Genomic DNA, 57,671 nt, shown 5'->3' with positions numbered 1-57,671 from the left:
CCGACCCCGGCCGCGAAGTGATCGACCAGTGGGAGGTCACCGAGGAGATCCGCCCTGGCACCTACGTGGTCGACGACTTCGACTTCAAGAAGCCCAGGGCCGACCTGCTCAACACGCGCAGCCAGCCGCGCGGCAACGACCACGGCCGCTACGAGATGTACGAGTGGATGGGCGGCTACAGCGACGCGGGGCAGGGCGAGCACTACGCGCGCATCCGTCTCGAGGAGGCGCAGGCCCAGGCCGAGGTCGACACCGGCCACACCAACGTGCGCGGCATGGCGCCCGGCTACCGCTTCACCATGCAGAACGCACCGCGCAACGAGGACAACCGCGAGTACCTCGTCGTCTCGGTGATGTACAGCCTGCGCGAAGGCGGCTACGCCAGCGGCGGCATGCCGGGCGAGTACAGCTTTCACTTCGGCGTGCAGCCCACCTCGTTCCCCTTTCGCGCCCGCCGCATCACGCGCGTGCCGAGCACCCAGGGCCCGCAGACCGCCACCGTGGTCGGCCCGCCCGGCGAGGACATCTGGATCGACAAGTACGGCCGCGTGAAGGTGCAATTCCGCTGGGACCGCTACGGCCAGCGCAACGAAGACAGCTCGTGCTGGGTGCGCGTGTCCAGCGCGTGGGCCGGCTCCAACTTCGGCGCTGTGAACCATCCGCGCGTGGGGCAGGAGGTGATCGTCGATTTCATTGCCGGCTGCCCCGACCGGCCGATCATCATCGGGCGCGTCTACAACGCCGACCAGATGCCGCCGCTGGAACTGCCGGCCAAGGCGACGGTCAGCGGCTTCATCAGCCGCACGATCAAGGGTGATGGCGAGCTGGCCAACCACTTCGTGATCGACGACGACCCGGGGTGCGAGTCGATCAAGATCCATGCGCAGAAGGACTTCACGCTCGAGGTGGAGAACAACGAGATGCACACGGTGGAGGGCGAGCGCACCACCTTCATCGACGGGGCCGACAAGTACACGGGCGACACTTCGCTGGACGAGACCATCAACGGCCCGCACACCCTGACGGTGAACAAGGGCGGGCCGCAGAAGATCACCGTCAACGGGGGTGACCAGTTCATCAAGGTGGACGGCGGCAACCAGCAGGTCGATGTCATCGGCAACCAGACCATCCACGTGACCGGCAAGCGGCACGACACGGTGGACACGGGCGAAGACCGGTTCATCAAACCCCACCTGAATGAAACGGTCACCGGGACGAAGGACCTCACGGTCACCGAAACGCACACCGAGACGGTGGGCCGCAAGATTCTCAAGACCACCAAAGGCCGGTGGGAGGTGGACGTCGCCATGTTCGCGACCCTGAAGACGGGCGGCTTCTACAAGGCGAACATCAAGGGCAACTACACCGTGGAAACCGAAGGCGGGGACATCACCTTCAGGGCGCCGGGGAAGAACTGGCTGGTCGAAGCTGAAAAGATCACCCACAGCTCCAACCAGAACGAGGTGAAGTACAAGAAGGGTGTGACCACGGACGCGGGCGAGTACGTCAGGACGCACGCGAAGAACGAGATCGTTTCCACCTCCGACGGAAAGGTCGAGTCGCAGGCGCCGGTCATCCATACCTATGCCGATGGCCATTTCATCATGCGTACGCCGTTCAGCATGACGTTCGCGGCCGCCGCCACCAACGTCGGTGTCCTGGCGCTGGACTTCAAGGTGCTTCGCGGTTCGAACGTGGCATTGAACCAGTCGAATGATGCCGTCGCCGCCAAGTCCAACGCGCTTTACACCAAGCTGGCCGGTCTGATTTCCTTTTTCTGAGGCCCCTCGAGATCGCCATGAAACTGACCAGCCTCGGCCTGCTCCTCGTTGCGCTGGCCTTGTTCTTCACGTTCCGTGCGCCCTCTTCGGCGTTCGAGGGCACGTGGCTGACCGTGCTGTTCGGCATGTCGGGCGCCTTCCTGCTGTGTGGCGGCGGCGAGTTGCTGCGAAACCTCGCGATGCGCCTCAGGAAGAGGCGCCTGCGCGCCCGCGCCACGGGCCAGGTGGACAGCATCGAACTGGGGCGAGGGTTGTTCAATGGCCGGGTCCTTGTTTCGCTGGTGGTGTCCTTCGCCGGTGAGGACGGTCTCGTGCGCCGGGTGAAGACCTCGGTGCCGGTGCCGCTCACCAACCTCTCACGCTATGAGAAGGGTCGATCGCTGACCGTGCTTTACGACGCCGGCCACCTGGACCGCGGCGTTCTTGTCGAGCCGATCTGAACGAGTCACCCGTGAAAACAGTCAAACCTTTTCGACTCGCTGTACTGACGCGGCCCTACCGCTGGCAGCGGCGCGACCACCTGGGCGTCACGGTGATGGCCATGAGCACCCTTGGCGATGACGCGCGCGTGGTGCTGGAGCAGGAGCTGTGGAAAAGCACGGCGCAGGAAGTGGGGGCCGGCGCCGTGCTCGACCTCGCCGTGCCCAAGCTGACGCCGGAGGTGCTGGTCAGCGGCTACGCCTACACGAACCACCAGGAAGACAAGTCCAGTTGCGCCGTGAAGCTGCAGGTCGCCGAGCTGCAGAAGTCCCTGACGGTCTTTGGCGACCGGTATTGGCTCGGCGGACGGCCGACGCCGCCGCAGGCCTTCGAGAAGATTCGCATGGATTGGCAACACGCCTACGGCGGGCCTTCCGTGGCGGACAACCCGGTGGGCATGGGCTCGGTCGAAGAGATGGTCAATGGCGTGCACACGAAGCGGCTTGCGCACATCGAAGCGCCGGGTACGCGACCGGTCTCGCCGAAGCAGGCCGTCGCGCCGGTGGGCTTCGGCGCGATCCCGCCAGACTGGCCGCAGCGCATGTCACTGATGGGCACCCAGTATGGCAAGGAGTGGCTGGAGAACGACTTCCCTGGCTTTGCGAAGGACATTGACTGGCGCTGTTTCAATGCGGCACCCGCCGACCAGCGCTGGGAAGGCCGGCAGGAGGTGCCTCCCGGCGCGAGCTACGAACTCTGGAACATGCACCCGGAGCACCCGGTCCTTCGGGGGAACCTTCCGTGCTGGCGGGCGCGCAGCTTCGTTCGGCATACCCCCAGCGGCGGCGACCTGCGCGAAGTGCCGATGCGGCTGACCACGGCCTGGTTCTTCCCGCATCTGGAGCGGGTCGCGCTTCTCTGGCACGGCGTGTTTCCGATCATCGAGGACGATGCCGCCGACATCGAGTTGATCATGGCCGCACTGGAGCGTTCGGAAGACGCGCCGCGGCCGATGGCGCACTACGAATCCGTGCTGAGGCTCCGGCTCGATCCGGAGCGCGGGGCGATCCACGCGCTGCGCGACAGCGACCTGATGCCCAAGGAACTCCTGAGCGACTGGGGCACCGTCCTTCCGGACGTGATGGGCGAGCCGCTGCCCCGCAACATGCGCGCAGGCCAGCTTCGTGACCACGAGCAGCGCCGCGAGCAACTGCGTGCCCAGGGGCTGGACCCCGATCACTACCTGCCGCCGTTGGCCCCGCTGGCCACACTGCCCGACATCGACGACCTGCCCGAATTTCTCGGCAGGCTGGACACGCAGGCGCGCGAAGCGAAGGCACAGATGGAGGCGATCGCCAAGGACCACCTGCCCGAGCAGGCCCGCCCTTTCCCCGAAGCGCAAGCCGACGACGATGGAGAAGGCGAACCGCTGCGGCCCGGGCCCGCACCCGCCGACGGGGTGTCCGCGCTCACGCAGCAGGCGCACCTGCACGGGGCGCATCTGTCGCGGCCGGCGTCGCCTGCGCCATCGTTCCGCTCCGCGAAGTGGCGTCGCCGGCTCGCAGCCGCGGACCCGGCGCAGCGCGACTTCTCACGCCTGAACCTGGCCGGGGTCGACCTGTCCGGGATGGACCTGCGAGGTGCCCGTTTCGTGGGCGCTTCGCTCGAAGACGCGAACCTCCAGGGCGCGCAACTGGACGGCTGCGATTTCTCGCAGGCCGTGCTGGCACGGGCCCAGCTGAGCCACGCATCGATGGCACGCGCCCATCTGTTCCAGGCCAACCTGGGGGGCGCGCGGTGCGAGCACACGGTCTTCGACGGTGCCGCGCTGCACGAAACCAATTGCAGCAAGACGCACTTCGATCACTGCCAGATGGTGGGGGCTTCCTTCGAGCTGACACAGTTCCACGAGGCGGCGTTGCGCCACTGCAATTTCGCAAAGTCGCACTGGCGGCAGGTGGCCTTGATACGACTGGCGCTCGAGGAACTTCGCTTCGACGAGGCATCCTTCAATCAGATGACATGGATCGAATGCCGGCTGCAAGGCGTCTCCTTCGTCGGTGCGCATCTGCTGCGCTGCGGCTTCGTCACGACCGATTGCTCGGCCGCCGTCGATTTTTCGCAGACGAAGATGGAAGGCAGCAGTTTTGCGCATGGCAGCACGCTGGCACATGCCAGGTTCCGGTCCGCCCATTTCAAGGAGTGCGGGCTCAGAACCACGCCGATGGCGCATGCGGACCTGAGCGACGCATGGATCGAGAACAGCGATCTCTCCGAATGTGACCTGAGCCACGCCACGCTGGACCGCATGGTCGGGGGCGACAGCCTGTTCATTCGCGCCATCTTCGCCGGCGCGTCCTTGCGCGAGGCCAATCTGATTGATGCGAATCTGGCCAAGGCCGACCTGCGCGGGGCCGACCTGGCGCGCGCCAACCTGTTTCGGGCCGATGTCTCGCAGACGCGGGTCGACGCGCTCACGCGCACGGAAGGCGCCTATACGCAACATGCCAAGGTCTGGCCGGCGCGGCGGCCGGAGGCACCTGCCGAATGACCCGGGATGAACTGCTCGACAACATCCGGCATGGCGTTCCTGTCAGCAAGGCGGATTGCCGGGGTTGGGACATGAGCGGGCTCGATCTTTCCGGTGCGCTGATCGACCAGGTCGATTTCACCGGTGCGCGCTTGACGGGCGCGAACCTGGCAGGTGGCTCGCTGAGCCATTGCACGCTGAGCGACGTCGACTTGTCGCGCAGCACGCTCAGCGACACCAGGTTCTTGCGGTGCCAGCTGGCCCGGGCGCAGCTGGACGAGGCCCGGTGCGAAGGCACCACCTTCGCGGAGTCGCAACTGCCGCAGGCCAGCTTCGAACAGGCCGTCCTTGAGCGAACCACGTTCTTCCGGTGCGAGCTGGATCAAAGCCGGCTGCGGTCCGAGCAGTTCAGGTATGCGACGTTTGCGGAATGCCGTCTGGCGGGCACCGATTTCTCGGGTGCCGCATTGAATTCGATCACTTTCCATCGTCTCGATCTGGCGAGCGCCTCTTTCGCCGGCGCGCGCTTCGACACCGTGCTCTTCATCGAATGCGACATGACGAACCAGCGCTTCCCTGCACAGCGGTTCGAGCGCTGCGTGTTCACCGACAGCCAGCTGGACAACGTGGATTTCAGCCATGCGATCCTGACGCAGTGCATCTTCAAGGGCGCCTCTCTGCGCAATGCCAGCTTCGTGGCCGCGGACGCGCCCAATGTGCTGTTTCCTGCGGCCGACCTGCGCCATGCGAAGCTGCAGGGCGGACGCTTCGATCGTTCCATCTGGGTCGAGGCCAGGCTCGAAGGCGCGGACCTCAGTGACGCGCATATCCACGAAAGCGTTTTCCATCGGGCTCGATGCACGGGAGCCAGCTTCCGCAATGCCAGCTTGCAGGATGCGGACTTCTCCTACGCCGAACTCACCGATGCCGACCTCCGGGGTGCGCACTTCCTTCGCACGCGGGTGCATCGCACGGCGCAGGACGGGGCCCGTTTTTCGAGGCGAGGTGGCATCATCGAAAGCGATCCGGAATTGCACAAGGCACAGACGTGGTCCAAGGTTCCTTGAGTGACAACGACGAGCCCGCGTTGCATCGCAGGTCTCTCAGCAGATAAAGGAGATACATCATGAATGTCGTTCCATTGCGTACGGTCGTTGAAGACTCGGGGCCGGTCCAGCGCCTGGGCCGGCTGATGTCGGCCGATGCCGACGGGCTGCTCCACGTGGAAGCCGAAGATGGCGCCCTCTGGTCGTGCCGCCGTGCGGCGAGTTGTCTGCTCAAGCCACAACCGGGCGACACGGTCCTGCTGTCGGGACCGGACAGCCGCCGGGTCTATCTGATCGCCGTGATCGAACAGGCCGACGCTTCACAAAGCCGCATCGAGGTGCCCGGTGATTTGCATCTGTCGGCGCCCGCGGGCGAGGTGTCCATCGACAGCGCGACGGACATTCGTCTGCGAAGCGCTGCCGGGCTCGAGATGAAGGCGACCCAATGGTCTCTCGACGCAGGTCAGGCGCAATGCCACGTGGCCGACATGCGCTACACCGGCCAGACGCTCGACGCCACGGTCGGCCGGCTGCGCCTGGTCGGCAAGCTGTTCGAGTCGGTGGCCGATCGCATGGTCCAGATGGCACGCAGCGCCTTGCGTCTGGTCGACGAGGTCGACCAGGTGCGCGCCGGACACCTCGACGTGCGCGCGCAGGAGACGGCAGTCATCCATGGCAAGCACGTGCTGCTGACCGGCAAGGAGTTGATGAAGGTCGACGCCGGACAGATTCACATGGGCTGAACCGAAGCCCGAAATCACGCAACCTCAAGGAGAAAAACTCATGTGTCTGGCCACGCATCAATGGATGGGCGGTTCGCTGGCGTTCCCGGATGTCTGCCGAACGCCGGTGCCGTTCCCGTTTCTCAACGTCGGGCTCCGGCCCATGTCCCTGCCCGTGTGCTGGAACATCCTCCTGATGGGCGGGCCGATGCACAACATGGCCACCACGACGCCGTTCACGCTGGGTGATCAACCGGGGACCCTGGGCGGCATGATCTCGCAGGTGTTCATGCAGGTGCAGCGGCACATCACGGGCTCCTTCACCTTCCTGCTCAGGGGGACGCCGGCGACGCGCATGACCAGCCTCACGACCCAGAATCGCATGAACATCCTGGGCTTCGAGTGCATCCCCGGCCTGCACTTCAAGTTCTTCAACTTCAAGTTCTGAAGCGCTTCGGTCGCGGCCTGGCGAGGGATCAGGCCGCCGTCCCCGCCAGCGTCACCTGCTGCGGCGACCCCACCCACACCGCCAGCGCCGAGTAGTTGTCGCGCGACTTGTCGGCCTTGGCCTCGGCCGCGCGGCGCAGCAGCGCGAGCCACTCTTCCGCGCTGTCGGCCAGCTGCAGCGATCGCTCCATCACCTGCTGCGAGATCAGCTGCCAGAGCCCGTCGGTGCACAGAAGAAACGCATCGCCATCGGCGAGCCGCTGCGGCGTCGACACCGACGTTTCCGCCGTCGCACGCGCACCGAGCGCGCGGTACAGCAGGTTGCTCTTCACCAGGCGCTCGCCACCATTCGCGCCCTGGCCCGCGGCGGCTTCGCCCGAGCGTTCCGACAGGCTGTGGTCTTCGGTGCGCTGCATCAGCGCGCCGCGGCGGAACCAGTAGAGGCGGCTGTCGCCGACGTGGGCCCAGCAGGCCTCGCCGGTGGCGCGGTCGACGAACAGCGAGACGATGGTCGCGCTCATGCGGCTCTGGTCGGCCAGCTCGCGCTGCTTGGCGAGCACGGCGTCGTTGGCTTCCTTCACCGCGTGGCGAATGTCGTCGGCCGCGACGGACGGGTGGTCGACAAAAGTGTTGAGCGCGGTGTCGACCACGATGCGCGAGGCCAGCTCGCCGCCCGCGTGGCCGCCGACGCCATCGCTCACGACGAAGCAGGCGTTGCGTTCGTCCAGGTGGTAACCGATGGCGTCCTGGTTGCCGCTGCGTTCGCCCACGCACGAGAACTGCGAGGTCGAGATGGGCACCGCGAAGGCGTGGGTGGCTTCAAGCACGGCGCGCCTCCTTCAAGCGTTCCATCTCGCGGTCGTAGGCCTGCTGGAAGGCGCGGCCGAAGACGGCCTGGAAGTCGTCCTCGACGGCGGCGGTGGTGCTGGCGTGCAACTGCTTCAGCTGGCGCCACAGCCGCGCCTCGCGACCGCCGGGCAGCAGCTTCTCGCCGAGCCCGCCGTCGTGCGGCGTGGCCTTGTCGAGGCCGCCCGGGTCGAAGCGATGCAAGAGCGTGAGCAGCGCGGCGCGCATGCCGGCGACCATGCCGAGCTGGTGCGACTGCAGGTCGCCCAGCGCATCGTGCACGGCGGCCTCGGGCGTGAGAAAGCCGGGCATGCGCGCGCCGAACATCTGCATCAGCACGGCGCGGCCGTTGGGCAGGATCTTGAAGGGGTTGTTCTCTTCGTCCACGATCATGGTGATCTCGGCGCGCACCTCGCGCTTGAGCATCGCACGCGACGACAGCAGCTCGATGGTGCCGTCGGTGAAGGCGCGCATCAAACGGCCGAGGTGGCGCATCGCCTCGGCATCGAGCGGCTGCTGGCCCGCGATCTCGGGCACGCCGGCGCCTTCGAGGAACGCCTTGAACAGGTCGTCGCCGGAGTAGGGGGGGCGTGGTGAGGTCGGCGCTGGTGCAGGGACTGCAGCGACCGGCAAGGCAGGCGGCGCTTCTTCTTCAAGCACGGCGGGCTGCGCCACGGCGGCCGGAATCTCCGGCGCTGCGACAACAACGGGCTCCTCTTCAACAGGCGCAGCCTCTTCCACAGGCTCCGGCACTGCGACCGATGGCGCAACCGCCACCGGCTGCGGCGGATTGAACTGCGAGGTCATCTCGCGCGCATGGTTCGCGAGGCTGTGGCCCGACGACGCGGCCGGCGGCCGTGCGATCAGGTCCATGGCCGGGTGCACGTCGTCGAGCGGGTTGTCCTGCGTCAGCGCCGTGGGGCGCGGGTCGGACAGCGGCGAGGGCGCATCGCGGTCTTCGGCGAAGAAGGAGAGCGGGTCCATGCTGCGCTTGAGCGCGAGGTCCGACAGGCCCTGCGTCGCCTGCGGGTCCAGACCGGCGAGCGGATCGACGGGGTTGCGCTGTGCCTGCGAGGGCAGGGCGAAGGGCTCGTGCGCCAGCGGGTCGGGCATGGGCGCCGCCGCATTGTCGGCACGGCGCGGCGCGTTCGCGAGGATGGCGTCCCAGTCGGCGGCCGAGGGCATTTGCGCGGAGACCTGCGTGGTCGTGGAAGGCGCTGCAGCAGTGGAAGAGAGCGGTGGCGGCGGCGGTGCAGGCAAGGGCGCAGGGGCCGGCGCATTCACCGGCGCGGGCGCGAAGGTCGGCATCGCGACCGTCGTCTCGGGCGGCGCATCGCCGAGCGGCAGCGCGCCTTCGCCGAACAGGTCCGCAAAGACATCGGAGGCCGGTGCTGCAGTGGGCAGCAGCGCGCTGATCGACGGGGCCGATGCGAGGTTCGATGCCACAGGCGGAGCAGACACCAACTGCGACAGCGACGGCTCGGTGATCGGTGCGGCCGGTGGCTCTGCGAGCGGCTCGGTGATGGGCGCCTCGGCGATCGCAGGCGGAGGTGCCTGGCTTGCACTCGCGGCTTCGAGCACGTAGCTGCCGATGGTCACGCGGTCGCCCAGCGCGACGCGCGATTCTTCTTCGTGGCGCAGCGTGCGTCCGTTCACGCTGATGGGCAGCACCGCGCTCATGTTGCGCACCACGGCGGCGCCGTCGTCGTCGAAGCGCACGGTGGCCTGCAGGCGCGAGATCTGCCGGTGTTCATCGGGCAGCACGAGGTGGTTGTCGGGGCTGCGGCCGATGGTGCCGCCCGGGGCGGCGAGCAGCGCCGAGGGCCCCGAGGCCACGGGCATGCCGCCGTGTTCAATCACTGTCCAGCGCATGGCATCTCCATGTTCGTCGCGGTGGGCGCGAGCGTGCCCGGGCGCGGCCGTGGCCGGCCGCGTGTCATCCGCGCTTCATCTTCTTCGCGGCCTCGAACGCGGGGCCCCACACGGGGTGGGTGCGTTCCGCGACATTCAGGTCGAAGCTTGGGAACACATCGAGGAGCTTGCGGAATTGCGTGCGGCATTCCGCGATCTGGTTGTTCACGCAGTAGCTGAAGGCTTCGAGCTTGAGTGCGGCCAGCCGCGTCGCGGGCTCGGCCCCGTCGAACACCGACACGCCGCCGCTCTTCAACGTGGAGATGGCCTTGGCGTAGTCGCCCGCATCGTAGGCCTGCTGCGCGCGTTCGAGCGTGGCGCGTGCCACTTGCTGGCTCAGGCGTTCGGGTTGCTGTGAGGCATCCGGGGTGCTCTGGCAGCCGCTCAACAGCGCAAGCATGAAGGCAAAAGACAGAACAGGCAGGCAAGACTTCAATCTTTTCTCCTACTTCGCGAGAGGCAGTGCGTGAGAGAGGGCGTGCTGTTGCATCACGATGCAACAGCACGCAATGCACACCGTGCGCGTGCATGGTTTCGATAATATAGATCGCGAAGCTTTCAGGGAGATCTCATGCATCGACGGACCTTGATTCAAGGCGCATTGGCCACATCGCCGTTGCTCGCAGGCCTCGCTGGTTGCGCATCGACAGCGAAGTCGATGCCCACGCCGTATGCCATCACCGTGCGCATCGACGACGGCGTGAATCCCGATGGTCGCGGCCAGGCCGCACCGATTCTCGTGAAGGTCTTCGAACTGAAATCTTCCGGCAACTTTGAAACGGCAGACTACTTCGCGCTGCAGGACCGCGACCGCGAGACGCTCATGACCGAGCTCGTGAACGCGGACCAGGCCATCTTGCGCAGCGGCGAGGAACGCGTGTTCAAGCGCGAGGCCGGACTCGACTCGCGCGCCATCGGCGTGATCGCCGGCTATCGCAAGCTGGAAGCGGCGCGGTGGCGCATCGTGTTGCCGTTGAAGGAGCCGAAACAAACGAATCTTTACAAGGTGTGGCAGTTTTCTCCGAGCGAGCAGAGCGTGCGCATCGCGGTGCGCAAGAGCGGCCTCGAACTGCTACCAAGTCGTTAAGTTTCAGCACGCGCTAATACGAAAGTGCGGCGCATTCGCCTCTGAAAAGGCATGCAAAACGCAAGAGGCGCCGTGTAGCATCAGACGCGAAAGAAGATCGAGCGGGGAGCCGCTGTACAGCGCATTTCCCGCCTCCGTGTGAGCACTCCAGGAGGTTCTTTGGTGACAGTTCGCAACGCGGGCGCAGCCGGTCAGGGCGCCCAATCTCAGGCATTGGCGAATCGCGTGGTGTGGTCCGAAGGCATGTACCTGCGGCCCCAGCACTTCCAGCAGATGGAGCGCTATGTCGAGCAGTACGTCACTCGCCGCACCGCGGGCATGCAGGGTGCCTACTGGGGATGGCTGCACCTGGACATCGACCGCGATGCCTTCGCGCTCGGGCGCGTGTCGCTGCTCGGCGGCGCGGGCGTGCTGCCCGACGGCACGCCGTTCTCGTTCGGCCTCGAAGACGCACCCGTGCCCTTCGACGTGCCCACCGACCTCACCGACGAACTCATCGTGCTCGCACTGCCGCTGCGCAGGCCCGGCAGCGAAGAGGTGATCTTCTCGGAAGACGAAGGCTCGGCCGCGCGCTTCGGCGTGGTCGAGCGCGAAGTGGCCGACGGCAACGCGGTGGCGCTCGGCCCCGCGGTGCTGCAGCTGGCGAAGCCGCGCCTGCGGCTGGCGCGCGCGTCGTCGCTCACGGCCGAGTGGCAGGCCATCGGCGCGGTGCGCGTGATCGAGCGGCGCACCGACCACAAGCTGGTGGTCGATGCCAACTACATTCCGCCGGTGCTCGATGCCTCGGCGCACCCGATGCTGCGCAGCATGACGGCCGAGCTGCACGGCCTGCTCATGCAGCGCTCCGAGGCGCTGGCCTCGCGGCTGTCGCAACCGGGGCGCGGCGGCGTGAGCGAGGTCTCCGACTTCCTGCTGCTGGAGCTGGTCAACCGCTACCTCGCGCTCACCTGGCATGCGCAGCAGGCGGTGCAGGTGCATCCCGAGACGCTGTTCGTCGACTGGCTCAAGCTGGCCTGCGACCTGGCCACGCACACCTCGCCCACGCGCCGTCCGGTGGTGTGGCCGGTGTACGACCACGACAACCTCAACGAGAGCATCCGCCCGTTGATGGAGGAGCTGCGGCGCTCGCTGTCGGCGGTGCTCGAGCAGAGCGCCATCGCCATCGAACTGGAGGAGCGCAGCCACGGCGTGCGCGTGGGCCGCATGCCCGACCCGGTGCTGGTGCGCAACGCGGCCTTCGTGCTCGCGGTGCATGCCGACCTGCCGGCCGATGCCGTGCAGCAGCGCTTTCCGACGCAGGTCAAGATCGGCTCGGTCGAGCGCATCCGCGACCTCGTGCAGCTGCAGCTGCCCGGCGTGGTCGTGCGCTCGCTGCCGGTGGCGCCGCGCCAGATCCCGTACCACGCGGGCTACCACTACTTCGAACTCGACAAGGGCGGCGACATGTGGCGCCAGCTCGAGAAATCGGGCGGCGTCGCCATGCACCTGGCCGGCGACTTTCCGGGGCTCGCCATGGAGTTCTGGGCCATCCGTCCGTGAGGGACCCTATGAACGGTGCCAATGACATGGCCGTCGGCCCGGGTGGCTTCGTGCCGCCCAATCCGGGCGGCGGCGCGACCACGCACAGCGGCCCGGGGCCGCAACCCCAGCAGCAACCCCAGCCCGATGCCTTCACCGCGTGGCACGACGCGCGGCGCCCGCATGCGGGCGACACGGCGCTGGCGGGCAACAACCCGCTGGTGGCGGCGGCCAACCCGCTGCTCGACCTGATCCCGCAGATCCGCGCCACCGGCCACCACCCGTCGCCCGCGCAACTGCGCGAACACCTGGTCGACGAAGTGCGGCGCTTCGAGACGCGCGCGCAGCAGGCCGGCATCGCGCCCGAAGTGATCATCGGCGCACGCTACTGCCTGTGCACCGCGGTCGACGAGGCCGCGGCGCTCACGCCGTGGGGCGGCAGCATCTGGTCGTCGCAGAGCCTGCTCGTGATGTTCCACAACGAGACCTGGGGCGGCGAGAAGTTCTTCCAGCTGCTGTCGCGCCTGGTGCAGAACCCGCAGCAGCACCTGCACCTCATCGAGCTCATCTACTTCTGCCTGGCGATGGGCTTCGAGGGGCGCTTTCGCGTCATCGACAACGGCCGCTCGCAGCTGGAGACGCTCAAGCAGCGGCTGCTGCAGATCATCCGTCAGGCGCGCGGCGAAATCGCGGCGCCGCTGTCGCCGCACTGGCAGGACGCGAGCGCGCCCGTGCGCCGCACGCGCCACTGGCTGCCGGTGTGGGCCGTGGGCGCGGTGGCGGCAGTGCTGCTGGTGCTGGTGTTCGCGGTGCTCACCTTCAACCTCGCGGGCCATTCCGACGGTGCCTTCTCGGCCGTGAACGCGGTGCGCCTGCCGCAGACGCAGCGCGCGGTGGCGGTGCCCGCGGCGCAGCCGCGCCTGCAGCGCTTTCTCGAGCCCGAGATCCGCGACGGGCTGCTCACGGTGCGCGACGAAGCCGACCGCAGCGTGGTGGTGCTGCGCGGCGACGGCCTGTTCGCCTCGGGCTCCGACCGCGTGCTCGACCGCTACGCGCCGGTGCTCGCGCGCGTGGCCGACGCGCTCAACGCGGTGGAAGGCAACGTGCTGGTCAGCGGCTTCAGCGACGACCAGCCGATCCGCAGCGTGCGCTTCCCGTCCAACTGGCAGCTCTCGCAGGCGCGCGCCGATGCGGTGAAGGCCATGATCGCCACGCGCCTGAGCCGGCCCGAGCGGCTGCGCGCCGAAGGCCGCGGCGACGCCGATCCGCTGGTGCCCAACGACTCGGCGGCCAACCGCGCGCGCAACCGGCGCGTCGAGGTGACGCTGCTGGTGGCGCCGGTGGCGGGCGTGCCCGTGCCGGGGTCTGCGCCGCAACCCCGGCAGCAACAACCACAAGGAGGAACCCGCTGATGCTGCGCGCGCTCTTCCGTTTTCTCGTCAGCCGCGACCTCTGGGTCTTCTTCGGGCTGGTCGCGCTCGCGTTCCTGATCTGGGTCATCGGCCCGGTGATCGCCGTGGGCCGCTACCGGCCGCTCGAAGGCGAGTTCGTGCGCATCGTGGTCATCGCGCTGATGTTCGGCGTGTGGCTGGTGCGCGTGGCCTACCGCAAGTGGCGCGAGCGTCGCCTGAACGCGCAGCTGCTGCACCAGCTGCGCACGCCGTCGCCCAAGGCGAAGGAGGCCAAGCCCGAAGAGGCGCCCGAGATCAAGGAGCTGCACAGCGGCTTTGCCGACGCCACCGCGGTGCTGAAGAACATGCGCTTCGGCCCGGGCCCCGGCGGCAAGGCGGCCGGGCGCTTCGCGCTGTTCGACCGGCAGTACCTCTACCAACTGCCCTGGTACATCTTCATCGGCGCGCCGGGCTCGGGCAAGACCACGGCGCTGGTCAACTCCGACCTCGACTTTCCGCTCGCCGACCAGCTCGGCAAGGCCGCGGTGCGCGGCATCGGCGGCACGCGCAACTGCGACTGGTGGTTCACCAACGAGGCCGTGCTCATCGACACGGCCGGGCGCTACACCACGCACGAGAGCCACCGCGAGACCGACGAGGGCGAGTGGAAGGGCTTCATCGAGCTGCTCAAGAAGTTCCGGCCGCGCCAGCCGATCAACGGCGCGATCCTCACCATCAGCATCGCCGACCTGCCGCTGGCCGACGACGCGCAGCGTGCGCGCCATGCGATGGCGCTGCGCAAGCGGCTGCTCGAGCTGCGCAACGACCTGGGCATCAACTTCCCGGTGTACGTGCTGGTCACCAAGACCGACCTGCTGGCCGGCTTCAACGAGTACTTCGGCTCGCTGGGCCGCGCCGAGCGCCAGCAGGTGTGGGGCTTCACCTTCCCCATCGAGGGCAACCCCGCCGACCCGGCCAAGGCCGACCTGCGCGAGCGCTTCCACCAGGAATACAAGCTGCTGCACCAGCGCCTGGACGAGCGCCTGCCCGAGCTGATGGCGACCGAGCCCGACCCGATGCGGCGCGCGCAGGCCTACCTGCTGCCGCAGCAGTTCGCGAGCTTCGAGGACATCCTGGGCACCTTCCTGGCCGACGTGTTCAACCCGTCGAAGTTCGAAGTGGCGCCGCTGCTGCGCGGCGTGTACTTCACCAGCGGCACGCAGGAGGGCACGGCCTTCGACCGCGTGATGGGCGCCATCAAGCGCTACCTGCAGGTGAACGCGCCGCCCGCGCCGCCGCCGGGCCCGGGCAAGAGCTACTTCCTGAAAGAGCTGCTGCAGCAGGTGATCTTCCGCGATGCGGGCGTGGCCGGCACCAACCTGCGCTGGTACCGCCGGCGCCGTGCCATCGACCTCGCGGGCTACGCGCTGGTCGGCGTGCTCGCTGTGGTGCTGCTGGGCGCGTGGGCCAACAGCTGGCGCCACAACAAGGCCTACGTGGCCGAGGTCGACGGCAACGCCAAGGCCTTCAACAAGGCCGCCGCGCGCGGCGAGCTGCCGACGGTGGTCGATTCGAGCGGCGACATCGCGAGCTCGCTGCTCATCCTCGACCGGCTGCGCGACCTGCCCAAATCGGCCGAGTTCGACATCGGCGATCCGCCCGTGGGCTACCGCTTCGGGCTCTACCAGGGCGAGAAGCTGCAGGCCGCGACCGACGGCGTGTACCAGCGCGCGCTCGAAACCGTGCTGCTGCCGCAGGCCGCGCAACGCGTCGAGCAGTCGCTGCGCGAGGCCGCGAAGCTCGACGCCGAATACAGCTACGAGGCGCTCAAGGCCTACCTCATGCTGTACGACCCCGAGCGCTACGACGCCGACTTTTTGCAGGCCTGGCTGCTGACCGACGTCGACCGCAAGATCGGCGCCTCGCTCACGCGCGAGCAGCGCACGAACCTCGAAGCGCACTTGAAGACGCTGTTCGCCGACCGCGTCGTGAGCTCGCCCTTCACCAAGGACGACAAGCTCATCGCGCAGACGCGGGAGCGCCTGGCCGGCGTGCCGCTGGCGCAGCGCTCGTACGCGCGGCTGCGCCGCATCCTGCTGCAGACCAGCGCGCCCAACGCCTTCACCATCGCCGAGGCGGGCGGCGCGGAGTCGGCGCTGGTGGTCCGGCGCGCCAGCGGCAAGCCGCTGACCGACGGCATTCCCACGCTCTTCACCTACCGCGGCTACTGGGACATCTTCGACAAGCGCATGGCCGAGACCACGCTGGCGCTGGAGCAGGAAGACCGCTGGGTGCTGCAGATCCGCGCGCCGGGCATCGCCGACATCACCTCGCGCGAGCTGCTGCTGCGCGAGGTGCGGCGCCTGTACCTCAGCGACTACATCCGCACCTGGGACGAGTACCTGGCCGACATCCGGCTGGCCGAGAGCAAGTCGCTGCTGCAGAGCATCCAGATGACGCGCGTGCTGTCGACCGGCGAGTCGCCGATGTCGCGCCTCATCCGCGGCGCGGCGCGCGAGACCGACCTGCTGCGCAACCACGACGAGGCCACGCGCAGCCTGCTCGACCAGGCGCAGAACCGCGTGACCAGCACGCGCGAGCGCATCGAGCAGCTCATCGGCCAGCCCGACGGCAGCCAGCGCCGCAACACCGCGCCCGACCGGCCCGAGTCGCTGGTCGACAACCACTTCGCGCCGCTGCGGCGCATGGTGACCGCGCCCAAGGCCGGCGGCCAGACGCCGCTGGACCAGACGGCCGCGCTCATCAACGAGCTGTACACCTTCCTCACCGCCACCGACACCGCGCTGCGCAGCGGCAACATCCCGCCGCCCGGCGACGCCGTGACCAAGCTGCAGGCCGAGGCCGGGCGCCTGCCGGTGCCGTTCCAGGGCATGCTGAACGACCTGTCGGCCACCGCGTCGTCCAAGGCTGCGGCGGTGACGCGGCAGAACATCGGCCAGAACGCGGCGGCGACCATCGGGCAGTTCTGCAGCCAGGCGATCGCGGGGCGCTACCCGTTCGCGCGTGGCTCCAACCGCGACGTGGCGGCGGGCGACTTCGCGCAGCTGTTCGCGCCCGGCGGGATGATGGATGACTTCTTCCAGAAGAACCTCGCCTCGCAGGTCGACACCTCGGTCAACCCGTGGACCTTCAAGCGCGGCGTGGACGGCAGCGCGTCGGGGCGCTCGGCGTACCTCGATGCGTTCCAGAAGGCGCAGGCGATCCGCGACGTGTTCTTCACGGGCATGGCGGGCGGGCGCACGCCCTCGTTCACGCTCGACATCCGGCCCGAGGACATGGACGCCACGCTCACGCAGTTCACGCTGGACATCGACGGCCAGACGGTGCGCTACGCCCACGGCCCGCAGGCGCCCAGCAGCATCAAGTGGCCCGGTCCGCGCAACAGCAACCAGGTGCGGCTGCAGGTCACGGTGGCCAACGGCACGCCGGCCGGCGGCATCGTGACCGAGGGGCCGTGGGCGCTGCACCGGCTGTTCGACAAGGCCTCGATCTCGTCGGGGCGCACGCCCGAGTCGTTCAACGCGACCTTCGACCTGCAAGGCAAGAAGGTGGTGCTCGCGGTGACGGCCAACAGCGTCTACAACCCGCTGCGGCTGTCGCAGATGAACAGCTTCTCCTGCCCCGGGAAATCCTAGGATGACGCCTCCCCCGCACGCCTGGTCGCCGCTCGACGAGCAGATCGGCTGGTACGGCAAGTTGCCGTCGGCCGGCGACTTTCTCTACCGCCGCATGCCGCGCGAACTGCAGGCCTGGTGGGACCGCTGGATGCAGAACGGCCTGGGCAGCTTCAAGCGCTGGCCCGACGCCATGACGCGCCACTACGCGGTGGCCCCGGTCTGGAACTTCGCCATCCCCGCCACGCACGGCGTGAACGCGGTGCAACTGGGCTGCATCGCGCCCAGCTGCGACCGCGTGGGCCGCTACTACCCGGCCTGCGTGGCGCTGCAGGTGGACGCGGCGCGCTACCACCCCGCGCTGCTCGAGGGCTCGGCCGCCTGGTACTGGCAGTGCGGCAGCGCGCTGCTGCAGGCCATTCGCCACGGCGTGGCGCCCGACCTCTTCGACACCCAGGTGCTGGCCGCGGGCCGCACGGGCTTTCGCACGGCCAGCGGCGGCTCGGACGACATCCTCTCGATCCTCGGCGCGGCCGCCGGCCCTGCTGCCAACGGGGCGCGCGGCGCGAGCGCGCAGCAGCGCCTGGGCTGGCCCGAGCTGCCGCTGTGCTTCGACCCCTTCGGCGGCACCAGCTACTGGTGGACCAACCAGGCCGACGGCTCGCCGCTGCGCACCGCGGCGCACGGCGGCGGGCTCAACACGCCGCTGTTTTCGCAGTTGTTTTCGCAAGGCCACGTGCCGTGGGCCTGACGCGCCCGACCCACCCGCAGGAAGAAGAGACACCCCATGACGACGCCCGCCAGCCCTAGCGCGACGCCCGACCCGCAGGAGGAGCGCCCCCATCCCCTCGGCACGGGCCACCGGCTCGACGAGTTCGAGCTGCTCGAAGTCATCGGCGAGGGCGGCTTCGGCATCGTCTACCGCGCCTACGACCACTCGCTGCAGCGCGAGGTGGCGGTCAAGGAATACATGCCCTCGATGCTCGCGCGCCGCGTGGGCGACAACAGCGTGCACGTGCGCTCCGAGCGGCTCACCGCCACCTTCGCGGCGGGCCTGCGCAGCTTCATCAACGAGGCGCGCACGCTGGCGCAGTTCAGCCATCCGGCGCTGGTGCGGGTGCATCGCTTCTGGGAGGCCAACTCCACCGCCTACATGGCGATCCAGCTGTACAAGGGCCGCACGCTGCGCCAGCTGGCCGAGAGCGAGCCGGGCACGCTGACCGAGCCCTGGCTGCTGGGCATGCTGGGGCCGCTGCTGGGCGCGCTCGACACGCTGCACCACAGCCAGTGCTTCCACCGCGACATCGCGCCCGACAACATCTTCATCCAGCAGCAGGACGACCGCCCGGTGCTGCTGGACTTCGGCGCCGCGCGCAAGTCGATCGCCGACCTGGTTGACGAGGTCGCGGTGATGGTGAAGTCGGGCTACTCGCCGATCGAGCAGTACGCCGACGACAACACGCTGCTGCAGGGCGCGTGGACCGACCTCTATGCGCTGGGCGCCGTGCTGTACCGCGCGGTGACCGGCCACCCGCCGCCTTCGGCCGTGGTGCGCAGCGTGCAGGACGCCTACGTGCCGCTGTCGTCGATGGACCGCGACGACCTGAGCCCGGCCTTCTGCGCCGCGGTCGACCACACGCTGGCCGTGCACAGCAAGGACCGCACGCAGACGGTGGCGGCCTTTGCGGCGGAGCTGGGGCTGGTGAAGCTGGGCGATCTCTATGTGGTGGACCGGTCGGCGCCGGCGGTGGCGGCTGCTGTCGTGCCCGTTGCTGCGCCGGTGCCGCAGGAGCCGCCGGCGCCGGAGCCGGTCGAGGAAGCACCACCGCCCGCGCCCGAGGTGCAGCCCGTGCCCGTGGAAGCGGCGACCGCGCGCGTGCAGGCACCGCCGCCGCCTGCGCCGCCATCGCCTGTCGCACGCCCGAAGAAGCCGTCGAAGCGCCCGCCGTGGTTCCTTGTCGGCGCGCTGGTGCTCGCGCTGTTCGCGGTCGGCGGCTGGATCGGCTGGCGGCTGACGGCCAAGGCGCCTTCCGATCCGATGATTGCGGCCGCGCCGCCGCCGGGCACGCCGATGTCCGATCCGGGCGCGCCCCCGGCCGCGATGCCGCCGGCCGGCGCGACCTCAGAGGCCCCGCCGGCGTCCGCGCCCGCCGCATCGGCCAGTGCCCCGCTGAGCCCGCTCGACAACGTGCCCATCGCCGCCGCGCCCACGCCACCTGCTGCTGCGCCCCCGGCCGAGCCCGAGGCGCAGCCCGCACCGCCTGCACAGCCGGCGCCACCCGAAGCGCCGCCGCCCCCCGACCCCGCCGTGGTCGCCGAGGTGGAAGACTGGAACCTGGCCCAGGCCGAGAACACCCGCGAAGGCTACGAGGCCTACCTGCGGCGCCACCGCCGCGGCCTGCATGCGCGCGAGGCGCGCAACGCCATCGCCCAGCTCAACCGGCAGTCACCGCCGCCCCCCGCCGCGGGCAGCACGAACCCCGTGCCGACCGTGATCGCGGGCGCACCGCTGGCCCCGCCACCGCCGCCGGCCGCGGCACCCGGCATGGGCCGCGTGCAGTTCAACATCCGGCCCTGGGGGCAGGTCTTCGTCGACGGCGCCGACCGCGGCGTGAGCCCGCCGCTCAAGTCGCTGCCGCTGCGCCCCGGCATCTACACGATCGAAGTGCGCAATGGCGACCTCACGGCCTACCGCCAGCGCGTGACGGTGCAGGACAGCAAGTCCGCACCGGTGGTGAGTTATGAGTTCAAGTAGGGGCCAAGCGGGGCGCAGGCCAGCCGGCGTAACCCTGTCGCGACGCCGCGCGAACGAGCGGAGTGGATGGGTTTGCCGGCGTGTTCCGTGCAATGAACGCGCAAATCCGATGGCCGGGCCGGCATCGGATTTGTCTCGCTCAGTTCTTCACGGTCATGCCGCGCAAGTATTCTTTCGCCTTGGCGATCGATACCCCGCTTGGCAATGAAGATTCGCATGTACCGGCGATGTATTTGTAGGTCGCCTCGATCGCCTTGAGGGCTTCCGTGTCGGTGTTGGGCTTGTACTTCGCCTTGGCTTCGACGCAGCTCTTCCCATCCTTGATCTGCTGAATTCCAAAGGCGGTCGGCAAGGTGCTTCTGATCTCGTCTTCGTCCAGCTCCGAGATGACGCCCAGTCTTTCGACCTTCTTCTGGGTGTTTCCATTGGTGGCCAGGGCGACCAGCTCGGCGTGCAGTTTCATGAACTCGTCGTATTTTTCCACGGAGAACTGAATCTGCGAGAGCGTCGCCGCCTTGGCTGCCATGTTCGAATCGTTGAATCCGATATTTTTCACCCCGATGGTCGAGGTCTTTCCGGCGATCGTGGCTGAAGCGGCAACCAGAGGAAATGTCACGTCCGCCTTGGCGTCCGCGCTCGCAAAAGTCATGACGGTTCTGATCGACTGCCCATAGACCACCCGGCTCTTGCCGTCGGTTGCGATGCATTCCTTTGATCTGGAGAAGTCAAAAACGGCAATCAATTGATCGGCGTTGATTTCGCCGCCGCCTCCGATTGCACCGCCGATGATGTTGAGCTTCGCTCCTGTGCTCTTGGTCATCACATAGCGGTTCATTTCAAAATCGCCGCCAATGTCTTCGACTGTCGGTGGATTCGCGCAAACCGGCAATCCAGCAGGCTTGTCGTCTTGTTTCAGCCCCTTGGTTTCCACCATCAAGGAGGAAAACATTCCCTTTTTCAGACCGACCAGATTCGAAGTGGAAATTTTTTCCTGCTTTTGAGGAAGGCCGGGTGCGTCCGTATTTCCGACGGGCGTATAGCTCGCCGCGATGGCGTTGCTCGAAAGGGATGAAAACAAAACGCCAAAGATTCCGAGTGCAAAATTCAATTTCACGTATTTCTCCTCGATTGCTGTTTTTATGGATGGGAAGCAGGGAGTTGGTTGGGTTCGTGGAGATTCCTTTCGCTTGAATAAGGGGTCTCATGCAAGGGCGAGCTGCCAAAAGAATGCAGTGTGACAGGTGGCAAGGCAATGAGAGGGGAATTCATGCGCAACTGATCCTGAGAGCAGTTGGCAGATCGGCCGATGAATTGATTCGCGATCGACGAAGCGTTTCGACGACGGGATTTCGATGTCGCGCGAGGAGGCCGAGGCATCGGCACCCTCGAGGCCTATCGCCAGCGCGTGACGGTGCAGGACAACAAGTCCGCACCCGTGGTGAGCCACGAGTGCCAGTCGCGGGGCCGCAGGTCAGGGCGTGCCGGTGCGCAATGCACGGCGGTACTGCACCGCCTCCGCCACGTGCGCGGCCTGCACGGCGTCCTGTCCCGCGAGGTCGGCGATGGTGCGCGCCACCTTCAGCGCGCGGTGCGTGCTGCGCGCCGACCAGCCCAGCCGCGCGGCCGCCTGCTGCAGCAGCTGGCGGGCGGGGCCGTCGAGCACGGCGTGCGTGTCGATCGCGCGGCCCTGCAGCGCCTGGTTCGCATGGCCCTGGCGTTGCAGCGCGCGGTCGCGCGCGCCCACCACGCGCGCGCGGATGCTGTCGGTCGATTCGCCCGCCGGCGCGTCGAGCAGCTGCGGCGCCGACACGGCCGCCACTTCGATGTGCAGGTCGATGCGGTCCAGCAGCGGGCCGCTGAGCTTGCCCTGGTAGCGCGCGACGCGCTCGGGTGTGCAGCGGCAGGGCTTGAGCGTGGAGCCCAGGTAGCCGCAGGGGCAGGGGTTCATCGCGGCGATGAGTTGGAAGCGCGCCGGGAACTCCGCGCGCCGGGCGGCCCGGGTGATCGTGATGGTGCCGGTCTCCAGCGGCTCGCGCAGCGCTTCGAGGGCGGCGCGCGTGAACTCGGGGAACTCGTCGTGGTTTATGTTCGGCACGACACTAGCCAACTATCCCAATACCACCTTGGCCGGCACATTGGCTAGGGCGCCGAGACTAGCCGCAACATACCGCGTCGACGGAGGCATTCGTTGTAGCTAGTCTGCTTCGGGTAATGCCTCATGCTCGATTTACCTTTGTCAGGGCAGGCCTTCGGATCGGTACGTGACCCTTGACATGTCGGCAGGCGACACGCCGCTGAGTTCTTTCAAAGTCAGGCCGGATTCCCATCAAGACGCATTGAAGCGCGTGCGCACTGACCTCGTGGCGGTCGACAATTCACAGCCAGCCGCTTCCGGCCAACTCCGGACATTCCTACCGCCGCCGTCGACTTCCGCTCTGCCCCTGGAGCGGACATAGCCGTAGAAATCGCAACTTCCTCGGTATAGCCCAACCAAGGCGCAATGCTTTCCGATCGCTGCGCACCTACAGGAATTTGTGCCAGGCGCTGCTACGGCTGCTCCTGCAGCGCTGAAATCAGCGGACAAGAGACTGTCCCGTGACTCGCACAGCAGTCGTCAACCAACGTGGCCAGAACTGACTCGATGCGGTGGAGATCGGCTAGCTTGGAGCGCACATCGGCGAGTTTTTCCTCCGCGGCCTGGCGCGCTTCATCGCAATGGGTGCCGTCATCCAACGCGAGCAGGCTGGCCACCTCGTCGAGGCTGAAACCCAGGCTCTGCGCAGACTTCACGAACCTGACCCGCGCCACGTCGGGCTCGCCGTAGCGCCGGATACTTCCGTAGGGCCTGTCCGGCTGCGACAGCAGTCCCTTGCGCTGGTAGAACCTGATGGTCTCCACGTTCACCCCAGCCAACTCGGCGAATGCGCCGATGCTCAGGTTGTCCGCTTGCTTATCCATACCGCTTGACTCCGTACTTGACTACGGAAGTAAGCTTACCCCTGTTCGAAAACACGTGGAAAGGATGAGTGCAATGTCGGAAGCCAAAAGTGGACGCGGTGCCCTGGTTGCAGGAGGCCTCGCCGCGCTGCTCGCGTCGACCTGCTGCCTCGGTCCCCTGGTCCTGGTGACGCTCGGTGCTGGCGGCGCGTGGATCGGGAACCTGTCTGCGCTGGAGCCATACCGGCCGCTTTTTCTGGGGGCGGCGCTGGTGGCGCTGTTCTTCGCCTACCGCCGCATTTTTCGGCCCGTGCAGGACTGCAAGCCCGGAGAGGTCTGCGCCGTGCCGCAGGTTCGGCGCGGCTACCAGGTCGTGTTCTGGATCGTCGCAGCGCTGGTCATCGTCGCGCTCGGATTTCCCTACGTATTGCCCTTGTTCTATTGAAAGGACTTCATCATGAAGAAGCTGTTACCCGTCGTCGCGCTGCTCGCGGCATTCGCCGCCCCCGTGTGGGCCAGTCCGCAGACCGTCACCCTGTCGGTGCCGGGCATGACCTGCGCGGCGTGCCCGATAACAGTCAAGCAGGCGCTGAGCAAAGTCACTGGCGTGAACAAGGCCGATGTCAGCTTCGAGAAAAAGCAGGCCGTCGTGTCGTTCGATGATGCCAAGACCAACATCCAGGCGTTGACCAAGGCCACGGCGGACGCCGGGTACCCGTCGACCGCCAAGCAATAGGCCTCACACCATGGGACTGGTTGCACGGATTGGGGACAAGGCCGGGGCGCTGGGCAGCGTCGTTTCCGCCATGGGCTGTGCGGGGTGCTTTCCGGCCATCGGCAGCTTCGGCGGTGCCATCGGCCTGGGCTTCCTGAGCCAGTACGAGGGCCTGTTCATCACCGTGCTGCTGCCGCTGTTTGCCGCGCTGGCCTTGCTGGCCAATGCGCTGGGCTGGCTGAGCCATCGCCAGTGGCACCGCAGCGTGCTGGGCATGGTCGGGCCGGTCATCGTGCTCGTCGCCGCGTACACCATGGCGGAGAAACTGCTCTACGCGGGCTTGGCCATCATGATCGGCGTGTCGGTCTGGGATCTGCTCGCGCCGGCGCATCGCAAGTGCGCTCCTGACTCGACCGCGCTACCGCAGAGACAGTGATCAATTTTTTCAACCCGAACGAACAGGCCGTTGAATGACCACCTTGCAAATCGAAGGCATGACCTGCGCCTCGTGCGCCCAGCATGTACACAATGCGCTGAAGATGGTGCCAGGTGTGCGCTCGGTATCGGTGTCCTATCCGGACCGCCTGGCCAAGCTCACGCTCGACGAAGGAACATCGCCGGCCTCGCTGACGACCGCGGTGGCAGCGGCTGGGTACCGGGCCCTGCGCGTCGACACTTCGGCGCCGGCTCCCACCGGGCTGCTCGGCAAGGCGCGTCAATGGCTTGGCGGCGCCGCTCGGCCGGGCGCCGCCGACCAGCCGCTGCACGTCGCTGTCATCGGCAGTGGCGGCGCCGCAATGGCAGCGGCGCTCAAGGCGGTAGAAAACGGCGCCCGCGTCACGCTGATCGAACGCGGCACGATCGGCGGCACCTGCGTCAATGTCGGCTGCGTGCCGTCCAAGATCATGATCCGCGCTGCACACGTCGCACATATGCGCCGCGAAAGTCCGTTCGACGCCGGGCTGTCCGCGGCGGCGCCGACCGTGCTGCGCGACCGGCTCCTCGCGCAGCAGCAAGCTCGCGTGGACGAGCTGCGTCAGGGCAAGTACGAGAACATCCTGAGCGGCACGCTGGCCATTACGGTCGTGCACGGCACGGCGCGCTTCAAGGACAGCCATACGCTCACGGTGACGCTGCGCGAGGGTGGCGAGCAGGAGGTGTCTTTCGATCGCTGCCTGGTGGCCACCGGTGCAAGCGCTGCGGTGCCGCCAGTCCCGGGTCTGACGGAAACACCGTACTGGACGTCAACCGAAGCCTTGGCCTCCGATGTGATTCCCCAACGCCTGGCGGTGATCGGTGCCTCCGTGGTGGCGGTGGAACTTGCGCAGGCGTTCGCACGGCTGGGCAGCCAGGTCACGATCCTGGCGCGCAGCAAGCTACTTTCCCAGGAAGATCCGGCCGTCGGCGAGGCGGTCGCTGCCGCGTTTCGCGATGAAGGCATCGCGGTGCTGGAGCAGACCGAGGCGAGCCAAGCAGAGTACGCCGATGGCGAGTTCGTCTTGACGACGAATCACGGTGTGCTGCGAGCGGAGCGGCTGCTGGTGGCCACCGGACGCTCGCCGAACACTGGCGGCCTGGACCTCGAAGCCGCAGGCGTGAAGCTCGGCGAGCGCGGTGCCATCGTCATCGACCGCGGCATGCGAACCAACGTCGCGGGCATCTATGCGGCAGGCGACTGCACGGACCAACCGCAGTTCGTCTATGTGGCCGCGGCGGCCGGCACGCGAGCGGCCGTCAACATGACGGGCGGCGAGGCTGAGCTCGATCTGACGGCGATGCCGGCTGTCGTGTTCACCGATCCGCAGGTAGCGACCGTCGGCTACACCGAGGCCCAAGCGCATTCGGCGGGGATCAAGGCTGACAGCCGCACGTTGACGCTGGACAACGTGCCGCGTGCTCTGGTCAATTTCGACACGCGCGGCTTCATCAAGCTCGTTGCCGAGGTTGGTACCGGCCGAATCCTGGGCGTGCAGGCGGTCGCGGCGGAAGCGGGCGAACTCATCCAGGCGGCGGCGCTGGCGATCCGAGGCCGCATGACCGTCCAAGACCTGGTCGACCAGCTGTTCCCCTATTTGACGATGGTCGAAGGTTTGAAGCTCGCAGCCCAGACTTTTACCAAGGACGTGACGCAGCTTTCGTGCTGCGCAGGCTGAGGAGGTGCCATGCCGAGCGTTGCGGCCGCGATGATCGACAAGAGCGACTTCGCGACGCTCATCATCGACGGGTTGTCAGGGGGGAGCAGGCTGGAAGGGTTTGCTTCCGTCTTTGTCGCACTCCTGCGTGAGCTGGTAAAAGGCTCCCCGGTGTCTGTGCGGGTGTTGGCTGAAGCCTCAGGGCAGTCATTGGACCAAGTCGACGCGGTACTGCGGCAAGCACCTGACATCGAGTACGACCCGGCAGGCAACATCGTCGGCTATGGCATCACGCAGCGGCAAACGCCCCATGTCTTTGAAGTGGAGGGGCGCCGGCTGTACACCTGGTGCGCCCTCGACACCCTGATGTTTCCGGCCTTGATAGGCAAGTCCGCGCGCGTGCGCTCCCTCTGCCCGGAGACGGGCATGCCGGTGTCGCTGACGGCGGCTCCGCACGAGCTATGCGCGGTCGAACCACTCGACGCCGCTGTTTCCTTGGCAGTTCCGCAAACCGGCATCCGGCAATCTTTCTGCTGCCAAGTGCATTTCTTCGCCTCTCGCGCTGACGGCGATCGATGGGCGCTTCGGCACCCAGAGGTTGAGGTCGTAAGCGTCGAGGCGGCTTTCCTTCTGGGGCAGGAGATTGCTCGCCGGCTGGCCCAAAGTGCCAAAGTGCTGTTGCCGACACTGGATGAGAACCATCCATGACGGACATGAAGCAATTGACGCCCTGCGTTGGAGAGCCTGAGCTGATGGAGACAAACCGTGCATGAGCGCAACGAACACGCTGGTGCCCCGCCCAGGCGGCGCGGTTATGCCTGGGGACTGCTTGCGCTTCTGACGTGTCCCTGCCACCTGCCCGTGGTAGCGCTGTTGCTATCGGGGACGGCGGCAGGCGCGTTCATCGGCGCTCACATGGGTGTTGCGACGCTGGCCGCGGTCGCCTTGTTCGGCGTGTCCGTTGCGTTCGCCATTCGAGCGTTCAAGGCGCCACGCTGACCCGTCGCCGTTGAACCGCCGGGTCACAGCATGTACCCGACGTCGGAAGCGCCGGTGGGATAGGCGAATATCGTGCGCTTGAGGTCCGCTGCAGTCAGGTCGTGCCGAATGGCCAGCGCGAACAGGTTGATCACCTCGTCGACATGGGGTCCCACCAAGTGGGCGCCGAGGATGCGGTCCGTTGCCTCGTCGACCAGGACCTTGAAGCCGTAGGTCGGCTCCGCCGCCTGGCGAGCCGTGAACCAGTCAGGAACCTTCTGGCTCTTCACACGGAACTTCAGCCCCTGCTTGCGCGCCTCGGCTTCGCTCAGCCCAACCATGGCGATCGGCGGAATCGTGAATGCAACGCTCGGCACGCCCCTGTAGTCCGGCCGGCGTTGATTGCCCTTCAGCATGTTGGCGGCAACCACCTTGGCGTCGTGGCTCGACACCGGGGTCAGCGGCGGACCGACCTGGGCCGCGTCGCCGGCGGCATAGATCGCCGGATTGGACATGCTCTGCAGATATTCGTTGAGCTGAATGCGACCGTTCGCTACCGCCACCCCTGCGGCCTCAAGGTCGAGCGAGGCCAATGCTGGCGCACGGCCGGCGGCATGGACAACGAGGTCGGCGTCGAACGACATCGGCCCCTGAGCCGACGAGGCATGGACTTTGAACCCCTCATTCGTTCTCTCGACGGCTCCGACCTTCGTGCCAGTGTGCACCTCGATACCCAAGGCCGTGAATTTCTCCATCAGCCAGCCGACCAAGTCCGGGTCGAAGGCCTTGAGCATGCGCTCTGCGTGCTGCAGGACGATCACCTGGCTGCCCGCTCGTGCGGCGATATGTGAAAACTCGGCTGCGATGTAGCCGCCCCCCACCAGGACAATGCGGTGTGGCAACGACTCCAGGCCGAGAAAGCCTTCGTTGGTCATCAGGTGCTGCTCGCCTTGGATGCCCAGCGGGATGGGTTCGGCTCCGCACGCGAGCAGCGCGTGGCGAAAGGTCAGCGTTTCAGCACCAATGGCGATCCGCGTGTGGTCCACGAAGCGCGCCTGGCCGTGGAAAGTGTCGATCCCTTTGGCGGCATAGCGCTGCAAGTGATTCTCGGGCACCGGATCGGTGAAGCTGCGTTTGAACGCCATCAGGCCGGGCCAATCGATGGCCGTCTCACCGACGACGCCCCTGCCGTGCATGCGGCGCACATGGTCGAGCGCCTCTGCTCCGCCCACGAGCATTTTCTTGGGGTCGCAACCTCGCAGCGCACAGGTGCCTCCAAACGGCCTGAAGTCGGCAACTGCCACCCTCCATCCCTCCTCGCTCACGCGCATGGCCGCCACCATCGCCGCCGTGCCGGACCCAACAATCACCAAGTCGTATTCGCCCGCCATGTTCGTTCCCGGAGTGGAGGTACGTGCAGCTTACGGGGATGGAGCAGAAACCGATACCCACCCAAAGTGGGCACACCGCCCTAAGCTTTTTGAGGGGCTCGAGTGTCATGGCTGGCCGGCGGTGGCGGCCCAACGACTGCGCTTCGTGGTCGACTTCGCCTACGCCACGGGGCGCATCGGCGAGTTGGTCGGCGCCGCAGGCGCTGCGGCAGGCGTTGTACCGACGCCGGCACGAACCGATCGCAGTGGTCGGCACATGGCTTCGCCGTGTGATGCAGGGCTACTTCAACTACCACGCCGTCCCCGGCGACAACCTGCGCCTGAGCCGGTTCCGATCAGGAGAAAGCTCTTGGTTCTCAAATCGAGCGGCAACGACTGCTTCCGCTGGCTTTCCGGTCATTGCCGGCGTTGTCCTGGCCGGCGGGAGTGGGCCCAGTCCGGCCCTACAGCGGACGCCGAAACTGCCCGCAAGCGGCCGTTGCCCGTCTTCAACCCCGAGGATTGCCGCGCGCTCTTCTGGCCCAATTGAGGCACTTCAGCGACTTCGTTGCGCGCCGACTTTCAGTCGTCGAGGGGCGGAGTCCCGCCCCCAGCCCTGCGGCGTGGACAACAGCTTCCCCTGACCACGAGGGCCGCTACGCGTCCCTGTGGACAGGACGCAGTTGTCCACCCCTCCAGGCTCCCCCACCCTTACTAAGAAGCCCGAATCCCAAGGATCAAGTTTCACGATTCGGCTGGAGCAGCTGAAACCCTGTCGAACGCCGGGTGCGGCGCGCGACTGCCCCTGCGACTGCGGACGACTCGCCTGCGAGCAGCACTAACTCTCGGCCGCGCGTTAGCGCTGTGTAGAGCCACTCCCTCGTCACGAGTCGGGTGTCCTCGACCGCGACGATGACAACCTTCGCGGCACTGCCCTGTGCCTTATGGCAAGTGATGGCATACGCCAGTTCCAACTCTCCTTCCGCTTCGGCCGGGAGGCAACGAGGCTCGGGCTCCCCGTCCCAGAGTACGTTCACCAACTCGCCCGCAATCTGGGTCACAACGCCCAGCAGGCCGTTGAATAGGCCATCTTGGTAGCGGTTGCTGGTCATGACGACGGGGTCACCGACGGCCACAGTAGCCGCGGGTCCCAGCCGACGGGTGGCGGTTCCACTCGGACGGCGAAGTGATGATTCTGTCTCGTTGATGGCCGCGACTGTGACCCGCTTCGCCGCCACGACCAAGAGTTCGCCTTCCTCGCGCAAACGGCGTTGTGCCGCTTCAAAAGCGCTGGCCGGAAGCTGGAAGACGCCCTTCGACTCGCCGCCCCAAACCTGCAGCTTCGGAGCCCGACCCTCCCGCACAAGAGCGGCGACGTTGGGGATGAGACTGTCGCAGGCCTGTCGAAGAACCTTCGTGAGGTGCGCGACGCGAGATGCCTCAGCGACGATGTCGTGGAAGATCCGGCCTATGCCCACCGGCGGCAGCTGGCCTTCGTCCCCCGCGAACAGAATTCGAGCCCCGGCCGGCAGGAGACTCAAGAGCCTGTGGAGGCTCACCGTATCCATCATGCCCGCCTCGTCGATCACCAGCAGCGTACGGCGGTCGAACTGAACGTCAGAGGTAGGAAACAGGCGTTCGGGTGACGCCGCGTGGTCGCGCTGCCGCTCGAGCATGGCAATGAGGCGGGCGATGGTGTACGCCAGGCGTGGACGGTTGGGCGAGGAGGCCCCGCGCGAAAGTGCCAGCGCTGCCTTGCCGGCGAGAGCTCCCATGACAACGTTGCCCCGCAACTTCTCCCAGGCCGTGGCAAGGACCTTCATCACCGTCGTCTTGCCGACGCCGGCGCCCCCTTGCAAGGCGGCGACCGGCAGCGCGAGGAGCCGGGCGACCGCCGAATGCTGCTCATCGGTTAGGCGCAGGCCCGCGTCGACTTCTGCAGCGTGGACCAGCGCATCGAGATCTCCCCCGGTGGGGACCGAGACAGCAGGTGGGCAGACCTCTAGGGCGAGCAACGCCGCGGAAACTTGGTCTTCCAGCCATGCCGCGCCAGGTACGCGAAGCAGGTTGCCAGCCCGGCGCAACAACCCGCTCTTCTCGGCCAGGCCCAATGCAGCGCCCGGGTCGACGCCACGGGCCCTCAACAGTTGAATGACAACTTCCTCGGAGGCTGCCGTGTCCCCCGCCCCAAGCAATTCTCTCCAGACGCTGTTTAAGGCACCCGCAAGGCGGGTCGGATGGTCTTTGAGATTGCCGGCCTTGTCGTCTCGCAGGAGCCGTTGGCCGAGGTGGTCGGCCGACTTCCATTCCATGAGGCACGCCGGCACGTAGGGATTGCGGCGCAGCCGGTCCAGCGCGTCGGGACCAGCCATGAACCGCCACACCTGCCTGGCAAGGCGCACCTCCCTCATTCCGAGACGTTCCAGGAAGGTCAGAAACGCAACCTCGGCGGCTCTGCCCGAGGTCGCTCCGTCCTTCTCGGCGACGGCCGCATAGACCTGGGCCGCAATCCTGGCGGCGAGTGCAGGTTTGTCGGGCTCAATCACGATGGCCACTTCGCGAAGCCGGGTCGCATCGCCCAACACCTCTGCCAGGCTGTGCCCAAAGGCGTCAAGAAGCCGCTTCGAGCGTGTTTCGCCGATATTGGGCAGGCGTTCGAGCCAAGGTCCGAGCAGGTCACCTTGGCCGATGACGCGCGTCATGTGCTTGCTGCTGACTTGCGCAACGACGTTGCCGAAGCGGTCCCGGTACGAAGACAGAAGGCCGCGCACTTCGAACGAATCGCCAGGAAGTGGCTGAACCTCGTGTCCGGCGAACTTGACCCTGATGGATCGCCCGTCGTCTGCACGCCCCGCAAATATGCAGCCGGCATCGAGTTGAGACAGGATCCTTTCGACGAGCACGATGCCCTCGAAGCGCTCGATCAATCTTGCACCTGCACGAACATGCCTGCTCGGATGGCGTCGAGTTGGGCCTGCAAGCGCAGGTTGGACGCCCTCAGCGCTTCGATCTCGGAGACGGCCGAGCGGAGCTTTTCAAGCAACTCGGATTGCACGGCTTGAGCCTCTACCGCCGCCTGTGCGGACGCCTTGGCGGCCTGAGCCTGACGTGCCAATCGCTCTTGCAGCGCCTTGTCGCCGGCTTGCTGAGTGAGCCGCCAACCAATGGGCAGCAGGCCCTGGCCTTCGGCGACCAAGTTGATCAGCGAGCTGAGTTCATCCCGTTCGTAGAGGTACTTCTCCTGCGTGGTTTTCAGGCCAACGGCCTGTGCGACCCCGCGCACATTGACCTTGCCGTCCGGCGTGGTCGGCAGGGTTGCTGTCCGCCCGAGATCAGGCTGGCCCAGGTACTCTGCCTCTCGATCGTTCAGGTAGGCTTCGAGGCGGGCTCGAACTTCGGGGATGACACTGGGGCGGGCCATTCAGCGACTCTTGGGGTGGATCGGCGTGACTTTCGCTGCGCGTCCTGCCAGGCGTTCGCGCAGCAGTTCGATCTCCCTGCGAGCCTCTTCAAGCTGCATGTTCGCGTGGGCGAGATCCGTCTCGCTCAAGCGGTGAGACTCAAGTAGGTCCTCGTACAACTGTTTCCACTCCTGCACCCGGGTGCCGAGTTCCTTCCGGACCTGTGTGCGGCCGACGACGTTGCCGCTCTTCAGCGCTTCGAGCCAGGCCCGGACTTCCGCGGCGAGTTCGCGATAGCGCGGCTTGTGAAATGTGAAGGGATGAATCTGGGAGCGACGCGCCACCTCGGCAAGGGACACTGCCCCCTTGTTGTGGGGGTAGATGCCGCCGTTCGCGGCCATCTCCTGCTGGATGAGCTTGAGCATCTCGCGAACCCGGTCATGCGTCGCTTGCGCATTGCTTTCGTAGCGGGCCAGCGCCGCTTCGCGCATTCGGCTCTTGGACTCTTCCGAGTACGTCCGCTTGCCGACGGGAGGCTCGTCCCTCATGCTGTCTCCACTTCTGCATCCTGGCCCCACACCGAGCGGGCCGTCGGATTCTTCATCCATCGCTCGCGCAGGTCGTCAAAACGACCGAGGTGCGTTCGAATCTGCGCTGCCCAATGGGCTGCCGTCAAGGATTCATCATCCAGGGTGGCTCGCTCGTAGGCCGAGACGCACTCCTTGATCGCGTCATCGACGTCGTTGTGCAGGAACGCCTCTTCCAGGCGGTGGGAACAACTGCTCTGGCACTTGGACGGTTCTGGTCGACCCTTGCTCTTGTTGCAAGGGCCGGCCTCTCCGACGAACTTCGTACAGATGACGCCCTCGCGGACCTGGTCCCACGCCCGACCCTGCAGGGTGAGCAGATCTGCCAGCTCGTAGGCGCTGTTCGTGCCCCAGTCATTGCCACGCCGATGCACACGTTGGCGATGGACATCGATGGACTTGCGAACGGACACGGCCGCCAAGCCGCCATAGCCACCGAGGGCCGCGTCGTCGACCTGGGAGGCTCGGAGGTCGGCGTCGACCATCTTGTCGACGACGTCCTTGGCTCGCATGACGCGCAGTTCCCGCGAGACGGCTTCGATCTCGACGCGCAAGTCCTTGTCGCTCAGGATGTAGTAGAGCGTCATCTCCATCGACTTGTGACCGAAGACGTCCATCAGAATCCGGGGCGCCTGGGTCAGGGCGAGGGCCACGAGGCGCGCCAAGGTCTTGCGGAAGCGATGCGATCGCAGGCGTTGTCCACCCGGCTGCGCTTCGAGGCCAATTCTTCGGGCGAAGCTGACCAGCACCCTGTTGATGTCGGTCACTGGCAACCAAGGCGAACTCGCCCCCGGCGCCGCCGAAAGTTGCGCCCAGAGATGGGATAACTGTGTATCGCCCGGGCGCGCAGAATCATCCGGCGCCAGAAGACCCACCCGTTCGCCGAGCGCCACGAGGCGGGACTGCTGCTCGAGTGCCAAGACGGCCAACTCCGGCAGTTGCCAGTCCCGCGCCTCGCCGCCGAGCTTTCGGACCAGCTTGAACGTCTTGCCATTCGCGTACTGGCGCCCGTCGACGGCACGCTCTACACAATTTCGCTGGAGGTCAAGCACCTCCGATTGCCGCCCGCCCGTGCTGAGCAGTGCAATGCACATATGTGCCGCCTGAACCGTGCCGACCAGGCTCATGAAGTCGATGTGGGTCTTGGGTGGCCATCGAATTTCGTCGGTGATATCGTCAGCCAGCTTGCTTTTGAATCCCTTGGGCTTCGAAAGCGCGAGCGGGAATGGAGGATCCCCCAAAGCAGCGCCGCTGCGGTCTCGCCATACATGCCGAGAAAATATGTCACGCACGGCCTGGCGTCGCCTTTCGCGGACGGTGTTGGGTACCCATCCCTTGCCAAGGGTTGCATGCCAGGCGCGCTCCAACTGAGAACCCAGGACGAACAAGTTCGGCGCGAGCTGCGTGATCAACCAGAGGCATCGTTGGCCCAACAGCGACACGTAGTCGTCCGGCAGGGGGAGGTGGGGATTCTTCGCGCCCTCTGGTGGGTTGTAGCGAGCAGGCCCGGCCAAAACCGTACTCCTCGTTTCTCCTTCCAACGCGGGCAAGTCCTGCCACAGGCCCTGCGCCGAGAGGATGTGCATTCGGTGGCACTCCTTCAGCACATGTTGTTTCGCATTTGCGCTCAGCGTGTCGAGGTCGTCCAGATTGACGGCCTCGAGCAGGGGGCCGTGGTATCGAGCCAACCCGCTCCAACTGCCGGACTCCCTTTTGCTGCGATCGGCCAAGACCCGAAGAGCGACTGCCAGCAACTGCGGGAGGTACGAGTTGACGATGCCGAAGATCTGGTTCGCGCCGAGCGGGCGCCCCATGGCCCTGCCCGTGCCTGACGGTCCCATGCGAAGGAGGATGGTGTAGTGGGTTGCGACAAGCACAGCTCTGGAGAGCAACGCGCTCGATCGGCCTTCGAGTTCGGTGCGAAGCGCCTGCGGAATGAAGGCCACTATTCGTCGACGAATGTTGACATCGGGGCGAGCTCTGGGGGCACCCGACGGCAACCATTCCGGAGGGCTGTGCCATGTCCCTAAAGTCGTCCCGTGACGCAGGATCCCCTGCAGGACCACCGTCTGTTCTTCATCCAAGGAGGTGACGCTCTCGAGTTCAAAGGCGAGCAGCGCCCTGTTTTGGGAGGCTCTGATGTCCTCTGAACCTGTGCTGTCCTCCTGTGGGGGGACATGCGATGAAACAGCAAGCGCGAGCGTCACGTGTTGGCTTTCATGGTTGTGCCGTCGAATTCGACGACTCTGTGCGCCCCTCGGGCGATCCGTTCGGTCCAGTCGCCCAGATGACGCTCGACGTCGGGCTCGGGGAACGCGGCCAGGGCGGCTTCTGCGTTGTCCAACTCCTCAGCGAAGGACGACTGGATGAAGGATGCGACGCTCATTCGCGACTGGAGATGGCGAAGCTCGGCCAGACGTTTGCAGATCCCCGTCAGACTCTCCGGGAAAATGACCGCGTGCTCAGTACAAAGAAGGCATCTTTGAACATGGCACAGCGCTCGGCCATTTGCCTCGAATTCAGGGGAGATGCGCCGGGGCGGATGGGCCGGGTCCTTGCAGCCGATCCCGAGACGACTGCGCATCAGGTTGCGATATCCTTTGAGTCGTTCGCGCTCGTCGGAGGTCACGATGCCGTCGCGCGACCACTTCGCCAACACCGTTGGATCGACGCGACCATGGACTTGGATCTCCGACCACAGTGCCGTGCTGAACGTGGCGTACAGCGCGCGGTGTTGCTCCTTCAGCAGTGTGTTGTCCAGGTAGAACTGAGTCGAAGAAAGGCGTCGGTGGCCCAGGGCCTTCATGACGGCGAGAATGGACCCACCATTGGAGTTGTAGATGTGGGCGGCATAGGCATCTCGCAGGTCGGTCGGCTTCAAGTCCGCGATCTGCCGGTCTGGCGCTTGTCGCAGATTGATTTCTCGGATGAACGTGCTGAGGAATTCAGCTGTCTCGTTCCGGGAGTTCGTCAGCCAGTGGATTCCCGTCAGAACGGCGGAGACATAGAGCCAAGGAGATCGAATTCCTTCCTCGATGCTTTCGATCTCGGCTGCGATGGCGTCCCTATCGGCAGGGGCGGCGGCATCGTGCTGCTGGCGAAGTTCCTTGGCCTGAGCCACCAACTGAGCTCGAAGCGGCGCGGTCCGCTCAATCAGGGTCTTGATGACGGTGGCTGCGCTTCCTTGGGTCTTGATGAGGCCTTCTGAAATCTGTTCGGTGCCGCCAGCCCGGGCCTTGTAGCCGCGAAGGATGTAGCGCGTCGGATCCTTGGGGTGAGTTTCGATGAATGGCTCCTGGACGTTCAGTCCAAGCAGGACCGCCGGATTCCAACCGGTGGTCGCCATGCACAGCAACAGCGCAGCCCTGACATCCGGTCCCGACGGGTATCGCCCCTCCAGCATCTCCTGATGGTTGTAGCCCAGTTCGTAATACTTGCGAACTGTGTGCACCTTCTTCCAGAGTTGAAAAGGTCGGGGGCTGCCTGTCGCGACGATCGTTTCCTCCAGATGCTGATACCCCTGAAGCAAACGCTTCTGCTCCTCGAAATCGGCGGGGTGTGATTCAGCGCATGCAACAGGTTTGCCTGCCGCCAGCAACTCTTCGGCCAAGGACCATCGATCCAACACCGCGAACCAACGGTGCTTTAGTTCTCGTCGAACGAGATCCGTCTGCCACTGAGGCGGGAGCTTCCGGGTGCGGGTCGGCGGTTCCGGTGGCAGCCAATAGAGCGGCTTCAACCCGAGGGCGACGCGAGTCTTGCTCGCCAGTTGGCGGAAGGCGGTGAATTGCGGCCTTGCTGTGTTCTGGAGTAACGCGCGTTGTCTGTGCAGTTCGCTGAGTTGAGTCGTCGAAGTGATTGCAGCGCCAGGCATCTCGGCCTCAAGCTTGTCGAGGATTCTCCACCAGGTGCGCAGCGTGGCGATCATTTGGGAAACGGATTTCTCTGCGAACGCGGCCGCGTGGTCCCTGATGACGGGCGCCATCTCCAGGATCAGTTCAGGTCTTCCTTTGAATGGTCCCTTGCGAAGAGTGCCGCCGTTGCCTGCCTTCGTGGATTGTTGGCCGTCTCTGAACACGGTGAGGTCGACGAGAGTCTTCTTCGTCGGATGGTTGGTCCAGAACCGAAGTGAATCCGCGTCTTGGACCGATGGCTCTTGGGCGACGAGCGTGAGGGTCGCGGCGCCGCGCAGATGGTCCTTGGGATTCTTGTTGCTGCGAATGCTCATGAGGCGGGCACCTCTCGAGGGCTTGGCGATGAGTCGCCTTCCAGAGACAAAGGTGTGCCCAGCATGTCCATCACCCAGCGCAGATAGATCATCGTCGTCGATTCGCTCGCGTGTCCCAGTTGAGGTTGAATTTGAAGGCGGATGACGCTCAAGGCGGTCGACTCCAGCAGGGCTGCTGCAATTTCTCCCGTGCCTGAGCTGTGTGCGTGCTCGTGTCGGTGCATTTCGCGCCAGAGGACTGAGCATGCCCACCAGTGCCGGCCTTGGTGGGGAGACCAACCTTCCATTGGAAGTTCTCCGCCGACCCACGCGTCGTACAGCCTCTTGCCGCTGAAGCGCTCTCCGTCGTCCTCGCGTAGGAACAAATGCACTGCGCTCGCGGCTCGCGCGAGGCGAGCTTCCTTTCCTGTCACTCCGGCGAGCCGCCTCTTGATGGCTCCGTTGCGTGGGCCTCTCCGGTAGTCGTCCAACTTCTTCGCCAAGATCAACGGCATGAGAAGAGTCCTGGAAGGACCGATCTTGTCGTCGTGGTCAACTCCAAAGGTCTTGCCCTTGGCGCCGTATTGGATGGTCAGTCGAACTTGCTGCTCGGATGTCGGGGCCTGCGGGTTCGCGATGTGCCATTGCCGCGGATCTTCGGGCAGCGTGTCAGTCCGAAAGCAGACCACCTCCTCGCGGCGCATCGCGGTGAGCAAGATGCACTCGCACATCAGTCCGCAGGTGGCGCCGTATCGCTCATAGATACTGGCAAGCCAAGCTCGGACTTGCTCGTCGGGCGGCAGGCGCAACCTCTTGGCTTCAGAGCGGACCTTCCCTTTTCGGACGAGCACTTCTTTGCTGAGGTGACCGACCGAGCTGATGGCAGTGCCGATCTTCAGCCAAGCTGTCTCGTAGGGCACTGAGAACGCCCCTCGGTGCCCGCGCGCGACCATCCAGTTCAAGAAGTCGCATGCCTGTTGCACTCGCAGGTTGACGGTGTTCGGTTTGCGCGCTCGACCGTCGCGAGACCAGGTTCCAGCGAGCATTTCTGCCTGGTAGCGACCCTGGACATGCGCTGAGTAGCTGCAGGTGGTCACGTCGATGCCGCGACGTTCCGTCCATTCCAGGAAGTTCGCGAGCCACTGCGCGTAGCTATGCATCGATTTCCGGGACGGGATACGCCCGACGTCCTCGCCCGGTTGCTGTCGTGGGCCCCAGAGACCGAGGCCTCGATCGATGAGGTAGGTGCTTGCGAGGCGATGAAGTCCAGGCCTCGAGTCCAAGATGAACGGCATGCCGGCCAGGGCTGGATACCGCGCCGCAAAGGCGCCATCGGGCTTTGAGTACGCGACGACGAAGCTACGTTGAGTCAATGTTTTTTGATTTGACGATATGTATCAAATTCTATCCGGAATTGCACTCCTGATATTGCAGCTGGTGATTTTTCGCGTTGCACATAACCAAAAACAGCACGCCATGGTGCGCGCGCGAGATCTCGCCCGGCCGCGGCGGCGAGCCGCCGCCCACCAGCGCCACCGCGCTCGCCGTGTGGTGCGGCGTGGCCGTCGGGCGGCTCATCCAGCGCTCGGGCGCCAGCCGGCCGTCGAGGCTGGCGATGGCCGCGCTCTCCAGCGCTTCGTCCACGTTCATCGGCGGCAGCAGGCCGGCGAAGCGGTGCGCCAGCATCGACTTGCCCGAGCCCGGCTCGCCCACCATCAGCAGGCTGTGGCCGCCGGCCGCGGCGATCTCGAGGGCGCGTTTGGCGCCGGTGTGGCCCTTGACGTCGGCCAGGTCGGCATAGCGCGGGGCGCCGTCGCCGGGCGCGGCGCGCACGCGGGTCCAGCCGTCGTCGCTCGCGTCGACCGGCCCGCCGCCGCTGGCGACGAACTGGCGCACCACGTCGAGCAGGTGCCGGGCGCCGTACACCTGCGCACCGGGCACCAGCGCGGCCTCCTGGGCGCTGTCCAGGGGCAGCACCAGCCGCACGGCCGTGCCCTGGGTGTAGGTGGCCACGGCCATCGCGAGCGCGCCGCGCACTGGGCGCAGTTCGCCCGACAGCGACAGCTCGCCGGCGAACTCGTGGCCGGCCAGCCGGGCGTTCTCGATCTGCCCGCTGGCCGCGAGGATGCCCAGCGCGATGGGCAGGTCGAAGCGGCCCGAGTCCTTCGGCAGATCGGCCGGGGCGAGGTTGACGACGATCTTCTTGTTGGTCGGAAATTCGAGCCCGGCGTTCTGGATCGCCGAGCGCACGCGCTCGCGCGCCTCCTTGACCTCGGTCTCGGCCAGCCCGACCAGCGTGAAGCTCGGCAGGCCGTTCGACAGATGCACCTCGACCGTGACGGCGGCGGCCTCCAGGCCGAGCAAGGCGCGGCTTTGCACCAAAGACAGACTCATTTTTCTCCCTCTCCCCAAGTTGGTGCGCCTGCGACGTGCAAGCCCAGGACCGTGCAGCGTGCAAGCGTGTGCAACTGCCGGAAACAGGGCTTGTAACGATTTGGCGCTCATCGCCGGACACCTGCGCCCTCTGGCCGGAGCGGTATTCGTGCAGTTTGGCACGCTCCCTGCTTTGAGGGTGCTCAGGTCCAACAACACACTTGCGAGGAGTTCCCTGATGACGCACCGTACCGCCGCCCAGGCGTTGATCGTTCTGGCCACTGCACTGACCGCCTCGGGCGCCGCCATGGCCCAGGCCGCCGACGCCGCCGCACCGGCGCCCGCGCCCCTGCTCACGGGCAATGTCTCGCTGACCACGAACTACAAGTTCCGCGGCCAGGACCAGGACATGATCGGCAAGAACGACTACGCCAAGACCAAGGGCTTCAAGCCCGCCATCCAGGGCGGCTTCGACTACGCCTTCGGCGACAGCGGCTTCTACATCGGCAACTGGAACTCCAGCGTCAACTGGCTCAAGGGCAACAGCATCGAGAGCGACCTGTACGGCGGCTACAAGTTCAAGGCCGGCCCGGTCGACATGGACGTCGGTGCGCTCACCTACATCTACCCGGGCAACTCGGTGGGCAACACCACCGAGCTGTACGTGGGCGCCACCTACGCCAACGACAGCTTCGGCTCGTTCACGGCCAAGTACTCGCACACGGTGTCCAAGGACTATTTCGGCTACGCCGGCGCCAAGACCGGCTCGGGCCTGAAGGGCCGCAACACCGGCTACCTGAACCTGGCCTACAGCAAGGAGATCGTGCCCAAGGTCACGCTCAAGGCCGCCGTCGGCTTCACCAACATGTCCAGCGACATCCGCAGCCTGGGCTACAAGAGCTACGTGGACTACAACATCGGCGCCACCTACGACTTCGGCAGCGGCCTGACGCTCACGGGCTCGGTGCAGGGCGCCAACAAGAAGGCCAACTACCAGGTCGTGGCCTACCCGGGCATCGAGATCCCCGACTTCGGCACCTTCGGCACCACCTACTACTCGCCCAACAAGGCACGCTTCATCCTCACGCTGACGAAGACGCTGTAATCGACACAACAACCAGGCGCGGCCCACGTTGCCGCGCCGCCTTTCATCCATCCAGAAGGAGCAACTCATCATGAAGCTGGTCACAGCCATCATCAAACCGTTCAAGCTCGACGAGGTGCGCGAAGCACTCTCGGCCATCGGCGTGCAGGGCATCACCGTCACGGAAGTGAAGGGCTTCGGTCGCCAGAAGGGCCACACCGAGCTGTACCGCGGCGCCGAGTACGTGGTCGACTTCCTGCCCAAGGTGAAGATCGAGGCGGCCATCTCCGACGAGCTGGTCGACCGCGTGATCGAGGCCGTGGAAGGCGCCGCGCGCACCGGGAAGATCGGCGACGGCAAGATCTTTGTCTACAACCTCGAACAGGTCGTGCGCATCCGCACCGGCGAAACGGGCCGCGAAGCCCTCTGATCGAGTCCTGGCCCGAAAGAACAACGACTATGAAAAAACTTCTTGTCTCTCTTGCGCTCGGCTTGAGCGTCTTCGTCGCCGGTACTTCGGCGCTGGCCCAGGCACCCGCCGCCACCCCTGAGGCACCGGCTGCATCGGCACCTGCTGCACCTGCCGCAGCTGCGCCCGCTCCTGCAGCGGCTGCGGCACCCGCAGCCGCCGAGGCCGCGCCCGCCGCACCGGCCGCTGCCCCCGCGCCCAAGGTCGACTCCGGCGACACCGCCTGGATGCTCACCTCGACCCTGCTCGTGATCCTGATGACCATCCCCGGCCTGGCGCTGTTCTACGGCGGCCTGGGCCGCTCCAAGAACATGCTGTCGGTGCTGATGCAGGTCTTCGTGATCTTCTCGCTCATCAGCCTGCTGTGGGCCATCTACGGCTACAGCCTGGCCTTCACAGGCGACGGCAACTTCTTCGGAAGCTTCGACAAGATCTTCATGAAGGGCATCACGCAGGAGACCTTCGGCGCGTTGACCACGATCCCCGAATACGTGTTCTTCGCCTTCCAGGGCACCTTCGCGGCCATCACCGTGGCGCTGATCGTCGGCGCTTTTGCAGAACGCGCCAAGTTCTCGGCCGTGCTGCTGTTCTCGGTGATCTGGTTCACCTTCAGCTACGTGCCCATGGCCCACATCGTGTGGGGCGGCGGCCTGCTGGGCAAGGACGGCGCGCTCGACTTCGCCGGCGGCACCGTGGTGCACATCAACGCCGGTATCGCCGGCCTGGTCGGTGCCTACATGGTCGGCAAGCGCGTGGGCTACGGCAAGGAAGCCTTCACGCCGCACTCGCTCACGCTCACCATGGTCGGCGCCTCGCTGCTGTGGGTCGGCTGGTTCGGCTTCAACGCCGGCTCGGCAGGTGCGGCCAACGCGGCTGCCGGCCTGGCCTTCGTGAACACGGTGCTCGCCACCGCCGCCGCGGCCCTGTCGTGGATCCTGGGTGAGAGCCTGCACAAGGGCAAGGCCTCGATGCTGGGCGCTGCATCCGGTGCCGTGGCCGGCCTCGTGGCTGTCACGCCCGCCGCCGGTTTCGTCGGCCCGATGGGCTCGATCGTGATGGGCTTGCTGGCCGGCCTGGTCTGCCTGTGGGGCGTGGGCGGTCTCAAGCGCATGCTCGGCGCGGACGACGCGTTCGACGTGTTCGGCGTGCACGGCGTGGGCGGCATCCTGGGTGCCATCCTGACCGGCGTGTTCGCTGCCAAGGGCCTGGGCGGCACCGGCGGCCTGACGCCCGACACCTTCTCGATGGGCGCGCAGGTCTGGATCCAGGTCAAGAGCGTGCTGTTCACCATCGTGTGGTCCGGCGTGGTTGCGTTCATCGCCTACAAGATCGCCGACCTGACCCTGGGCCTGCGTGTGTCGGAAGAAGAAGAGCGCGAAGGCCTCGACATCTCGTCCCACGGCGAAACGGCTTACAACCGCTGATTCGCACACAGACAGCGGGTGGTCCGGCACGGCGCCGGCCCCCGCTCCTCCAAGACCACCACCACCCTTTTCGATACAAAGAAGAACAACAGCTCCCGGTTTTTTCAGGCGAGTCTCCTTTGGATGTTCAGCCCGCGAGCGCTTCGGCGTCAGCGGGCTTTTTTTTGCCCGCGGCCCGCGTGGCCGGGGGCACAATCGCCCCACCATGTGGACCTCCATCGAAGACAGCCTCTGCGAGCTGGGTGAATCACCGTTCTGGCATCCGCACGAACGCGCGCTCTACTGGCTCGACATCCCGGGCCGCGCCGTGCTGCGCACGCGCGGCGAGATCGGTTCGCCCACGGCCACGGTCGAGCGCTGGGCGCTGCCCACCGAGCCCGGCTGCATGGCGCCGGCACGCACGGGCGGCCTCGTGATCGCGCTGCGCGACGGCATCTACCGGGCCCGCGAGTGGGGCGGCAGCCTCGTCGCCATGGCGCGCGCGGAGCACGACGTGCGCACCATGCGCTTCAACGACGGCAAGTGCGACGCGCTCGGCCGCTTCTGGGCCGGCTCGCTCAACGAGGCCAAGGACCGCGCCAACGCCGCGCTCTACTGCTTCGACGCGCGCCCCGGAGACGTCTCGCCCACCATCACGTCGATGCTGGAGCATGTCACCACCGCCAACGGCCTGGCGTTCTCGCCCGACAACCGTACGCTCTACTGGGCCGACACAGCCGCGCACGTGGTGCGCGCCTGGGACTGGGACGCCGAGGCCAACACGCTGTCGCATGCGCGCGTGTTCCAGCAGTTCGACCCCAAGCCCGCGGGCTGGGTACCCAGCACGCCCACGCACTACGACGGCCGCCCCGACGGCGCCACCGTCGACGCCGCCGGCCACTACTGGGTCGCGATGTTCGAAGGCGCGCAGCTGCTGCGCTTTGCGCCCACGGGCGAGCGCGTGGCCGCCATCGCGGTGCCGGTGCAGTGCCCGACCATGCCCTGCTTCGGCGGCGACGACCTGCGCACCCTGTTCGTCACCAGCGGGCGCAAGGGCCGCCCGGCCGACGAGCTGGTGCAGCGCCCGGCCTCGGGCACCGTGCTCTCGATGCGCGTTGACACGCCGGGCCTGCCGGTGAATTTCTTCGAAGACTGAGTCGGTCCGCTGCCGAGGATGGCTCTGCACCACATCCCCCCGATCCAATGCCTGCTGACCTTCGAGGCCGTCGCGCGCCTGCGGCATGCGGGCCGCGCGGCCGACGAGCTGTGCGTGACGGCCAGCGCCGTGAGCCACCGCATCCGCCAGCTCGAGGCGCACGTGGGCTTCAAGCTCTTCGGGCGCAGCGACTTCAGCCTCACGGCCGATGGCGCGGCCTACCTGGCGAACGTGCGCGTCGGCCTGGCCGCGCTGCAGCAGGCCACGCCCGGCAGCCGTGACGCGGCGCTGCGCGCACCGCGCCTGAGCGTGGCCGTCACGCCCACCTTCAGCCGCCAGTTCCTGATGCCGCGGCTGGAGCTCTTTCGCAACATCTACCCCGACATCGAGCTGGCGCTGCATGTGTCGATCCCGCTGCTCGACGTCACGGCCGAGCAGACCGACCTGCAGGTGCGCTACGGCATCGGCGCGTACGCCGACTGCGAGCACCGCCTGCTCATCGCCGAGGACGTGGTGCCCGCCTGCAGCCCGAGCTACCTGAACGAGTTCGGGCCCTTCGACGGTTTTCGCACCGCGGCCGAGATCGCCAGCGCGCGGCTGATCCGCAGCCCGCTCGAGCCCTGGGGCACCTGGTTCGCGAGCTGCGGCATCGACCAGCCCGAGCCGCACCTGGGCGCGCAGTTCAACGACCTGGGCCTGGTCTACGACGCGGCCGCCAGCGGCTTCGGCGTGGCGCTGGTGCGACAGAAGCTGGGCGCCGCCTGGTTCGAATCGGGGCGGCTGGTGGCGCTGTCGGAGCGGCCCGTGCCCTCGCCGCACCGCCACTACATCTGCTGGCAGCCGGGCACGCTGGAGCGCTGGGAGTGCGCGGCCTTCGTCGACTGGATCGTTCAGACGCTGCACTGACCGACACGCCGGCCCGACAAATTTTTATCAAGGTCCGGGCAAAAAACCTTCAATCCGGACGGCGCGCTTCTCCCTAGAGTGCGGGGCACAACAACAGCCTCCCCGGAGACAACGCATGACCTGGCAGCAGATCTACGACCCGTTCGGCAACATGATCATTTCCACCGCGCTCGCCGCGATCCCGGTGGTGGTGATGCTCGCGTGCCTCGGTTTCTTCCACATCAAGGCCCACATCGCCGCCGGCCTGGGCCTGCTGGCGGCGCTGGCCGTCGCCGTGTTCGCCTACGGCATGCCGGCCGAGATGGCCGGGCGCGCCGCGCTGTTCGGCGGCTTCACGGGCCTGCTGCCGATCGGCTGGATCGTGCTGAACATCATCTTCCTGCAGCAGCTGGCCGAACAGAACGGCAGCTTCAAGGTGCTGCAGGACTCGCTCTCGGGCATCACCGAAGACCGCCGCATCCAGCTGCTGCTGATCGCCTTCTGCTTCGGCGCGTTCTTCGAGGGCGCGGCGGGCTTCGGCACGCCGGTGGCGGTCACGGCCGGCATCCTGATCGGCCTGGGCTTCTCGCCGCTGGCCGCCTCGGGCCTCTCGCTGATCGCCAACACCGCGCCGGTCGCTTTCGGCGCGCTCGGCACGCCGGTGATCACGCTGGCCAAGGTGCACGGCTACGACCTGATGGAAGTCACCGCGATGATCGGGCGGCAGCTGCCGTTCTTCTCGCTGCTGGTGCCGTTCTGGCTGGTGTGGGCCTTCGCCGGACGCAAGGCGATGATGGAAGTGTGGCCCGCCATCCTGGTCACGGGCGTGTCGTTCGCGGTGCCGCAGTACCTGGTGTCGAACTTCATCGGTCCCGAGCTGGTCGACATCATCGCGGCCATCGTGTCGATGGCCAGCCTGGTGCTGTTCCTGCGCGTGTGGCAGCCCAAGAACGTGTGGCGCTCGCCCTCGCTGCGCGGCAAGGACGTGAGCGCGCACGAGGCCAAGCCGCCGGCCGCCATCGTCGTGCACAGCCGCGAAGCGCTGGTGCGCGCGTGGATGCCCTGGGTGATCCTCTCGGTGTTCGTCTTCATCTGGGGCCTGCCGTCGGTGAAGACCGCGCTCAACGGCGTCTTCGCGCCCTCGTTCCCGATGGGCGGGCTGCACAACCTGATCGAGAAGATGCCGCCGGTGGTCACCGCGCCCACCAAGGAAGGCGCGGTGTACGTGCTGAACCTGCTGTCGGCCACGGGCACCGGCATCCTCTTGTCGGCGATCGTGAGCGCGCTGTTCATGAAGTACAACCCCGTCGAGATCGTGCGCACCTTCGTGCGCACGCTCTGGATGGTGCGCTACTCGCTCATGACCATCGTGCTGATGCTCGCGCTGGGCACGCTCACGCGCTACTCGGGCACCGACACCACGCTGGGCCTGGCCTTCGCCAACACCGGCGTGTTCTATCCCTTCTTCGGCACGCTCATGGGCTGGATCGGCGTGGCCATGACGGGCTCCGACACCGCCTCGAACGTGCTCTTCGGCGGCATGCAGAAGGTCGCGGCCGAGCAGCTGGGCCTGGCGCCCAACCTCATGGGCGCGGCCAACAGCTCGGGCGGCGTGATGGGTAAGATGATCGACGCCCAGTCGATCGTGGTGGCCTCCACCGCCACGCGGTGGTTCAATCACGAAGGCGACATCCTGCGCTACGTGTTCTTCCACTCGATCGCGCTGGCCTCGCTGGTCGGCCTGTACGTGACGCTGCAGGCCTATGTGTGGCCATTCACCCTGATGGTCGTCCGCTGAAAGTTGTTCCCGCCATGAATGCTCCCGTCACGACCGACCAGCACACGCAGCTGTCGAAGGCGGAGCGCCAGGCGCAGGTGGTGCGGGCGCTGCAGGCGCACCTGCCCGCGCATGCGCTCATCTGGCACGCCGAGGACACCACGCCCTACGAGTGCGACGGCCTCACGGCCTACCGCCAGCGCCCGCTGGTGGTGGCCTTGCCCGAGACCGAGGCGCAGGTGGCCGCCGTGCTGCGCGCCTGCCATGCGCTGGCCGTGCCCGTGGTGGCGCGCGGCGCGGGCACCGGGCTCTCGGGCGGTGCCATGCCGCACGCGCTGGGCGTGACGCTGTCGCTGGCCAAGTTCAACCGCATCCTGAAGGTCGACCCCGCGAGCCGCACGGCCGTCGTGCAGTGCGGCGTGCGCAACCTCGCGATCAGCGAGGCCGCCGCGCCCTTCAACCTGTACTACGCGCCCGATCCGTCGAGCCAGATCGCCTGCACCATCGGCGGCAACGTGGCCGAGAACTCGGGCGGCGTGCATTGCCTGAAGTACGGCCTCACGCTGCACAACGTGCTGCGCGTGCGCGGCTTCACGGCCGAAGGCGACGCGATCGAATTCGGCGGCGAGGCGCTCGATGCGCCGGGGCTCGACCTGCTCGCGCTGGCCATCGGCAGCGAAGGCATGCTGGCCGTGACCACCGAGGTCACGGTGAAGCTCGTGCCCAAGCCGCAGCTGGCGCGCTGCATCATGGCCAGCTTCGACGACGTGCGCAAAGCCGGCGACGCGGTCGCGGCGGTGATTGCGGCGGGCATCATCCCGGCCGGCCTGGAGATGATGGACAAGCCCATGACCGCCGCCGTCGAAGACTTCGTGCACGCAGGCTACGACCTCGATGCCGCGGCCATCCTGCTGTGCGAATCGGACGGCACGCCGGAAGAGGTCGAAGAAGAAATCGGCCGCATGACCGACGTGCTGCGCGGCTGCGGTGCCACCGCCATCGCCGTGAGCACCAGCGAAGACGAGCGCATGAAATTCTGGAGCGGGCGCAAGAACGCCTTTCCGGCGTCGGGCCGCATCAGCCCCGACTACATGTGCCTGGACTCCACCATCCCGCGCAAGCGGCTCGCCGACATCCTGCTGGCGATCCAGGAGATGGAGAAGAAATACAACCTGCGCTGCTGCAACGTGTTCCACGCGGGTGACGGCAACCTGCATCCGCTGGTGCTGTTCGATGCCAACGATCCCGACGAGCTGCACCGCTGCGAGCTGTTCGGCGCCGACATCCTCGAGACCAGCGTCGCCATGGGCGGCACCGTCTCGGGCGAGCACGGCGTGGGCGTGGAAAAGCTCAACAGCATGTGCGTGCAGTTCACCGCGGCCGAGAACGAGCAGATGTTCGGCATCAAGCGCGCCTTCGACCCCGCCGGGCTGCTCAACCCCGGCAAGGTGATTCCCACGCTGCAGCGCTGCGCCGAGTACGGCAAGGAAGTGGTGCGCGGCGGCCGGCTGGCGCATCCCGACCTGCCGAGATTCTGAGAGCTTCATGAACACGGATACCGCCCTCCAGCAGGTCGTCGAGCGCGTGCGCGCCGCCGCGGCCGATGCCACATCGCTGCGCCTGCGCGGCGGTGGCACCAAGGATTTTTATGGCCAGCCACCGCGCGGCGAGTTGCTCGACCTGCGCGCGCTCGCCGGCATCACGAGCTACGAGCCGAGCGAACTGGTCGTCACCGTGCGCGCCGGCACGCCGCTGGCCGAACTCGAAGCCGCCCTCGCCGAACAAGGCCAGTGCCTGCCGTTCGAGCCGCCGTGCTTCGAGGCAGGCGGCACGGTGGGCGGCATGGTCGCCGCCGGCCTCAGCGGCCCGTCGCGCGCCAGCGTGGGCGCGGTGCGCGACTACGTGCTCGGCGCCACGCTCATCAACGGCCGCGCCGAGGTGCTGAGCTTCGGCGGCCAGGTGATGAAGAACGTCGCCGGCTACGACGTCTCGCGCGTGCTGGCGGGTTCGCTCGGCACGCTGGGCGTGATCGCCGAAGTGAGCCTCAAGGTGCTGCCCGTGGTGCCCGCCGAGGCCACGCTCGCCTTCGCCTGCAGCCAGGCCGATGCGCTGCGCCTGCTCAACGAATGGGGCGGGCGCCCGCTGCCGCTGAACGCGAGCAGCTGGTTCGAACACGCGCCCGGCGCGGGCGTGCTGCGCCTGCGGCTGCGCGGCGCCGTGGCGGCCGTCGAAGCCGCCTGCGCGCAGCTCGGCGGCGAACGCCAGGACCCGGTGCGCGCGGCCGCCGGCTGGGCCGCGCTGCGCGACCAGCGCATGCCGTGGTTCGCACTCGACGAAGCCGGGTCGCTGGCGCTGTGGCGGCTGTCGGTGCCGCAGACCGCGCCGGTGATCGCCATCGAGGGCTGCGCCGCGCCGCTGGTCGAGTGGCACGGCGGGCAGCGCTGGTACCTCGCGCCGCCCGCGCAGGCGGCGCGCCTGCGCGAGGCCGCGCACGCAGCGGGTGGCCATGCCACGCTGTTCCGTGTGCCCGCGGCGCAAGCGGCTGACTGCGACGTGCGGCGCTTCGACGCGCTGAGTGCGCCGGTGGCGCGCATCCATCGCGCGCTGATGCAGGAGTTCGATCCGCACGGGGTCTTCGACCGCGGCCGGCTCTTCGCAGGCGACCAATAAAAAAGAAACGACACCCCGCGATGCAAACCGAACTAGCCCCCGAATTCCGCGACACCGACGCGGGCCGCGAAGCCGAAGCCATCCTGCGCAAGTGCGTGCACTGCGGCTTCTGCACCGCCACCTGCCCGACCTACCAGCTGCTCGGCGACGAGCTCGACGGGCCGCGCGGGCGCATCTACCTTATCAAGCAGGTGCTCGAAGGCCATGCGCCCACGCGCAGCACGCAGCTGCACCTGGACCGCTGCCTCACCTGCCGCAACTGCGAGAGCACCTGCCCGAGCGGCGTGCAGTACGGGAACCTAGTCGACATCGGCCGCAAGATCGTCGACGAGAAAGTGCCGCGCCCCGCCATGGAGTCGGCCACGCGCTGGCTGCTGAAGGAAGCGCTGCCGTCGCCGCTGTTCGGCCCCGCGATGGCGCTGGGCCAGTCGGTGCGCGGCCTGCTGCCCGAAGGGCTGAAGGCCAAGGTGCCCGCCAAGCAGGACGCTGGCCGCTGGCCCACCGCCACGCATGCGCGCAAGGTGCTGATGCTCGCAGGCTGCGTGCAGCCGTCGATGGCGCCGAACATCAACAGCGCCACCGCGCGCGTGCTCGACGCCGCCGGTATTCAAGCGGTGATTGCGCCCAAGGCGGGCTGCTGCGGCGCGGTGAAGTTCCACCTCAACGACCAGGAGGGCGGCAAGGCGCAGATGCGCGCCAACATCGACGCATGGTGGCCTTTCGTCGAAGGCAACAAGGTCGAGGCGATCGTGATGAACGCCTCGGGCTGCGGCGTCACTGTGCGCGAGTACGGCCACCTGCTGCAGCACGACGCGGCCTATGCCGCCAAGGCCGCGCGCATCAGCGCCCTCACGCGCGACCTGAGCGAGCTGCTGCCCGAGCTCGTGCCCGCGCTGCAGGGCCGCGTGCGCGCGCCCGAAGGCGTGGTCGCCTACCACCCGCCCTGCACGCTGCAGCACGGCCAGAAGCTGCGCGGCGGCGTCGAGACGCACCTGCGCGCGCTCGGTTTCGACGTGCGCGTGGCGATGAACGAATCGCACCTGTGCTGCGGCTCGGCCGGCACCTACTCGGTGCTGCAGCCCGAGCTGGCCTACCCGCTGCGCGACCGCAAGCTCGGCCACCTGAAGCAGCTGCAGCCCACGACCATCGCCTCGGCCAACATCGGCTGCATCACGCACCTGCAAAGCGGCAGCGGCGACACGCCCGTGCGGCACTGGGTCGAGCTGCTCGACGCGGCGCTGCAGCCGCCGGCAGGGTAGGGCGCGCGCGCACGGCAGGGCACGCTGCCGTCCGACGTGCGCACCGCGCGTTCGGGGCGCATCATGGCGAGCCGAAGACGCTGCAAGGAGTTCGTGCCATGTCTTTCGTTTCTGCATTTCCGCTGCGCCGTGCGTTGCTGGCCGCCGCCTGCATCGCAGGCACCGTCGCCGCGCAGGCGCAGCAGCCGCCCTCGGCCCTGCCGCCCTGGCAGGGCATCGGCACCACGCGCTACGTGTGCGGCGGCATCGGCTCCGACGAGTCGAACGCCATGCGCGCCGCCATGAAGAACCACCCGCTGTCGCTGCTGTTCGCGCGCGCCGACGGCGCCTACCTGGCCAACCTGAACGTCGCGATCAAGGGCGGCGACGCGAATTCGTCCGCTGCCATGGCCTTCACCGCCACCGGCCCGGTGTGCCTCATCGACGTGCCGGCGGGGCGCTATGTGATCGACGTGAGCACGTCGACGGGCGAGACAAAAAGCCAGACCGTGACGGTCGGCGGCGCGCCGAAGAGCGCCGATTTCCGCTTCTGAACTCAGCCGGCGGCCAGCGCCGCCTCGATGTCGCGCGTGAGCGAAGCCGGCGTGTCCAGCGGCGCATAGCGCTTGAGCACCGCGCCGTCGCGCCCGACCAGGAACTTGGTGAAGTTCCACTTGATGGCCGTGCTGCCCAGCAGGCCGGGCTTTTCCTTGGTGAGCCACTGGTACAGCGGCAGCGCGTTGCTGCCGTTGACGTCGATCTTCTCCATCATCGGGAAGCTCACGCCGTAGTTGGTCATGCAGAAGGCGCCGATTTCCTCGTTGGTGCCCGGGTCCTGCCCGCCGAACTGGTTGGAGGGAAAGCCCAGCACCGCGAGGCCCTGGCCGGCGTACTTTTCGTGCAGCGCTTCCAGGCCTTCGAACTGCGGCGTGAAGCCGCAATTGCTCGCCGTATTGACGATCAGCAGCACCTTGCCGCGGAAGGTCGAGAGCTTCACCGGCTTGCCGTCGATGCGGGTGGCCTGGAAGTCGTAGACGCTGGTCATGGAGAGAGCTCCTCAGGTGGACGCGGAAACGCCATCATCGCGCGCGGGCGGGGTTCGCGCAAACGCCGACCACACCGCACCCAGCACGATCAGCGCGCCGCCGACCAGGATGCGCGAGTTCATGGTGGACGCGCCCAGCGCCACCGACGAGACGCTGGCGAACAGCACTTCCGACAGCATGATCACAGAGGTCGCGCTGGCCGCCAGCTTGGGCGCGCCGTACTGCAGGCACACGTTGGCGACGATGAAGCCCGTGCCCAGCAGCGCGGCCCAGCCCAGCCAGCCGGGCGAAGCGAGCAGCGGTGAATCGATGCCGCCGAACGCGGTGCCGCTCACCGCGCCGACGCCCGCCACCACGGTGCAACCCCAGAACATCGCCAGCGCACGCGACTCGCCCGGCGCATGCCGCAGGTGGCGCAGCACGATGTTGGTCACGGCAAAGCCGAAGCCCGCCGCCACGCCCAGCCAGTCGGGCAGGCTCGAGGGCACCGGCCAGTCGGTGCCCGGCGCCTTCAGCACCACCACCACGCCCGTGAGCGCCAGCGCCACGCGCATCAGCGCGCCGCCCGTGGGCCGCTCGCCCAGCAGCAGCCAGGCCAGCAGCACGCTCCACAGCGGCATCAGGTAGAACAGCAGCACCACGCGCACCACGTCGCCCTGCGTGACGGCCCAGTTGAAGCCCACGTTGGTGAAGCCCGCCGCCAGGCCCAGCGCCACCAGCATCGGGAACGTGGCGAAGGCCTTCCAGGCGTGCCGGCGCACGAGGCCCATCGCCGTGGCGATGACGAGGTAGATCAGGCAGGTGGTCCACAGTGGATGCAGGCCGTGGCTGGCGATCTGGCGGAACGGAATCCAGGACACGCCCCACACGAAGGCGTTGAACATCAGGGCGAGGGCGGGCATGGGGCGTTGGAGTGGGGGCGCTCGGCGCGCCGGCCATTGCACCAACGCGGTCGCGCGAAATCAGTGGTGCTTGTCGCTGCGGGCGATCGCGAGGAGGTGCTCGACTTCCTCAGGATACTTCTTGAGGTTGTTCTCGTGCCAGCGCTTGATGATCCACATGCAGCCTGCCACCACGAGGCCGAAGGCGCTGATCGCGCCGTAGGCCGACAGGCCCAGGCCCGTGCACACGCTGTAGAAGCCGCCCAGCAGAAGAATGCAGGCCTGCTCGTTGAAGTTCTGCACGGCGATGGAGCGGCCCGCGCCCATCAGGTTGTGGCCGCGGTGCTGCAGCAGCGCGTTCATCGGCACCACCAGGAAGCCGCCCAGGCCGCCCAGGATGATCAGGAACGGCACCGCCAGCCAGACGTTGCCGATGAAGTTCATGCAGATCACCATCAGGCCCATCGCGATGCCCATCGGGATCACGCGCGTGGCCATGTCCAGCCGCATGTACATCGAGGCCACGATGGCGCCCACCGCGGTGCCGATGGTGACCACGCCGGTCAGCGCCGAGGCCTGGGTGGTGTTGTATTCGAGCGCCACGGCGGCCCAGGCCAGCACGATGTACTTGAGGTTGCCGCCCGCGCCCCAGAACAGCGTGGTGGTCGCCAGCGAGATCTGGCCCAGCCGGTCGCGCCACAGGCGGGCGTTGCAATGCCAGAAGTCGGGCAGCAGGCCGGCCAGGTTGCGCACCATGCTCTGCTCGGGGTTGGAGCGCAGCGGGCGCATCTCGACGCCGGTGTGCGGGATGCGGGTGTTGAACCAGGCCGCGAGCACGTAGACGAAGATCAGCACCGCAATGGCGGCTTCGGCCGGCGAGTCGATGCCGGTGTCGATGAAGGGCAGGTCGATCAGCAGCAGCTGGCTGGACACCGCATGGCCCACCAGCATGCCGCCGAGCACGATGCCCAGCAGGATCGAGGCGATGGTCAGCCCTTCGATCCAGCCGTTGGCCTTGACCAGCTGCGACGACGGCAGCAGCTCGGTGAGGATGCCGTACTTGGCCGGCGAGTAGGCCGCGGCGCCCAGGCCCACGATGGAATACGACAGCAGCGGGTGCGAGCCGAACAGCATCATCAGGCAGCCCACGACCTTGATCGCGTTGCTGATGAACATCACCTTGCCCTTGGGCAGTGCGTCGGCAAAGGCGCCCACCAGCGGGGCCAGCACCACATAGAAGACCGCGAAGATCGGCACCAGGGCGGCCCGCTGCCATTCGGGGGCGCCCGAACTTCGCATGAGATCGACGGCAACGACGAAAAGCGCTTGGTCGGCCAGCGACGAAAAGAACTGGGCCGACATGATCGTGTAAAAACCGCGCTTCATCGATGGGCTGGCTGGCCAGAGGGTCTGCTGGCGGTAGTGAAAAAGTGTCGCGTCAGGCGCGAATGGGCGGTTATAGCATGGGGGTACGACGCGAATTCAGGCATCCCCACGGGATTCGACCCCATTCCCGAAGATGCTAAAACGTGGTCTGAAACCACCCCAACACCCGCCATGCCGCGCCCCATTCTCGCCACCGTCCACACCGCCGCCCTGCGCCACAACCTCGACCGCGCCCGCCGCTCGGCCGTCGACGCCCGTGTCTGGGCCGTGGTCAAGGCCAACGCCTACGGGCACGGCATCGAGCGTGTCTTCGAGGGCTTGCGCGGCGCCGACGGCTTTGCGCTGCTCGACCTGGCCGAGGCCGAGCGCGTGCGCGCGCTGGGCTGGCGCGGCCCGGTGCTGCTGCTCGAAGGCGTGTTCGATGCGCGCGACCTGGAGCTGTGCTCGCGCCTGGACCTGTGGCATTCGGTGCACTGCGACGAGCAGATCGACATGCTTGCGGCCCACAAGACCCTGAAGCCGCAGCGCGTGTTCCTGAAGATGAACTCCGGCATGAACCGCCTGGGCTTCTCGCCCGAGCGCTTCGGCTCGGCCTGGACGCGCCTGAACGCGCTCCCGCAGGTCGACGAGATCTCGCTCATGACGCACTTCAGCGACGCCGACGGCCCGCGCGGCATCGAGCACCAGCTCGAAGTGTTCGAGCGCGCCACGCGCGACCTGCCCGGCGAGCGCTCCATCGCCAACAGCGCGGCCACGCTGCGCCACGCGCCGCGCACGCGCGGCGACTGGGTGCGCCCCGGCATCGTGCTGTACGGCAGCGCCCCCGACTTCCCCGAGCACGACGCGGCGCACTGGCAGCTGCAGCCGACCATGACGCTGTCGACCCGGCTCATCTCGGTGCAGACGCTGAAGGCCGGCGACACCATCGGCTACGGCTCGCGCTTCGCGGCCGAGGGCCCGCTCACCATCGGCATCGCGGCGGTCGGCTATGCCGACGGCTACCCGCGCCACTGCGACACCGGCACCCCGGTGCTGGTGAACGGCGTGCGCACCCGCATGGTGGGCCGCGTGAGCATGGACATGATCACCGTCGACCTCACGCCCGTGCCCGATGCCGCCTTCGGCGCCGAGGTCACGCTGTGGGGCCGCTCGGCCCTGACCGGCGCGGTGCTGCCTATCGACGAGGTGGCGCAGGCCGCCGGCACCGTCGGCTACGAACTCATGTGCGCGGTCGCGCCGCGGGTGCCCTTCGCACCCGCCGACGAATGACGTGAAGGTTCTTTCCAACTGGCGCTCCGTGCGCCTGTGGGAAACGCAGGTCGAACGCGACCTGCACCGCGATCACAGCCTGCGCACGCACGGCCTGCTGATCGGCACTTTCACGCTGCTGCTGATGTGGGGCGTCTCGGCGCTGCAGATGCACCTGCTGCATGTCGAGTCGCTGGCCGTGCGCTACCTCGTCACGCTGGGCGTGGGCTACGTCGGGTACCTGTGCGTGCTGCGCTGGTGGGCGCAGCGGCTGGTGGAGCGGCGCACCGAGATCGAGGCGCCCGAAGACCTGGGCGGCACCACGGAAGGCGATCCGGGGTGCGCGCCCGACGCCGCCGACAGCGGCAGCGCACTCTCCGACGTGGCCAGCGGCGCGCTCGACGCCGCGGGCGGCGCCGACGAAGGCGCGATCATCGTCGTGCCGGTGCTCGCCATCTTCCTGCTGTGCGTGGCCGTCGTGCTCGGCGCGGGCTCGCTGGTGCTGCTGTACTTCAGCTGGGACGCGTTGCTGGCCGTGGCGATCGAAGTCGCCTTCTCCTACGTGTCGGCCCGCGCCGCGGTGCGCGTGGCGCGCGAAGGCTGGCTCATGGCGGCGGTGCGGCTCACCTGGAAGCCGCTGCTGGGCGCGGTGGTCTGCGCGGTGGCGCTGGGCGCGCTCATCGACCACTTCATGCCACAGGTCCACTCACTGCCCGAGGCCGTGCGCGTGCTCACGGGGAAGGCACCGCGCTGAGCAGGTGCTCGACCAGCACCCGGCACTTGGGCGGCAGGTAGCGGCTCGGCGGGTACATCAACCACGCGTGCCCCTGGTAGGTGCCCTGCAGCGCCCAGTCGGGCAGCACGCGCACCACGCGGGCGTCGTCCAGCGCCTCGCGCGCCGTGAAGGCCGGCACGCAGGCCACGCCCAGGTCCGCGAGCGCGCCGTCGAGCCGCATCTCGCTGTGGTTGCAGACGTAGCGGCCGTCCACCACCACCTCGACCTCGTCTTCACCGTCTTTTCGAAAGCGCCAGTGGTTGTCGCGCTCGTGCTCGCCCAGCGACAGGCAGCTGTGCGCGCGCAGGTCGTGCGGGTGCGCGATGGCGCCGTGGCGTGCCAGGTAGGCCGGCGTGGCGCACAGGATGTGCTCGACCGCCATCAGCCGCCGCGCCACCAGCCCCTCGGGCGGCGCCGTGGTCAGCCGCACCACGAGGTCGACGCCTTCGCGGATCGGATCGATATCGCGGTCGGCCACGATCAGCTGCACGTCCACCGCCGGGTATCGGCGCAGGAAGTCGAGCAGGTGCGGATGCAGCACGCGCCGCGCAAAGGCCTTCGGCGCGCTCAGGCGCACCCGGCCGGTGGGCGTGCGCGCGAACTGCGCGCCGATGTCCATCGCGCCCTGCGCCGCCGCCACCAGCTCGCGGCAGCGCGCAAAAGCCTCGGCGCCGGGCTCCGTGAGCCGCAGCTGGCGCGTGGTGCGCTGCAGCAGCTGCACGCCGATCTCCTGTTCGAGCCGCTTCACCTGCCGGCTCGCGGCCGAGGGCGTGATGCCCAGCAGGTCGGCCGCGGCCGAGAAGCTGCCCAGTTCGGCGACCCGCACGAAGGTGACCATCTCGGGCAGCACCTTGAGAAATGAATTCGTTCCGACCACGCAAGAGTCCTGTTCCGGCCGACGGCTGTGCGGCCCTGGTGCCGCCCGGAACAATGCGCCTTCTCTTCTTCTTTCAGGCGCCCCGGGCCGCGGGCAGACAGTATGGATTCAAAGGCGTTGCAAGGTGCGGTCCCGGCGGGGCGCGGGTCGTGGACGGCCGGCGTCGGCCCGGCCGAACTCATGCTGCTGCTCGTGGCGGCGGTCTGGGGCGGCAGCTACGCGGTGGCCAAGCAGGCGACGCAGCAATTGCCCGTGCTCGAGTTCGTCGCGCTGCGCTTCGGCCTCACCTTTCTCGTGCTGCTGCCCGCACTGCGGCCGCTGTGGCGCGACCCGCAATGGCGCCAGGGGCTCGCCGTGGGCGGCCTGCTGGGCGCCAACCTGCTCGCCATCTTCCTGTGCGAGACCTTCGGTGTGTCGCTGACCCTCGCGAGCAACGCCGCCTTTCTCATCAGCCTGTGCGTGGCGATCACGCCGTTCGTCGAGTGGCGGCTGCTGGGCCGGCGGCCCGCGCGGCGCGTGTTCTGGGCGGCCGGGCTCTCGGCCGTGGGCGCGGCCCTGCTCTCGGCGCCCTCGCTCGCCGACCTGTCGATGGGGTGGGGCGACGCCCTCATGCTGGCCGCTGCCTTCCTGCGCGCCGTCATGGTGTGCCTCACGCGCCGGCTGGCCGGCCGCCACAACCTGCCGGCGCTCACGCTGACGGCCGTGCAGTCGGGCGTGATGGCGCTGGGCGCGGCGGCGCTGTTGCTGGTGGCCGTGTCGGGCGGCGGCGCCTGGCACCTGCCGCCCGCCACGGCCGGCTTCTGGTGGGGCATGGCGTATCTCGTGCTGCTGTGCACCGTGTTCGCCTTTTTCGCGCAGAACCACGCGGCCTCGCGCAGCAGCCCGAGCCGGGTGTCGCTGCTCATGGGCAGCGAGCCGGTGTTCGGCGCGGCCATCGCGGCGCTCGGGCTGGGCGAGCGCATCGGCGCCTGGGGCTGGGCCGGCGGCCTGCTGATCGTGGGCGCCGCCCTGTGGGTGAGCCTGGCGCCGGAGGAGGGCGAACAGAAGCGGCGCCCCTGACGGCGGAAGGGGGCCGGCTGGGCGCCGCCCCCGGCTCGTGGCATCCTCGGGGGCTGCGGCGTTTCGCCGCCCCCCACAACACCAAGGAATGCAGACATGGGCGCGCAATGGAAAGCCAAGCACAAGGACGTGGCCGCGAATGCCAAGGGCCGGCTGTTCGGCAAGCTGGCCAAGGAAATCATGATCGCCGCGCGCAACGGCGCCGATCCGGCCTCGAACGCGCGGCTGCGGCTGGTCGTCGAACAGGCCCGCAAGGTCTCGATGCCGAAGGACACGCTCGACCGCGCCATCAAGAAGGGCGCCGGCCTCACGGGCGAGGCGGTGCACTTCGACCACGTCATGTACGAGGGCTTCGCCCCGCACCGCGTGGCCGTGATGGTCGAGTGCCTGACCGACAACGTGAACCGCACCGCGCCTGAAATGCGCGTGCTGTTCCGCAAGGGCCAGCTCGGCACCTCCGGCTCGGTCTCCTGGGACTTCGACCACCTCGGCATGATCGAGGCCGAGCCCGCCAGCAAGGACGCCGACGCCGAAGTGGCCGCCATCGAAGCCGGCGCGCAGGACTTCGAGCCGGGCGCCGAAGACGGCACCACCCTGTTCCTGACCGAGCCCGCCGACCTCGACCTCGTGAGCCGCACGCTCCCGGCCCAGGGCTTCACCGTGCTGTCGGCCAAGCTGGGCTACCGGCCGAAGAACCCCATTGATCCGGCGAGCCTGAGTGCTGCCGACCTGGAAGAGGTCGAGGCGTTTCTTGCGGCCATCGACGCGAATGACGACGTGCAGAACGTGTACGTCGGGTTGGCGGGTTGAGCGCCTGACATTCAGGGCGACGCTCCCGCCGACGGGGAGCCTTGCTCCGCGAATGTCCTCCGCCCTTCGGGCTCCCCCTTGATTTCGCTGCGCAAGGCACCCCATCGGCGTGAGCGTG

The 57,671-nt window shown here is 67.4% G+C and carries 48 protein-coding genes and 2 pseudogenes (1 of these 50 running past the window's edge); 32 read left to right on the top strand and 18 right to left on the bottom strand.

Going from position 1 to position 57,671, the window contains the following annotated elements; translation table 11 throughout:
• The 6 genes in view from AC07XP_RS13345 to AC07XP_RS13320 are tightly spaced (at most 59 nt apart) and all read left to right on the top strand, a layout consistent with a single transcriptional unit that may run on beyond the window.
• A protein-coding gene (locus AC07XP_RS13345) for a type VI secretion system Vgr family protein (protein ID WP_495264936.1) crosses the window boundary here: on the top strand, positions 1-1,781 show its 3' portion. It extends 610 nt beyond the left edge of the window; 1,781 of the gene's 2,391 nt are visible here — the last part of the coding sequence; its start codon lies beyond the left edge, outside the window; its stop codon occupies positions 1,779-1,781.
• Between the two features lie 17 nt (positions 1,782-1,798).
• On the top strand, positions 1,799-2,221 hold the full coding sequence (locus AC07XP_RS13340; protein WP_492731393.1) for a hypothetical protein: 423 nt from the start codon (positions 1,799-1,801) through the stop codon (positions 2,219-2,221).
• A gap of 11 nt (positions 2,222-2,232) precedes the next feature.
• Positions 2,233-4,752, top strand: a complete 2,520-nt coding sequence (locus tag AC07XP_RS13335) for a DUF2169 family type VI secretion system accessory protein (RefSeq protein ID WP_495264935.1) — start codon at positions 2,233-2,235, stop codon at positions 4,750-4,752.
• Positions 4,749-5,798, top strand: a complete 1,050-nt coding sequence (locus tag AC07XP_RS13330) for a pentapeptide repeat-containing protein (RefSeq protein ID WP_495264934.1) — start codon at positions 4,749-4,751, stop codon at positions 5,796-5,798. Before AC07XP_RS13335 ends, AC07XP_RS13330 begins: the two co-directional genes overlap by 4 nt.
• Before the next feature lie 59 nt (positions 5,799-5,857).
• Complete coding sequence (locus AC07XP_RS13325; protein ID WP_447740124.1) at positions 5,858-6,520, top strand: DUF3540 domain-containing protein; 663 nt, start codon at positions 5,858-5,860, stop codon at positions 6,518-6,520.
• Between the two features lie 40 nt (positions 6,521-6,560).
• On the top strand, positions 6,561-6,947 hold the full coding sequence (locus tag AC07XP_RS13320) for a DUF4150 domain-containing protein (RefSeq protein WP_495264933.1): 387 nt from the start codon (positions 6,561-6,563) through the stop codon (positions 6,945-6,947).
• Between the two features lie 28 nt (positions 6,948-6,975).
• Here AC07XP_RS13320 and AC07XP_RS13315 read toward each other — a convergent pair whose 3' ends face one another.
• From AC07XP_RS13315 to AC07XP_RS13305, 3 genes are all read right to left on the bottom strand, one after another.
• Positions 6,976-7,773, bottom strand: a complete 798-nt coding sequence (locus AC07XP_RS13315; protein WP_095949836.1) for a PP2C family protein-serine/threonine phosphatase — start codon at positions 7,771-7,773, stop codon at positions 6,976-6,978.
• Positions 7,766-9,664 carry a type VI secretion system-associated FHA domain protein TagH gene (gene tagH, locus AC07XP_RS13310; protein ID WP_495264932.1) on the bottom strand — a complete coding sequence of 633 codons (1,899 nt, stop codon included), beginning with the start codon at positions 9,662-9,664 and terminating at the stop codon, positions 7,766-7,768. Before tagH ends, AC07XP_RS13315 begins: the two co-directional genes overlap by 8 nt.
• Before the next feature lie 64 nt (positions 9,665-9,728).
• Positions 9,729-10,139, bottom strand: coding sequence for a TssQ family T6SS-associated lipoprotein (locus AC07XP_RS13305; protein ID WP_495264931.1), 411 nt, complete (start codon positions 10,137-10,139; stop codon positions 9,729-9,731).
• 135 nt (positions 10,140-10,274) lie between these two features.
• On the opposite strand from AC07XP_RS13305, the gene tssJ reads away from it, so the two are divergent.
• From tssJ to AC07XP_RS13275, 6 genes are all read left to right on the top strand, one after another.
• Complete coding sequence (tssJ, locus tag AC07XP_RS13300; RefSeq protein WP_062473939.1) at positions 10,275-10,790, top strand: type VI secretion system lipoprotein TssJ; 516 nt, start codon at positions 10,275-10,277, stop codon at positions 10,788-10,790.
• A 243-nt stretch (positions 10,791-11,033) separates the two neighbouring features.
• Positions 11,034-12,329 (top strand): type VI secretion system baseplate subunit TssK, encoded by a 1,296-nt coding sequence (tssK, locus tag AC07XP_RS13295; protein WP_495264951.1) that lies wholly within the window; start codon positions 11,034-11,036, stop codon positions 12,327-12,329.
• Between the two features lie 8 nt (positions 12,330-12,337).
• Complete coding sequence (locus AC07XP_RS13290; protein ID WP_095949834.1) at positions 12,338-13,720, top strand: DotU family type VI secretion system protein; 1,383 nt, start codon at positions 12,338-12,340, stop codon at positions 13,718-13,720.
• Positions 13,720-17,355: a type VI secretion system membrane subunit TssM gene (gene tssM / locus AC07XP_RS13285; RefSeq protein ID WP_095743177.1), complete on the top strand. Its 3,636-nt coding sequence runs from the start codon at positions 13,720-13,722 to the stop codon at positions 17,353-17,355. The genes AC07XP_RS13290 and tssM overlap by 1 nt, the downstream gene beginning before the upstream one ends.
• Position 17,356: 1 nt before the next feature.
• Positions 17,357-18,085, top strand: coding sequence for a type VI secretion system-associated protein TagF (tagF, locus tag AC07XP_RS13280; RefSeq protein WP_139703416.1), 729 nt, complete (start codon positions 17,357-17,359; stop codon positions 18,083-18,085).
• A gap of 36 nt (positions 18,086-18,121) precedes the next feature.
• On the top strand, positions 18,122-20,089 hold the full coding sequence (locus tag AC07XP_RS13275) for a serine/threonine-protein kinase (protein ID WP_495264930.1): 1,968 nt from the start codon (positions 18,122-18,124) through the stop codon (positions 20,087-20,089).
• A 139-nt stretch (positions 20,090-20,228) separates the two neighbouring features.
• On the opposite strand, the gene AC07XP_RS13270 is transcribed toward AC07XP_RS13275, so the two are convergent.
• From AC07XP_RS13270 to merR, 3 genes and pseudogenes are all read right to left on the bottom strand, one after another.
• Entirely contained in the window at positions 20,229-21,203 is a 975-nt protein-coding gene (locus tag AC07XP_RS13270) for a hypothetical protein (protein ID WP_495264929.1), read from the bottom strand.
• 357 nt (positions 21,204-21,560) lie between these two features.
• Positions 21,561-22,166 (bottom strand): annotated as a pseudogene (locus tag AC07XP_RS13265) (ATP-binding protein); the annotation flags it as partial.
• 470 nt (positions 22,167-22,636) lie between these two features.
• Positions 22,637-23,047 carry a mercury resistance transcriptional regulator MerR gene (gene merR / locus AC07XP_RS13260; RefSeq protein ID WP_068644579.1) on the bottom strand — a complete coding sequence of 137 codons (411 nt, stop codon included), beginning with the start codon at positions 23,045-23,047 and terminating at the stop codon, positions 22,637-22,639.
• A 73-nt stretch (positions 23,048-23,120) separates the two neighbouring features.
• Between merR and merT the strand changes: the two genes are divergently transcribed.
• Genes merT through merE form a run of 6 tightly spaced genes read left to right on the top strand, consistent with a single transcriptional unit; the run spans position 23,121 to position 26,872 of the window.
• Positions 23,121-23,471, top strand: a complete 351-nt coding sequence (gene merT, locus AC07XP_RS13255) for a mercuric ion transporter MerT (protein WP_068644578.1) — start codon at positions 23,121-23,123, stop codon at positions 23,469-23,471.
• 12 nt (positions 23,472-23,483) lie between these two features.
• Positions 23,484-23,762 (top strand): mercury resistance system periplasmic binding protein MerP, encoded by a 279-nt coding sequence (merP, locus tag AC07XP_RS13250; RefSeq protein ID WP_068644577.1) that lies wholly within the window; start codon positions 23,484-23,486, stop codon positions 23,760-23,762.
• 10 nt (positions 23,763-23,772) lie between these two features.
• On the top strand, positions 23,773-24,177 hold the full coding sequence (merC, locus tag AC07XP_RS13245) for an organomercurial transporter MerC (protein ID WP_068644576.1): 405 nt from the start codon (positions 23,773-23,775) through the stop codon (positions 24,175-24,177).
• A 34-nt stretch (positions 24,178-24,211) separates the two neighbouring features.
• Positions 24,212-25,894 carry a mercury(II) reductase gene (gene merA, locus AC07XP_RS13240; protein WP_068644575.1) on the top strand — a complete coding sequence of 561 codons (1,683 nt, stop codon included), beginning with the start codon at positions 24,212-24,214 and terminating at the stop codon, positions 25,892-25,894.
• A 9-nt stretch (positions 25,895-25,903) separates the two neighbouring features.
• Complete coding sequence (merB, locus tag AC07XP_RS13235; protein WP_245684266.1) at positions 25,904-26,581, top strand: organomercurial lyase MerB; 678 nt, start codon at positions 25,904-25,906, stop codon at positions 26,579-26,581.
• A 57-nt stretch (positions 26,582-26,638) separates the two neighbouring features.
• Complete coding sequence (merE, locus tag AC07XP_RS13230; protein ID WP_084241993.1) at positions 26,639-26,872, top strand: broad-spectrum mercury transporter MerE; 234 nt, start codon at positions 26,639-26,641, stop codon at positions 26,870-26,872.
• Positions 26,873-26,895: 23 nt separating this feature from the next.
• On the opposite strand, the gene AC07XP_RS13225 is transcribed toward merE, so the two are convergent.
• From AC07XP_RS13225 to AC07XP_RS13190, 8 genes and pseudogenes are all read right to left on the bottom strand, one after another.
• Positions 26,896-28,242 (bottom strand): dihydrolipoyl dehydrogenase family protein, encoded by a 1,347-nt coding sequence (locus AC07XP_RS13225; RefSeq protein ID WP_068644574.1) that lies wholly within the window; start codon positions 28,240-28,242, stop codon positions 26,896-26,898.
• A gap of 716 nt (positions 28,243-28,958) precedes the next feature.
• Positions 28,959-31,148, bottom strand: a complete 2,190-nt coding sequence (locus AC07XP_RS13220; protein WP_495264928.1) for an AAA family ATPase — start codon at positions 31,146-31,148, stop codon at positions 28,959-28,961.
• Positions 31,145-31,642, bottom strand: coding sequence for a hypothetical protein (locus tag AC07XP_RS13215; RefSeq protein ID WP_495264927.1), 498 nt, complete (start codon positions 31,640-31,642; stop codon positions 31,145-31,147). The genes AC07XP_RS13220 and AC07XP_RS13215 overlap by 4 nt, the downstream gene beginning before the upstream one ends.
• Entirely contained in the window at positions 31,643-32,170 is a 528-nt protein-coding gene (locus AC07XP_RS13210; RefSeq protein ID WP_495264926.1) for a hypothetical protein, read from the bottom strand.
• Positions 32,167-34,416: a hypothetical protein gene (locus AC07XP_RS13205; protein ID WP_495264925.1), complete on the bottom strand. Its 2,250-nt coding sequence runs from the start codon at positions 34,414-34,416 to the stop codon at positions 32,167-32,169. Before AC07XP_RS13205 ends, AC07XP_RS13210 begins: the two co-directional genes overlap by 4 nt.
• Complete coding sequence (locus AC07XP_RS13200; protein WP_495264924.1) at positions 34,413-36,437, bottom strand: site-specific integrase; 2,025 nt, start codon at positions 36,435-36,437, stop codon at positions 34,413-34,415. Before AC07XP_RS13200 ends, AC07XP_RS13205 begins: the two co-directional genes overlap by 4 nt.
• Positions 36,434-37,576 carry a site-specific integrase gene (locus AC07XP_RS13195; protein ID WP_495264923.1) on the bottom strand — a complete coding sequence of 381 codons (1,143 nt, stop codon included), beginning with the start codon at positions 37,574-37,576 and terminating at the stop codon, positions 36,434-36,436. The genes AC07XP_RS13200 and AC07XP_RS13195 overlap by 4 nt, the downstream gene beginning before the upstream one ends.
• 301 nt (positions 37,577-37,877) lie before the next feature.
• A pseudogene (locus AC07XP_RS13190) lies at positions 37,878-38,810 on the bottom strand (YifB family Mg chelatase-like AAA ATPase); the annotation flags it as partial.
• 217 nt (positions 38,811-39,027) lie between these two features.
• Between AC07XP_RS13190 and AC07XP_RS13185 the strand changes: the two are divergent.
• The 10 genes from AC07XP_RS13185 (at position 39,028) to AC07XP_RS13140 (ending at position 50,025) form a co-directional block, all read left to right on the top strand.
• Positions 39,028-39,894: a TorF family putative porin gene (locus tag AC07XP_RS13185; RefSeq protein WP_492700050.1), complete on the top strand. Its 867-nt coding sequence runs from the start codon at positions 39,028-39,030 to the stop codon at positions 39,892-39,894.
• A 70-nt stretch (positions 39,895-39,964) separates the two neighbouring features.
• Positions 39,965-40,303 carry a P-II family nitrogen regulator gene (gene glnK / locus AC07XP_RS13180; RefSeq protein WP_056583732.1) on the top strand — a complete coding sequence of 113 codons (339 nt, stop codon included), beginning with the start codon at positions 39,965-39,967 and terminating at the stop codon, positions 40,301-40,303.
• Between the two features lie 29 nt (positions 40,304-40,332).
• Positions 40,333-41,766 carry an ammonium transporter gene (locus AC07XP_RS13175; RefSeq protein ID WP_159273472.1) on the top strand — a complete coding sequence of 478 codons (1,434 nt, stop codon included), beginning with the start codon at positions 40,333-40,335 and terminating at the stop codon, positions 41,764-41,766.
• 205 nt (positions 41,767-41,971) lie between these two features.
• A complete protein-coding gene (locus AC07XP_RS13170) occupies positions 41,972-42,901 on the top strand; it encodes an SMP-30/gluconolactonase/LRE family protein (protein WP_369630885.1) in 930 nt (309 codons plus the stop codon).
• A gap of 18 nt (positions 42,902-42,919) precedes the next feature.
• On the top strand, positions 42,920-43,807 hold the full coding sequence (locus AC07XP_RS13165) for a LysR substrate-binding domain-containing protein (protein WP_062482020.1): 888 nt from the start codon (positions 42,920-42,922) through the stop codon (positions 43,805-43,807).
• A gap of 115 nt (positions 43,808-43,922) precedes the next feature.
• Entirely contained in the window at positions 43,923-45,584 is a 1,662-nt protein-coding gene (locus tag AC07XP_RS13160) for an L-lactate permease (protein WP_095949827.1), read from the top strand.
• Positions 45,585-45,598: 14 nt separating this feature from the next.
• On the top strand, positions 45,599-47,101 hold the full coding sequence (locus tag AC07XP_RS13155; RefSeq protein ID WP_495264922.1) for an FAD-linked oxidase C-terminal domain-containing protein: 1,503 nt from the start codon (positions 45,599-45,601) through the stop codon (positions 47,099-47,101).
• A 7-nt stretch (positions 47,102-47,108) separates the two neighbouring features.
• Positions 47,109-48,233 (top strand): glycolate oxidase subunit GlcE, encoded by a 1,125-nt coding sequence (glcE, locus tag AC07XP_RS13150; RefSeq protein WP_495264921.1) that lies wholly within the window; start codon positions 47,109-47,111, stop codon positions 48,231-48,233.
• Positions 48,234-48,253: 20 nt separating this feature from the next.
• Positions 48,254-49,492, top strand: a complete 1,239-nt coding sequence (gene glcF / locus AC07XP_RS13145; RefSeq protein WP_495264920.1) for a glycolate oxidase subunit GlcF — start codon at positions 48,254-48,256, stop codon at positions 49,490-49,492.
• A 98-nt stretch (positions 49,493-49,590) separates the two neighbouring features.
• Positions 49,591-50,025: a carboxypeptidase regulatory-like domain-containing protein gene (locus AC07XP_RS13140; protein WP_307589536.1), complete on the top strand. Its 435-nt coding sequence runs from the start codon at positions 49,591-49,593 to the stop codon at positions 50,023-50,025.
• 2 nt (positions 50,026-50,027) lie between these two features.
• Here the strand turns inward: AC07XP_RS13140 and AC07XP_RS13135 are convergent, their stop codons facing one another.
• Genes AC07XP_RS13135 through lplT form a run of 3 tightly spaced genes read right to left on the bottom strand, consistent with a single transcriptional unit; the run spans position 50,028 to position 52,784 of the window.
• The gene (locus AC07XP_RS13135) at positions 50,028-50,516 is read right to left on the bottom strand and encodes a glutathione peroxidase (protein WP_070063522.1); all 489 of its coding nucleotides are present in this window, start codon (positions 50,514-50,516) and stop codon (positions 50,028-50,030) included.
• A gap of 12 nt (positions 50,517-50,528) precedes the next feature.
• Positions 50,529-51,419: a DMT family transporter gene (locus AC07XP_RS13130; RefSeq protein WP_492742234.1), complete on the bottom strand. Its 891-nt coding sequence runs from the start codon at positions 51,417-51,419 to the stop codon at positions 50,529-50,531.
• 60 nt (positions 51,420-51,479) lie between these two features.
• A complete protein-coding gene (gene lplT / locus AC07XP_RS13125; protein ID WP_062476894.1) occupies positions 51,480-52,784 on the bottom strand; it encodes a lysophospholipid transporter LplT in 1,305 nt (434 codons plus the stop codon).
• Positions 52,785-52,955: 171 nt separating this feature from the next.
• Here lplT and alr point away from each other — a divergent pair, with 171 nt between their 5' ends.
• Both alr and AC07XP_RS13115 read left to right on the top strand, forming a co-directional pair.
• Positions 52,956-54,053, top strand: a complete 1,098-nt coding sequence (gene alr, locus AC07XP_RS13120) for an alanine racemase (RefSeq protein WP_070063521.1) — start codon at positions 52,956-52,958, stop codon at positions 54,051-54,053.
• 1 nt (position 54,054) lies between these two features.
• Positions 54,055-54,786, top strand: a complete 732-nt coding sequence (locus AC07XP_RS13115) for a hypothetical protein (RefSeq protein WP_495264919.1) — start codon at positions 54,055-54,057, stop codon at positions 54,784-54,786.
• On the opposite strand, the gene AC07XP_RS13110 is transcribed toward AC07XP_RS13115, so the two are convergent.
• A complete protein-coding gene (locus AC07XP_RS13110; RefSeq protein ID WP_495264950.1) occupies positions 54,764-55,645 on the bottom strand; it encodes a LysR family transcriptional regulator in 882 nt (293 codons plus the stop codon). The two genes, AC07XP_RS13115 and AC07XP_RS13110, sit on opposite strands and share 23 nt — an antisense overlap.
• Positions 55,646-55,786: 141 nt before the next feature.
• On the opposite strand from AC07XP_RS13110, the gene AC07XP_RS13105 reads away from it, so the two are divergent.
• Together AC07XP_RS13105 and AC07XP_RS13100 are read left to right on the top strand one after the other, a co-directional pair.
• Positions 55,787-56,743 (top strand): DMT family transporter, encoded by a 957-nt coding sequence (locus AC07XP_RS13105; RefSeq protein ID WP_495264918.1) that lies wholly within the window; start codon positions 55,787-55,789, stop codon positions 56,741-56,743.
• A 96-nt stretch (positions 56,744-56,839) separates the two neighbouring features.
• Positions 56,840-57,553, top strand: a complete 714-nt coding sequence (locus AC07XP_RS13100; protein ID WP_495264917.1) for a YebC/PmpR family DNA-binding transcriptional regulator — start codon at positions 56,840-56,842, stop codon at positions 57,551-57,553.
• Positions 57,554-57,671: the final 118 nt, after the last annotated feature.

The sequence above is a fragment of the Variovorax sp. GW531-E2 genome (assembly GCF_059423125.1).
The sequence above is the reverse complement of the archived record's forward strand: the minus strand, read 5'-3'. Positions and strand labels throughout refer to the sequence as shown.

Bases quoted from the DNA above. Each gene is read 5' to 3' on its own strand.
- AC07XP_RS13340 (WP_492731393.1), top strand. From the start codon at position 1,799: ATGAAACTGACCAGCCTCGGCCTGCTCCTCGTTGCGCTGGCCTTGTTC.
- AC07XP_RS13330 (WP_495264934.1), top strand. From the start codon at position 4,749: ATGACCCGGGATGAACTGCTCGACAACATCCGGCATGGCGTTCCTGTC.
- AC07XP_RS13325 (WP_447740124.1), top strand. From the start codon at position 5,858: ATGAATGTCGTTCCATTGCGTACGGTCGTTGAAGACTCGGGGCCGGTC.
- AC07XP_RS13320 (WP_495264933.1), top strand. From the start codon at position 6,561: ATGTGTCTGGCCACGCATCAATGGATGGGCGGTTCGCTGGCGTTCCCG.
- tagH (WP_495264932.1), bottom strand. From the start codon at position 9,664: ATGCGCTGGACAGTGATTGAACACGGCGGCATGCCCGTGGCCTCGGGG.
- tssJ (WP_062473939.1), top strand. From the start codon at position 10,275: ATGCATCGACGGACCTTGATTCAAGGCGCATTGGCCACATCGCCGTTG.
- tssK (WP_495264951.1), top strand. From the start codon at position 11,034: ATGTACCTGCGGCCCCAGCACTTCCAGCAGATGGAGCGCTATGTCGAG.
- AC07XP_RS13290 (WP_095949834.1), top strand. From the start codon at position 12,338: ATGAACGGTGCCAATGACATGGCCGTCGGCCCGGGTGGCTTCGTGCCG.
- tssM (WP_095743177.1), top strand. From the start codon at position 13,720: ATGCTGCGCGCGCTCTTCCGTTTTCTCGTCAGCCGCGACCTCTGGGTC.
- tagF (WP_139703416.1), top strand. From the start codon at position 17,357: ATGACGCCTCCCCCGCACGCCTGGTCGCCGCTCGACGAGCAGATCGGC.
- AC07XP_RS13275 (WP_495264930.1), top strand. From the start codon at position 18,122: ATGACGACGCCCGCCAGCCCTAGCGCGACGCCCGACCCGCAGGAGGAG.
- merR (WP_068644579.1), bottom strand. From the start codon at position 23,047: ATGGATAAGCAAGCGGACAACCTGAGCATCGGCGCATTCGCCGAGTTG.
- merT (WP_068644578.1), top strand. From the start codon at position 23,121: ATGTCGGAAGCCAAAAGTGGACGCGGTGCCCTGGTTGCAGGAGGCCTC.
- merP (WP_068644577.1), top strand. From the start codon at position 23,484: ATGAAGAAGCTGTTACCCGTCGTCGCGCTGCTCGCGGCATTCGCCGCC.
- merC (WP_068644576.1), top strand. From the start codon at position 23,773: ATGGGACTGGTTGCACGGATTGGGGACAAGGCCGGGGCGCTGGGCAGC.
- merA (WP_068644575.1), top strand. From the start codon at position 24,212: ATGACCACCTTGCAAATCGAAGGCATGACCTGCGCCTCGTGCGCCCAG.
- merB (WP_245684266.1), top strand. From the start codon at position 25,904: ATGCCGAGCGTTGCGGCCGCGATGATCGACAAGAGCGACTTCGCGACG.
- AC07XP_RS13225 (WP_068644574.1), bottom strand. From the start codon at position 28,242: ATGGCGGGCGAATACGACTTGGTGATTGTTGGGTCCGGCACGGCGGCG.
- AC07XP_RS13215 (WP_495264927.1), bottom strand. From the start codon at position 31,642: ATGGCCCGCCCCAGTGTCATCCCCGAAGTTCGAGCCCGCCTCGAAGCC.
- AC07XP_RS13210 (WP_495264926.1), bottom strand. From the start codon at position 32,170: ATGAGGGACGAGCCTCCCGTCGGCAAGCGGACGTACTCGGAAGAGTCC.
- AC07XP_RS13200 (WP_495264924.1), bottom strand. From the start codon at position 36,437: ATGAGCATTCGCAGCAACAAGAATCCCAAGGACCATCTGCGCGGCGCC.
- AC07XP_RS13195 (WP_495264923.1), bottom strand. From the start codon at position 37,576: ATGCATAGCTACGCGCAGTGGCTCGCGAACTTCCTGGAATGGACGGAA.
- AC07XP_RS13185 (WP_492700050.1), top strand. From the start codon at position 39,028: ATGACGCACCGTACCGCCGCCCAGGCGTTGATCGTTCTGGCCACTGCA.
- glnK (WP_056583732.1), top strand. From the start codon at position 39,965: ATGAAGCTGGTCACAGCCATCATCAAACCGTTCAAGCTCGACGAGGTG.
- AC07XP_RS13175 (WP_159273472.1), top strand. From the start codon at position 40,333: ATGAAAAAACTTCTTGTCTCTCTTGCGCTCGGCTTGAGCGTCTTCGTC.
- AC07XP_RS13170 (WP_369630885.1), top strand. From the start codon at position 41,972: ATGTGGACCTCCATCGAAGACAGCCTCTGCGAGCTGGGTGAATCACCG.
- AC07XP_RS13165 (WP_062482020.1), top strand. From the start codon at position 42,920: ATGGCTCTGCACCACATCCCCCCGATCCAATGCCTGCTGACCTTCGAG.
- AC07XP_RS13160 (WP_095949827.1), top strand. From the start codon at position 43,923: ATGACCTGGCAGCAGATCTACGACCCGTTCGGCAACATGATCATTTCC.
- AC07XP_RS13155 (WP_495264922.1), top strand. From the start codon at position 45,599: ATGAATGCTCCCGTCACGACCGACCAGCACACGCAGCTGTCGAAGGCG.
- glcE (WP_495264921.1), top strand. From the start codon at position 47,109: ATGAACACGGATACCGCCCTCCAGCAGGTCGTCGAGCGCGTGCGCGCC.
- glcF (WP_495264920.1), top strand. From the start codon at position 48,254: ATGCAAACCGAACTAGCCCCCGAATTCCGCGACACCGACGCGGGCCGC.
- AC07XP_RS13140 (WP_307589536.1), top strand. From the start codon at position 49,591: ATGTCTTTCGTTTCTGCATTTCCGCTGCGCCGTGCGTTGCTGGCCGCC.
- AC07XP_RS13135 (WP_070063522.1), bottom strand. From the start codon at position 50,516: ATGACCAGCGTCTACGACTTCCAGGCCACCCGCATCGACGGCAAGCCG.
- AC07XP_RS13130 (WP_492742234.1), bottom strand. From the start codon at position 51,419: ATGCCCGCCCTCGCCCTGATGTTCAACGCCTTCGTGTGGGGCGTGTCC.
- lplT (WP_062476894.1), bottom strand. From the start codon at position 52,784: ATGAAGCGCGGTTTTTACACGATCATGTCGGCCCAGTTCTTTTCGTCG.
- alr (WP_070063521.1), top strand. From the start codon at position 52,956: ATGCCGCGCCCCATTCTCGCCACCGTCCACACCGCCGCCCTGCGCCAC.
- AC07XP_RS13110 (WP_495264950.1), bottom strand. From the start codon at position 55,645: ATGGTCACCTTCGTGCGGGTCGCCGAACTGGGCAGCTTCTCGGCCGCG.
- AC07XP_RS13105 (WP_495264918.1), top strand. From the start codon at position 55,787: ATGGATTCAAAGGCGTTGCAAGGTGCGGTCCCGGCGGGGCGCGGGTCG.
- AC07XP_RS13100 (WP_495264917.1), top strand. From the start codon at position 56,840: ATGGGCGCGCAATGGAAAGCCAAGCACAAGGACGTGGCCGCGAATGCC.